General features: G+C 59.8%; 35 protein-coding genes, 1 tRNA gene and 1 other RNA gene (1 of these 37 cut by a window edge). 27 read left to right on the plus strand and 10 right to left on the minus strand.

Features of this window, described 5'->3' with window-relative positions:
* From AAAT03_RS06400 to gatB, 9 genes are all read left to right on the plus strand, one after another.
* Window positions 1-717 carry the 3' end of an FctA domain-containing protein gene (locus AAAT03_RS06400; protein ID WP_349102897.1) on the plus strand. The gene continues 2,712 nt to the left of window position 1, outside the view, so only the last 717 of its 3,429 coding nucleotides appear in the window; the start codon falls outside the window, past its left edge; the stop codon is at window positions 715-717.
* A complete protein-coding gene (locus AAAT03_RS06405; RefSeq protein ID WP_349102898.1) occupies window positions 710-2,377 on the plus strand; it encodes a SpaA isopeptide-forming pilin-related protein in 1,668 nt (555 codons plus the stop codon). Before AAAT03_RS06400 ends, AAAT03_RS06405 begins: the two co-directional genes overlap by 8 nt.
* Before the next feature lie 114 nt (window positions 2,378-2,491).
* On the plus strand, window positions 2,492-4,222 hold the full coding sequence (locus AAAT03_RS06410; RefSeq protein WP_349102899.1) for an isopeptide-forming domain-containing fimbrial protein: 1,731 nt from the start codon (window positions 2,492-2,494) through the stop codon (window positions 4,220-4,222).
* A 990-nt stretch (window positions 4,223-5,212) separates the two neighbouring features.
* Window positions 5,213-6,181 carry a hypothetical protein gene (locus tag AAAT03_RS06415; protein ID WP_117736178.1) on the plus strand — a complete coding sequence of 323 codons (969 nt, stop codon included), beginning with the start codon at window positions 5,213-5,215 and terminating at the stop codon, window positions 6,179-6,181.
* Window positions 6,163-6,936, plus strand: coding sequence for a hypothetical protein (locus AAAT03_RS06420; RefSeq protein ID WP_349102900.1), 774 nt, complete (start codon window positions 6,163-6,165; stop codon window positions 6,934-6,936). The genes AAAT03_RS06415 and AAAT03_RS06420 overlap by 19 nt, the downstream gene beginning before the upstream one ends.
* Window positions 6,937-7,068: 132 nt before the next feature.
* Window positions 7,069-7,986, plus strand: coding sequence for a class C sortase (locus AAAT03_RS06425; protein ID WP_349102901.1), 918 nt, complete (start codon window positions 7,069-7,071; stop codon window positions 7,984-7,986).
* Window positions 7,987-8,312: 326 nt separating this feature from the next.
* Window positions 8,313-8,624 (plus strand): Asp-tRNA(Asn)/Glu-tRNA(Gln) amidotransferase subunit GatC, encoded by a 312-nt coding sequence (gatC, locus tag AAAT03_RS06430; protein WP_117716772.1) that lies wholly within the window; start codon window positions 8,313-8,315, stop codon window positions 8,622-8,624.
* On the plus strand, window positions 8,624-10,138 hold the full coding sequence (gene gatA, locus AAAT03_RS06435) for an Asp-tRNA(Asn)/Glu-tRNA(Gln) amidotransferase subunit GatA (protein ID WP_349102902.1): 1,515 nt from the start codon (window positions 8,624-8,626) through the stop codon (window positions 10,136-10,138). The genes gatC and gatA overlap by 1 nt, the downstream gene beginning before the upstream one ends.
* The gene (gatB, locus tag AAAT03_RS06440) at window positions 10,138-11,814 is read left to right on the plus strand and encodes an Asp-tRNA(Asn)/Glu-tRNA(Gln) amidotransferase subunit GatB (protein ID WP_349102903.1); all 1,677 of its coding nucleotides are present in this window, start codon (window positions 10,138-10,140) and stop codon (window positions 11,812-11,814) included. Before gatA ends, gatB begins: the two co-directional genes overlap by 1 nt.
* Before the next feature lie 465 nt (window positions 11,815-12,279).
* Here the strand turns inward: gatB and AAAT03_RS06445 are convergent, their stop codons facing one another.
* Window positions 12,280-13,278 (minus strand): helix-turn-helix transcriptional regulator, encoded by a 999-nt coding sequence (locus AAAT03_RS06445; RefSeq protein ID WP_349102916.1) that lies wholly within the window; start codon window positions 13,276-13,278, stop codon window positions 12,280-12,282.
* Window positions 13,279-13,398: 120 nt separating this feature from the next.
* Here AAAT03_RS06445 and AAAT03_RS06450 point away from each other — a divergent pair, with 120 nt between their 5' ends.
* The 6 genes from AAAT03_RS06450 (at window position 13,399) to AAAT03_RS06475 (ending at window position 20,524) form a co-directional block, all read left to right on the plus strand.
* Entirely contained in the window at window positions 13,399-15,222 is a 1,824-nt protein-coding gene (locus AAAT03_RS06450) for an ABC transporter ATP-binding protein (RefSeq protein WP_349102904.1), read from the plus strand.
* Window positions 15,223-16,980 carry an ABC transporter ATP-binding protein gene (locus AAAT03_RS06455; protein ID WP_349102905.1) on the plus strand — a complete coding sequence of 586 codons (1,758 nt, stop codon included), beginning with the start codon at window positions 15,223-15,225 and terminating at the stop codon, window positions 16,978-16,980.
* Between the two features lie 195 nt (window positions 16,981-17,175).
* Window positions 17,176-17,421, plus strand: coding sequence for a DUF6110 family protein (locus AAAT03_RS06460; protein WP_055250999.1), 246 nt, complete (start codon window positions 17,176-17,178; stop codon window positions 17,419-17,421).
* 78 nt (window positions 17,422-17,499) lie between these two features.
* The gene (locus tag AAAT03_RS06465; RefSeq protein ID WP_349102906.1) at window positions 17,500-19,515 is read left to right on the plus strand and encodes a heavy metal translocating P-type ATPase; all 2,016 of its coding nucleotides are present in this window, start codon (window positions 17,500-17,502) and stop codon (window positions 19,513-19,515) included.
* 143 nt (window positions 19,516-19,658) lie between these two features.
* Window positions 19,659-20,012 (plus strand): hypothetical protein, encoded by a 354-nt coding sequence (locus AAAT03_RS06470; protein WP_349102907.1) that lies wholly within the window; start codon window positions 19,659-19,661, stop codon window positions 20,010-20,012.
* Complete coding sequence (locus AAAT03_RS06475) at window positions 20,009-20,524, plus strand: PIN domain-containing protein (RefSeq protein ID WP_118384785.1); 516 nt, start codon at window positions 20,009-20,011, stop codon at window positions 20,522-20,524. Before AAAT03_RS06470 ends, AAAT03_RS06475 begins: the two co-directional genes overlap by 4 nt.
* Before the next feature lie 58 nt (window positions 20,525-20,582).
* Here AAAT03_RS06475 and AAAT03_RS06480 read toward each other — a convergent pair whose 3' ends face one another.
* Complete coding sequence (locus AAAT03_RS06480; protein WP_117765365.1) at window positions 20,583-21,017, minus strand: hypothetical protein; 435 nt, start codon at window positions 21,015-21,017, stop codon at window positions 20,583-20,585.
* A 239-nt stretch (window positions 21,018-21,256) separates the two neighbouring features.
* Here AAAT03_RS06480 and ssrA point away from each other — a divergent pair.
* From ssrA to AAAT03_RS06520, 8 genes are all read left to right on the plus strand, one after another.
* Window positions 21,257-21,620, plus strand: a transfer-messenger RNA (tmRNA) gene (ssrA, locus tag AAAT03_RS06485).
* Window positions 21,621-22,238: 618 nt separating this feature from the next.
* On the plus strand, window positions 22,239-23,144 hold the full coding sequence (locus AAAT03_RS06490; RefSeq protein WP_349102908.1) for a patatin family protein: 906 nt from the start codon (window positions 22,239-22,241) through the stop codon (window positions 23,142-23,144).
* A 130-nt stretch (window positions 23,145-23,274) separates the two neighbouring features.
* Window positions 23,275-23,718, plus strand: coding sequence for a 50S ribosomal protein L13 (gene rplM / locus AAAT03_RS06495; RefSeq protein ID WP_022094635.1), 444 nt, complete (start codon window positions 23,275-23,277; stop codon window positions 23,716-23,718).
* A 2-nt stretch (window positions 23,719-23,720) separates the two neighbouring features.
* A complete protein-coding gene (gene rpsI / locus AAAT03_RS06500) occupies window positions 23,721-24,116 on the plus strand; it encodes a 30S ribosomal protein S9 (protein ID WP_022094634.1) in 396 nt (131 codons plus the stop codon).
* Window positions 24,117-24,239: 123 nt separating this feature from the next.
* The gene (glmM, locus tag AAAT03_RS06505) at window positions 24,240-25,577 is read left to right on the plus strand and encodes a phosphoglucosamine mutase (RefSeq protein ID WP_117640103.1); all 1,338 of its coding nucleotides are present in this window, start codon (window positions 24,240-24,242) and stop codon (window positions 25,575-25,577) included.
* 101 nt (window positions 25,578-25,678) lie between these two features.
* Entirely contained in the window at window positions 25,679-26,146 is a 468-nt protein-coding gene (locus AAAT03_RS06510; protein WP_316242586.1) for a PTS glucose transporter subunit IIA, read from the plus strand.
* Between the two features lie 272 nt (window positions 26,147-26,418).
* Entirely contained in the window at window positions 26,419-27,147 is a 729-nt protein-coding gene (gene nagB / locus AAAT03_RS06515; RefSeq protein ID WP_055251013.1) for a glucosamine-6-phosphate deaminase, read from the plus strand.
* 448 nt (window positions 27,148-27,595) lie between these two features.
* Entirely contained in the window at window positions 27,596-30,595 is a 3,000-nt protein-coding gene (locus tag AAAT03_RS06520; RefSeq protein ID WP_349102909.1) for a BTAD domain-containing putative transcriptional regulator, read from the plus strand.
* Between the two features lie 69 nt (window positions 30,596-30,664).
* Here the strand turns inward: AAAT03_RS06520 and AAAT03_RS06525 are convergent, their stop codons facing one another.
* From AAAT03_RS06525 to AAAT03_RS06550, 6 genes are all read right to left on the minus strand, one after another.
* Window positions 30,665-30,964 carry a YhbY family RNA-binding protein gene (locus tag AAAT03_RS06525; RefSeq protein WP_117563618.1) on the minus strand — a complete coding sequence of 100 codons (300 nt, stop codon included), beginning with the start codon at window positions 30,962-30,964 and terminating at the stop codon, window positions 30,665-30,667.
* A 158-nt stretch (window positions 30,965-31,122) separates the two neighbouring features.
* A complete protein-coding gene (locus AAAT03_RS06530) occupies window positions 31,123-32,010 on the minus strand; it encodes a methyltransferase domain-containing protein (protein WP_349102911.1) in 888 nt (295 codons plus the stop codon).
* 327 nt (window positions 32,011-32,337) lie between these two features.
* The gene (locus AAAT03_RS06535; protein WP_117765287.1) at window positions 32,338-33,702 is read right to left on the minus strand and encodes a PFL family protein; all 1,365 of its coding nucleotides are present in this window, start codon (window positions 33,700-33,702) and stop codon (window positions 32,338-32,340) included.
* Window positions 33,703-33,810: 108 nt separating this feature from the next.
* On the minus strand, window positions 33,811-36,366 hold the full coding sequence (locus tag AAAT03_RS06540; RefSeq protein WP_349102912.1) for a homocysteine S-methyltransferase family protein: 2,556 nt from the start codon (window positions 36,364-36,366) through the stop codon (window positions 33,811-33,813).
* Between the two features lie 9 nt (window positions 36,367-36,375).
* The gene (locus AAAT03_RS06545) at window positions 36,376-37,164 is read right to left on the minus strand and encodes a hypothetical protein (RefSeq protein ID WP_117855657.1); all 789 of its coding nucleotides are present in this window, start codon (window positions 37,162-37,164) and stop codon (window positions 36,376-36,378) included.
* Window positions 37,164-38,036, minus strand: a complete 873-nt coding sequence (locus AAAT03_RS06550) for a methylenetetrahydrofolate reductase (protein ID WP_349102913.1) — start codon at window positions 38,034-38,036, stop codon at window positions 37,164-37,166. The genes AAAT03_RS06545 and AAAT03_RS06550 overlap by 1 nt, the downstream gene beginning before the upstream one ends.
* A 426-nt stretch (window positions 38,037-38,462) precedes the next feature.
* On the opposite strand from AAAT03_RS06550, the gene AAAT03_RS06555 reads away from it, so the two are divergent.
* Window positions 38,463-40,550 (plus strand): glutamine synthetase III, encoded by a 2,088-nt coding sequence (locus AAAT03_RS06555; protein ID WP_117628890.1) that lies wholly within the window; start codon window positions 38,463-38,465, stop codon window positions 40,548-40,550.
* Between the two features lie 107 nt (window positions 40,551-40,657).
* On the opposite strand, the gene AAAT03_RS06560 is transcribed toward AAAT03_RS06555, so the two are convergent.
* Complete coding sequence (locus tag AAAT03_RS06560; protein WP_117736159.1) at window positions 40,658-41,398, minus strand: GntR family transcriptional regulator; 741 nt, start codon at window positions 41,396-41,398, stop codon at window positions 40,658-40,660.
* Window positions 41,399-41,633: 235 nt separating this feature from the next.
* On the opposite strand from AAAT03_RS06560, the gene AAAT03_RS06565 reads away from it, so the two are divergent.
* The 3 genes from AAAT03_RS06565 to AAAT03_RS06575 all read left to right on the plus strand — a co-directional run bounded on the left by AAAT03_RS06565 (window position 41,634) and on the right by AAAT03_RS06575 (window position 46,039).
* Window positions 41,634-42,938, plus strand: coding sequence for a 6-phospho-alpha-glucosidase (locus tag AAAT03_RS06565; RefSeq protein ID WP_349102917.1), 1,305 nt, complete (start codon window positions 41,634-41,636; stop codon window positions 42,936-42,938).
* 68 nt (window positions 42,939-43,006) lie between these two features.
* Window positions 43,007-44,476, plus strand: a complete 1,470-nt coding sequence (locus tag AAAT03_RS06570; RefSeq protein ID WP_117736157.1) for a PTS transporter subunit EIIC — start codon at window positions 43,007-43,009, stop codon at window positions 44,474-44,476.
* A 192-nt stretch (window positions 44,477-44,668) separates the two neighbouring features.
* Window positions 44,669-46,039, plus strand: a complete 1,371-nt coding sequence (locus AAAT03_RS06575) for a serine hydrolase (protein WP_158555271.1) — start codon at window positions 44,669-44,671, stop codon at window positions 46,037-46,039.
* Between the two features lie 246 nt (window positions 46,040-46,285).
* On the opposite strand, the gene AAAT03_RS06580 is transcribed toward AAAT03_RS06575, so the two are convergent.
* A tRNA-Glu gene (locus tag AAAT03_RS06580) sits at window positions 46,286-46,362 on the minus strand.
* Between the last annotated feature and the right edge of the window lie 201 nt (window positions 46,363-46,563).

Here is a 46,563-nt window from a genome sequence, read left to right on the forward strand (position 1 = left end):
GAGTCGTCTGGGAAGTGGGAGAACGTAAAAGCGAGGAGCAAGGTGCAGAAGAGTGGAGACTATTATCCAATTATCTGTGAGGGTGACTCCACGACTTTCACTAACAAGTTCACTCCGTACGACTCGAAGGGCTCCTGGACGCCTATGGCGACTAAGGTCGTTGAGGGTGGCGAGATGAAGGAGTTCACGCTCCAGCTTGCGACCGACACAGATTTTACGGATATCGTTAGCAGCAAGTCCACCACTGCCGACGGCGACAAGTCCCAGACCCTGAGCTTCGACAAGATTGATTACAAACTCGATCAACTCGACCAGCTCGCGTCTGGCCCCGCTGGCCGTGGTGCTTCCAAGACCTTCACGTACTACGTGCGCGAGAAAGACGACGGTTCGCTGTTCTCGCACTATACGTACGACAAGTCGGTCTATCAGATTACGGTTAACGCGACTGACGACTCTAACCACCATATCGACGTCACTGCGACCTACAAGCAGATTCAGGATCGTGATGGCAATGAAGTGACCACTGACACGCCCCACGACCTCACCGGCAAGTCCACTCCCACCTTCACCAACACCTACTCAACCTCTTTGCCCCTTTCTGGTATGTCGGGCGTCACTCTGACGTACCTTGCCGGCGCGGCGGTGCTTTGCGCTGCTGCGGCCTGGATGCACATTCGTCGCAAGGCGAATGCGAAGGGAGGTAAGCGTCGTGAATAAGAAAGTTTGCTCCTTCCCGATCTTGTTTGCACTGCTTGCCCTCCTGATCGGCACCTGCGCGGTTGTGTTCCCCGCATCCGCGCAGGCCGCGCCGACCTCGACCGGTTCCATCACGGTGAGCGGCACCGTGGCGAGCAGCTACGACGCCTACCAGATCTTTAGCGCCAACGTCGTCGACGGCGACAGCGACGGCAAGACCTTCACCGACCTTGCCTGGGCAAGCGACGCCGTGCGCGACGCCGCGCTGCCTGTGCTGCACAGCGCCGGCATGCCCAATTCCCAGACCACCGCGCGGGAAGCTGCCGAGTGGCTCGACACCGATTCCCACCTTACGAGCGCGCTGAGCGCACAGCTCGCTCGTTCCCTCCAGAGCTTTGGCCCCGTGTCCGTGGCCCTTAACGCGGGCACGGCGGCCGAGCTGCCCTGCGGCTACTGGCTCATCGTCGCCGACGACGACGCCATCGCCCAGAACGAGGCCGGCACCGCGCCGATCATGACCCTGGTCGGCGGCAGCGCCGTCACCGTCAAGCCCAAGGCGGCGACCCCCAAGGTGTCCAAGCATGTGCTGGAGGACAGCACCGCCGCTTGGCAGAAGGCCGCCGACGCCACGGTCGCCGACGACCTGTACTGGCGCCTCTCTGCCACGGTCCCGGCGGGCCTTGCCGCCTACGACACCTATACGGTGCGGTTCGTCGACACCATGAGCGCGGGGCTCGACCCCTCCAAGGTCGCCGCGAGCGTGCGCGTGTACGTGGCGGCGGGCGCGGACGGCGGCTTCGACGCTGTCTCGGCCGGCAAGGACGGGCGCGCCGGCACCGAGCCCGCGCAGGGCTGGACCGATATCACGGCCCAGTGCGCCACCAAGGTGGCGGCGGACGGGACCTTCACCGTGCGCACCGGCGACCTGATCGCCGCGCTCGGCGGGGCCGACGCCTTCACTGCGGGCGCCCGCGTGGTCGCCGTGTACAACGCGCCGCTCAACAGCGCATGCAACCACGGCATCGCGAAGGGCAACCCCAACGAGGTCTACCTGCGCTACCCGCGCTCTCCCTTTGCCGACCAGTCCGGCGACGCCGGCTTCACCCGCACGCCGAGCGACGATGCGTGCGCCTACACCTGGGATCTCGCGCTCACCAAGCGCGGCAGCGACGGCGACAAGCCGCTTGCCGGGGCAGTCCTGAGCATCGCCGACGACCGCGGCCGCACGCTGGCGGCCGACGGCACGTGGGATGCGGAGGGCAAGGCCACCGTCACCACGGGCGAGGACGGCCGCGTGACCGTCTCGGGCGTGGACTCGGGCAAGCTGGATGTCCGCGAGCTCAAGGCGCCCAAGGGCTACACCGCCTTTGAGGGCACGCGTTCCGTGACAGTCAAGGCCGAGGGCCTGGACGTCGACCAGGTGGCCGCCGCCAAGCCCAAGCTCACCATCACGGCCGAGTCGCCCCTACGCGCCGACAGCGCGGACGGGTCGACGGGCAGCCTGGAGGCGTCGCTCATCAACACGCCCACCGGCATACCCCCTAGCATTACCACCGGAGGCTTTATGCCCTCGACTGGCGATATGGCAATGTACGCCGCGGTCGCCGCAGCGGTCGCCGGAGCCGCGCTCATCGTGGTCGCGCTCCTGGTCAAGCGGGGAGGTGGCAGCCATAAAGAGTAGCTGGCAGCCCCACCGAGAGCGGGGCGAGACATAGCGAAGCAGATGCTAAGACACAGACAGACGATGACCGATCGAATGGGGATTAACCGGAAAACGGAGGAAAAGAAGATGAGCATGAGCAAGAACATCGCACGCCTGGCAGTAACCGCCGGCCTCACCGCAGCTCTGAGCTTCGGCGGCGTGATGGCCCCGGTCACCATGGCGTTTGCTGCAGATGCGGCGGCTGCCACGACCAATAGCATCACCATCAATAAGAACACTGAGAACGGCGATGTGAAGTACAAGGCATACCAGATCTTTAAGGCCGATGTCGTGGACAAGGACGGGAAGAAGGTCGCGTCCAACGTCGATTGGGCCGACGGACTATCTGCCGCTGATAAGAATGGCATCATTGCCGCCATAAAGAGTGACGAGAAAGGCGGCGAGCTTCCCGGGACTCCCTCTGCACAGGACGTCGCCGACTGGATGGCCACATATCTCCAGGATGCTTCTCAGGTTGTGAACAATGATGATTTGCTCGATACGATTGCTAGCTTGGTCAAGGACACTACTCCTGTCACGCCAAAGGGAGCTTCTGCCGCTGCTTTCGCCGCGGACATCTCAGTATCATTTGATAACTCTGGCTACTATCTCTTCCTGACGGACGTTGACTCTATCGGCACTGCGGATAGCCATTCCGGCAAAAAGCAGACTGGTACTTCCCCGATTTTCGCTGTCGTGGGCGGCAGCGCTGTTGAGGTTACCGAGAAGACCGGCATTCCTACGGTCGAGAAGAAGGTCAAAGACGACAAGCCCGGTAGCGATTGGAAAGACAAGGCAGATTCCCGGATGGATCAGGACGTCCATTACCAGCTGACGGGCACCGTTGCCGACAACATCGCCACGTTCGACACCTACTATTATGAGTTTAACGACGAGCTCTCTGCCGGCCTTACGGCAGACGCGGGCACCATTGAAGTTAAAATCGGCGATAAGACCCTTTCTCGTAACTCGACTGAGGGCGAGAAGACTGGTTACGATGCTTCGATTGATAATACAACTAACACGTTGACCGTAAAGTTTGCCGACCTCAAAACTGCTGCGAACTTGGCCGGCGCGACGCTCGACGGCCGCTCTAATGTCGTCGTCACTTATACTGCCAAGCTCGACCACAAGAAGGTCGATAAGGTTACTGTTGGCGGCGAGGGCAATCCCAACAGCGTCAAGCTCATCTACTCCAATAACCCCATGAGCAATGGCAAGGGTGAGTCCGTGCTCGATACCGTTCGTGATTACACCTATGCGCTTAAGCTCGTCAAGGAAGATTCGGAAGACAACACCAAGCTCAAGGATGTCGAGTTTACCATCAAGGCCACGGGCGCTGACGAGCTTGAGGCTGGCAAAGTGGGCGTGCAGTATGTTCAGGAGAACGGTTCGCTTGGCAATGATGAACATCGGTTTAAGACTGATGAGAGTGGTGAAATCAGCGTAACCGGACTCGACGCCGGTACCTACACGGTGCACGAGGTTGAGGGCAGTAACCCTGGCTACAACACGTTGGATGACTTTACCTTCACCATTACCGCCGAGGGCCTTGGTGAACTCGAGGGCAAGACGTTCGCTGGGAACACTGATCCGAATACGTTGAAAGTGACCGCAGAGAAGGACGGTTCCACTTTGGTCACCCCGAAAGTCACCGGCGGCACCGTCACCCTCACCGTCAAGAACAAGAAGGGCTCTAACCTCCCGCTCACCGGCCTCAACGGTGTGACCTTCACTTGGATCGCTGGCGGCGCGGTGCTCGTCATCGGCGTGGCGCACCTCATCCGCAGCCGTAAGCAGGCTAAGGAGTCCGAGCAGGAGTAACGCTCACTCACCCATCTCTTTGGCAGGTGGGATGTGATGGCCATGAGACTTGCGGACACTTTTCTCGTCCATCCACGTTCTTGCTTTGCCATTCTCTTTTCGGGGCAGACTCCGTACTGGAGTCTGCCTTGTTTTTTGGACAATGCAGCCAGCCTCCATTGTCCGATGCAGACTCGTTCGTCATCGCGTTTCTTGACTCGTATGAGGTTCGGTTTAAGGTCCGTAGAGGCGCACGCGCGGTGCGGACGGCAGAAGGCATTTGCGCCGAAAGCGCAAATAAGAATGCCCGGGGGTCGGATCCCGGGCATTTAACAAAAACTGAAAACTAGGCCGCCCGCGCTCTCGTACACTTACACGGGGTGCGTCGTTTCCTGTGGCTATTGTATTCTGAATCGCCCCGCCGATTCGGGACATTTTGAAAACGCAAACACGTCGGGCAAACCCGGACAATGCGGCCAGGCTCCGCCGGGCGAGGAGCCGTGTGTGTAACTATCGAACAAATGTTTGTCAAAATCGCGTTTACCGGGCGTTGGTGCATACACTCGCAGTAAAATATTCTTGCGACGTATCCCGTGCGCGGGCGGCCGACGACTCGATCGGAGGTCCCCAAATGCTGAAATTCCTTAACGCCCTCGCCGCCCTCGCGGCGGTGGGCACGTTCGTCATCGCGTTTCTTGACTCGTATGAGGTTCGGTTTAAGGTCCGTAGGCGCACGCGCGGTGCGGACGGTGGACGGCATTTGCGCCGAAAGCGCAAATAAGAATGCCCGGGGGTCGGATCCCGGGCATTTAACAAAAACTGAAAACTAGGCCGCCCGCGCTCTCGTACACTTACGCGGGGTGCGTCGTTTTCTATTGACATTGTATCCCGAATCGCCCAGTCGATTCGGGACATTTTGAAAACTCAAATATGGGCTTAGGCGCGAACGGAATCTCGTTAATTCCGAAAATTATGTATAATTCCAATATAAACTGGAATCGAACGAAAACAATGGAAATGAACGAAGCGCTAATCTACTTACAAGAAGCACTAGGCCTCTCCGCCAAGGCCAGAACTTGGCCTGGATCCGCACGCTTGCCGCTGTATCTGCGGGCGATTGACGTCCGCGCTGTTGACGCAAACGGTTTTTCGTTTTTGCTTGCAAGTTTGCCTACTGGCGTCGGGCTTCCCGAGGCTAAGAGGGTCTATAGTCAGTTAGCCTTGCGTGCGGAGACTCCTGTTGTCGTTTCGTTTCCTGATGCCGATGCACGTCAGCGCAAAGCATTGGTCGCACAAGGGATTCCGTTTGTTTGCCCCGGCAGACAGGCTTTTCTTCCATTTATGGGAACAGCCTGCACGGAGAGGGGTGGTGCCCGGTTTCGCAACCACGCGACCAAGATGTCACCCAACGCGCAGGCTGCCGCAATCTGGGGAGCAGCCCAGGAGTCATATCGTCCCTATGACCTTTGTCGTGCGCTTGGGATTTCGGCAAGCCGCGCGAGTGAGGCCATAACCGAGCTTGTTGACAGGGGGCTCGCGAGGCGCGAGCGTCGCGAGCGACGTGTCGTCGTGTTCCCTGTTGCCGTTGATCTTCTGCTCAGCGAGCACATGGCAGAGCTCTCCTCGCCTGTCTCGAAGGTCTTTTTTGCAAGGAAGACGCCGCAGATCGACTATCTTGTTGACGCCGGGGAGACGGCGCTCGCTGCGCGTTCGATGCTCGCTGCGCCGGGCATGGAACAAAAGGCCGTCTTAAGAAGTGCATGGCGTCAACTGAGCGACCTCGAAGTCGCAGATGGGGAGCTGCCGGATAACGAAACGGCGATGATCCAAGTGTGGCGCTATGCACCCGTGTTTGCCGGCTCCTCCCGTGTCGACAACATATCGCTTGCGCTATCTTTGGCGGCAATCGACGATGAACGAATTCAGCTCGAAGTCGATCGCATGTTTGGAAAGGAATATCCATGGCAAGAAGCGCTGTAGAAGGTCTCCAAGAATTTCAGCAGCATATGCAAGAAGCTGCAGGATCGTATGCCCTTATCGGCGGTACGGCATGCGACATTTTGCTCGCGGAGGCGGGGCTTCCGTTTAGGGCGACTCACGATTTTGATGTGGTAATTGCCGCCGATGACCGGTTGCCTCAGACGGCAGAAGCCATATGGACTCTGGTGCGTGATGGCGGCTACCGCTGCGGCTGGGGCGAAGGTAAAGGCTCATGTTTTTATCGGTTTACAGAGCCAAAGAGGCCGGGTTACCCCCATATGATCGAGCTCTTCGCGAAGTGCCCCGACTTTCTAAAGGGTCGTGAGGGGATTGATGTGGCGCCAATTCACGTTGATGAAAACATAAGCAGTCTTTCGGCAATTTTGTTGGACGATGCTTACTACAGCTTGTTCCTTCAGGGAATTCGGACCGTAGACGGCGTTTCGGTCCTGGGTACGGAATACATTGTCCCGTTCAAAGCGAAGGCGTATCTCGACCTAAAAGCTAGAAGGGAGGCGGGGGAGAACGTTGATTCGAAGAAGGTAAAAAAGCATAAACGCGATGCGCTGAGGCTTGCTCAGCTGCTCGGCGAGTCGGAAGGTGTCGACCTGGGCGGAGAGCTGAAGGATGATATGCTTGCGTTTGTCAAAGATTGTGAGGTGGGCGACGTCAATCTGAAACAGATCGGGGTTGCGGGCGTAACGATGGTGCAGTTGCTCGAGACGATGAAAGCAACATATGGCTTGATTGGTTGAGTGGGGTTACGTGGCCCGGACGGTGCGGTCTAGCTGCGTTGTCCGGCGCGGAAGCTCGCAATTCGGCTATTATTTGTTTAGACAACCTGAGCTGTAGAGGAGTGACTGGCGATGGTGCAGGGCGCCAAACATATGAAGAGCAATAACGCCGCGGACAACGGCGGCTCAAGCCCTCAGCCCAAACCTCAACCAAAGCCCAAGCGCCGCCGCAAGCGGCTGCCTCGCTGGGCCGACCGGCTCATCACCATCGTCATCATCCTTATCGGCGTGGGCCTTATGACCTGGCCGTGGATTTTGGACCGGATCGAGGCCTCGGGCGTGTTTAACCAGATCAGCACGGTGTCCAGCACCGTGGACGCGCTGTCTGCCGAGGAGCGCGAGCGCATCCTGCTCCAGGCGCGCTCCTTTAACGAGCAGCTGGCGGGCGAGGCCACCGAGCTCCCCGCCGACCAGATCGAGCCCTACGCTCAGCAGCTCATCTTTGACCGCGACCCCATGATGAGCTGGGTCGAGATCCCCTCCATCGACGTGAGCATGCCCATCTACCACGGCACGAGCGAAGAAGTCCTCATGGCGGGCGTCGGCCACCTGGAGGGCACGAGCCTGCCGGTGGGCGGCACCTCGACGCATTGCGTGCTCACGGCGCACTCGGGCATGCGCAACCTGAGCATGTTCGACGACATCCACTCGCTGGAGCCCGGCGACCTGGTGCTGCTGCACACCATGAACAAGACGCTCGCCTATAAGATGGTGGACTCCGAGGTGGTGCTGCCCGAGGAGATGGAGTCGCTGACCATCGAGCCCGGCGCCGACAAGGTGACGCTCGTCACCTGCACGCCCTACGGCGTTAACGACCATCGCCTGCTGGTGCATTGCGTGCGCACCAAGTACAACAAGAAGGACGTCGACAAGCAAAAGTCGCTGGCCGGTCGCCACTGGGGCAAGCGCGAGTTTGCCGTGCTCATTGTGGTCGTAGCCATTGTGCTGTTGCTGCTGGATATCGTGATCCACGCGGTCCGCAAGCGCCGCAAGGCCAAGGCCTCGGCATAAGACATTCTCCAGAACCACCACAAAGGGGACAGGCACCTTTGTGGTGGTCGGGGCTTTCAAACCATCACAACATTCGATGAAAATCGCGATTTTGACGAAAAGCGTCGAATGTTGTGATGCTTTTCGTTGTGGTCGAGACGGTTTTCGCTATGGACGGTACGGTTTTCGCTACGGACGGCGCGGTTTTCGCTGCAGAATCGCCAGCCCGCAGCCTGCCAACCCGCCGCCCTCGTTACGTTTTCGCTGCATTTGGGTAAAGCGCCTGCTCCAAGCGGCGTTGCCTTGTATACTAGAGCGGTTTATCTGTTATGCGGAAGGGAGCGCCTATGGCACTCAGCGAGAAAGACGTGCGCGGCATCGCCGAGTACGCAAAGATCGCACTGACCGATGACGAGCTCACCCAGATGACGTCCTACATGAATGACGCCGTCCAGATGCTCGAGCCCGTCCTGCAATATGACTTACCCGACGTGGAGCCCACGTTCCATCCCATCGGAAGCCTGTCCAACGTGATGGGCGACGACCTGCGCGAGCCCGAGCGCGACCTGCCGCTCGACGTCGCGCTCGAAAACGCCGGCAGCGCGCGTGAGCGCTACTTCCGCGTGCCGTCCATTTTGGGAGAGGGGGAGAGCGAATAATGGCGCTAAGCTTCGATTCCCTTACCGCCGCCCAGATCGCCGCGGGCGTTGCCGCCGGCGACTTTACCGCTACCGAGGTGGCCCAGGCCTCCCTTGCCGCCATCGAGGCGCGCGAGGGCGGGGTTCAGGCATTCCTGCAGGTGGCGCCCGAGCTTGCGCTCGAGGCCGCCGCGCGTGTGGATGCCGACCGTGCCGCCGGAAAGCCGCTGCCCCCGCTCGCGGGCGTGCCGCTGGCCATTAAGGACAACATGAACCTCGTGGGCACGCGCACCACCTGCGCTTCCCGCATGCTCGAGGACTACCAGAGCGTCTACACCGCCACCTGTGTCCAGCGCATGCTCGACGCCGGCTGCCTGCCCATGGGCAAGGCCAACATGGATGAGTTTGCCTTTGGCAGCTCCACCGAGAGCTCGGCGTTCCACCGCACCAACAACCCCTGGGATACCGAACGCGTGCCCGGCGGCTCCTCGGGCGGCTCCGCTGCCGCCGTCGCCGCGGGCGAGGTCGCGCTCTCGCTGGGCTCGGACACCGGCGGCTCCATTCGCCAGCCGGCGTCGCTGTGCGGCGTGGTGGGCTTTAAGCCCACGTATGGCGCCGTGAGCCGTTACGGCGTGGTTGCCTTTGGCTCGTCGCTCGACCAGGTGGGGCCCTTTGGCCGCACGGTCGAGGATGTCGCGCTGGCCATGAACGCGCTTACCGGCGCGGGCCACGATCCGTACGACTGCACGAGCCAGGATTGCGCCGTCGACTTTACCGAGCATCTCAACGACAGCATCGAGGGCAAGCGCGTGGGCATCATCCCCGCGTTTATGGAGGCCGAGGGTCTGACGCCCGAGGTCAAGGCCGCTGTTCAGCGCGCCGCCCAGGAGCTGCAGAACCAGGGCGCCGAGCTGGTCGAGGTCGACCTGCCGCACCTGGATGCCGCCATCGCTGCCTACTACGTCATCGGTCCGGCCGAGGCGTTCTCCAACCTGGCTCGCTTTGACGGCATTCGCTACGGCTATCAGGAGGAGGGCTGCGCCAACCTGTCCGACCAGAGCTCGCTTTCGCGCGCCCACGGCTTTGGCGCCGAGGCCAAGCGCCGTCAGATGCTCGGCGCCTACCTGCTGAGCTCGGGCGTGTACGACAAGTACTACTACGCCGCGCAAAAGGCCCGTACGCTCATCACGCGGGACTACGACGCCGCGTATGCCAAGGTGGACACCATCCTCATGCCCGCCTCGCCGCGCACGGCCTTTAAGTTTGGCGAGATCAGCGACCCCACGCAGATGTACCTCTCCGATCTGTACACCATCTCGCTCAACATTTGCGGCAACGGCGGTATCTCGGTGCCGCTGGGCCTGGGCGAGGACACTCAGCTGCCCGTTTCTGCCCAGCTGGTGGGCCCGGCGTTTAAGGACCGTCAGCTGCTCACGTTTGCCCGCGCCCTGGAGCGCGGCTTTGCCGATGCCGCCACGGGCGCGCCCGTGCTTTCCGTCGCGCCCGATTTTGCCGGGAAGGGAGGCGAGCTGTAATGAAGGAGCTTTCCGAGGTCCTGCAGGATTGGGAGGCCGTGATCGGCCTGGAGATCCACACCGAGCTCACCGCACTCGATACCAAGATGTTCTGCAACTGCAAGCTCAGCCACGATGACGAGCCCAACGCCAACGTGTGCCCGGTGTGCCTGGGCCTGCCCGGCGCCCTGCCGGTGCCCAACAAGCGCGCTATCGAGAGCATCGTCAAGGCGGGTCTGGCCACCAACTGCGAGATCCAGCGCCACTCGATGTTCTACCGCAAGCACTACTTCTATCCCGATATGGCCAAGAACTTCCAGACCACGCAGGGTCCGGTCGCCTTTGCCATGTACGGTCACCTTGATCTGGATGTGACCGGTCGCGGTGCCGCCGAGCGCCCCGAATGCGCGTTTGGCGAGGCCGAGGCCCAGAGCCTGGCGAGCGCCTCGGCCAACGCCGAGGGCTTGTCCACGTCCATGACGTCGACCATGCGCGAGGGCAACCAGCGCGCCGGCCACCTGGCCAGCTATGACGCGTCCAACTTGCAGATGCCCGAGCGTCGCGAGGACGGTTCCTACACGGTGCCCATCCGCATCCTGCGCATCCACATGGAGGAGGACGCCGCCAAGATGGTTCACGTGGGCGGCGCCGAGGGCCGTATTACCGCCGCGGCCGAGTCGCTCGTCGATTACAACCGCTGCGGCACGCCTTTGATTGAGCTCGTGACTGAGCCCGATCTGCGTACGCCCGAGGAAGCGCGCCTGTTTATGGAGAAGCTCCGTCGCATCTTTGTGACGCTGGGCATTTCGGACTGCTCCATGGAGAAGGGTTCCATGCGCTGCGACGGCAACGTGTCGCTGCGCCGCCGCGGCGAGACCAAGCTGGGCACCAAGACCGAGCTCAAGAACCTCAACTCGTTTAAGAGCCTGCACGACGGCCTTGCCTACGAGATTTGCCGTCAGGCCGAGGTGCTCGAGGAGGGCGGAATCATCTATCAGGAGACCCGCCACTGGGAGCCCAGCCGTAAGCGCACCGTGGTTATGCGTGTGAAGGAGACGGCCGACGACTATCGTCTGTTCCCCGATCCCGATCTGGCGCCGTTCGATCTGGACGACGAGTTCATCGACCGCTGCCGTGGCGAGATTCCCGAGCTGCCCGATGCCAAGCGCGCCCGTTTTGAGACCGACTTTGGTATTAAGGCGACCGATGCCGAGCAGATCGCGGGCGACCCCGAGTTTGCCGAGTTCTTTGAGGCTGCCGCTGCCGGTATGGCTGGCAAGGAGGCCCAGACGGTCGCAAACCTGCTGGTCAACGAGATGATCGCCTACCTTAAGAGCGCAGGCGTGTCGCTCGCCGAGTCCGGCATCGTGCCGGCTCAAGTGGCGGCACTCGCCAAGCTGCTGGCGACCGATGCCATCAGCTCCAACCAGGCGCACGAGGTCTTTGAGGCCATGGCCCAGACCGGCGACGACCCCAACAAGATCGTCGATGAGCGCGGCATGCGCCAGGTGAGCGACGCCGGCGCGCTGCAGCCGATCGTGGACGAGGTACTGGCTAACTGTGCCGATCAGGCGCAGCAGTATCGTGACGGCAACCAGAAGGTCATCGGCTTTTTGGTGGGCCAGTGCATGAAGGCGAGCCGCGGCAAGGGCAACCCGAAGCTCTTCAACGAGTTGCTGAGAAAGGCGCTCGCGTAGACGGGAACCCAGGAGCCCCGGCAGGGCGGGTGCTTCCTCAAAATTTCGAACAGTCCTGCGCAAGACGAAGGCCACATTAAGTGGCCTTCTTTGCGTGCGGAACTCATTTTGAGCAAGCACCCGCCCTGCCGGGGCTCCCGGGTTCTGCAACGACTCGGCCTTCCGGGTCAGGTGGGCTGAATGGAATTTGGTGAATGGGCGCGCCGTCGGCGCGCCCATTTTTGTAGATGGGACTGCGGAAATCGAAGTCTAATACTTTTCCTGAGAAGTGAACGACCTTATTTGGACTCTCGAAGCGTCGACACTTTTTGAGCCCGCTTTCCTGCAATTTTGCCAGGTATTTCCTGCGGTTTTGCTGTCTAAAAATGCGGATGCTTCGGGGGTCTGATTTCACTCGTTCACTTCTCGGGAAAAGTATTAGACCTCAATCCATGCGACAAAGGGACTGTCCCCTTTGTCGCATTCTTATTGATGTTGGGAGCGCCAGGCGGTGGGGGTGGTGCCGGTGTGTTGCTTGAAGGCTTGGGCGAAGGCGGCCTGCTGAGGGTAGCCTAGACGCTCTGCCACCTGCGCTATCGTGAGCGCGCTATCGGCCAAAAGGTCCTGTGCTCGCTCCATGCGGCGTCTGCGAATGTAGGCGCCCAGGGACTCGCCAGTTTGGGCCTTAAAGGTGGCGCATAGCTTGGAGCGGCTTGTGTAGAGCCTCTCGGCCACCTCGTTGATACCCACGCGTCTGCCTTTGTCGAGCGTGCGCTCAATCATTGCCGTTGCTTCTTCGGCAATGGTCACGCTGGCGCGTGTGTCTGCCGCCTGCTGCGCCTGCTTGTGGGCCGCGCGCGAACAGGCGAGCTCCGCGACCATGGTCTCCACGATGCCTTGCATATAGACGTGTCCGCCTACGGTGCGGGCGCGGTCCTCGTTAATCCGGTGCAGTGTGTGGCAGATGGCGGACGTCGCTTCCTCGTGCCATGGCTCGGCAAACGCCTCAAAGACCCCTGCGAACTCGGTGGGATAGCGGTGCTCCAGTTCGTCAAAATATCCAGGCAAAAAGAGCACCGAGCGCGAGTGATAGAGCTGCCCTGCAAACAGCGGGCTTAACTCCTCGCCACAGTTATCTTGGATAAAGCTGCACACGGCATTGTTTGGCCACGGTCCATGCAAGAGTTTAAGGTTTGCAGGCGTTATGCCAGCCTCGGGCATGCACATGAGCGTGGGCGCGCTGACCTCGCTCACGCACGCGTACGGTTCGGGTGTGTACTCGGCTAGGTGCATGTTGTGCATCGGGGTAATGAAATGCTCCATGACGATGCAGGTGGGGGAAAGGGGCATGATCCATGCGCGTCCGTGCGCCCGATCGTTTGCCACCTCACCGGTAAAGACGGCGCCCTTGCCGGAAAGCTGCAGGCCAAACTGCTCAAACTGCGGTGCGTAGAGCTCGGTTATATCGGTTGCCGCCCGCCGCATTTTCAAAAGCGTCCCCTTCATTTGCGAAAACGTCCACGCCTGGCCCAATTGTGTGCCTTGGCTAACACGCCCATGATAAGTTTCTTACGGTTAATTCTCAAGCCGTTAGAAAGGAATCTCATGGCAAAGGGATCGAAAAAGGAAGGTGGCGGTATCGGCGAGCTGCTTGCATATGCCGGCGACCGCAAATTCCTAACGTATTTGGGCATGGCCCTCTCGGCGTTCTCGCAGCTGTTGAGCTTTGGCCCGTACGTGTGCATCTGGCTTGTTGCGCGAGACCTGATTGCCGTGGCGCCCAACTGGAGCGAGGCCGCCGACATCGCAATGTATGGTTGGTGGGCTGTTGGTTTTGCCCTGGCAAGCATCGTGGTCTATTTCGTGGGACTCATGTGCACGCACCTGTCCGCGTTTCGCTGCGCATCCAATATCCGCAAGGCTACGAGCGAGCATCTGCTTAAGCTGCCGCTCGGCTACTTTGACACGCACGCCACCGGTGAGCTGCGCCGTATCGTAGACGGCTGTGCCGCCTCCACCGAGACGCTGCTCGCGCACATGCTGCCCGATATCGCCGGTGCCACCGCCATGGTCGTGGGCCTGCTTGTGCTGCTATTTGCCCTCGATTGGCGTTTGGGCGCGGCATGCTTAATCTCGGTCGTCGTTTCGTTTTGCGCCATGGCCACCATGATGAGCGGCAAGGGCGCCGAGTTTATGAAGGCTTACATGGGCGCGCTGGTCAAGATGAACAAGACCGGCACCGAATACGTACGCGGCATCCCCGTGGTCAAGGTATTCCAGCAGACGGTCTACTCCTTTAAGGCGTTCCACGATGCGATCGCCGAATACGCCGATATGGCGCAAAACTATGCGGGTACGTTTTGCCGGGGTCCGCAGGTGCTCAACCTTACTGCGCTCAACGGCCTTGTGGCATTTCTTTTGCCTGTGGCGCTGCTGCTGGCGCCGGGCGAGACGGACTTCGCGCACTTTATGGTCAATTTTACGTTTTACGCGATCTTTTCGGCCGTGGTGCCGACGGCCATGACCAAGCTTATGTTTGTGGGCGAGGCGTCTCAGATGAGTGCTGATTCGCTGGCTCGCATCCGAAGCGTTATGGATTCCAAGCAGCTCTCCGTGCCCGCTCAACCCAAGCACCCCGCTGGCAGCGATGTGCGCTTTGAGGACGTGAGCTTTACCTACGAGGGTGCTGAGGCGCCTGCCGTCGATCATGTGAGCTTTAGCGTTCCCGCAGGCAGCACCCTTGCGTTGGTTGGTCCCTCGGGCGGCGGTAAGTCGACCTGCGCAAGCCTGATCCCGCGTTTTTGGGATGTTTCCTTGGGTCGTGTGCTCGTGGGCGGCGTAGACGTTCGCGACATGGATCCGCACGAGCTCATGGACCAGGTCGCCTTTGTGTTTCAGACCAACCAGCTGTTCCGCCAAACACTTGCCGATAACGTGCGCGCCTCCAAGCCTGGAGCCACTGACGACGAAGTGCGCGCGGCCCTCTCCGCGGCCCAGTGCGACGATATCGTGGCCAAGCTCCCGCAGGGCATCGACACCATGCTCGGCGCCGGCGGGGCGTACCTTTCGGGCGGCGAGGTCCAGCGCGTGGCGCTCGCCCGCGCAATCCTTAAGGACGCGCCCATCGTGGTGCTCGACGAGGCCACAGCCTTTGCCGACCCCGAGAACGAGGCGCTCATCCAGCGCGCCTTTAGCAAACTGGCGGCGGGTTGCACAGTCATTATGATCGCGCACCGGCTTTCGACCGTGGTGGGGGCCGACAAGATCGTGGTGCTCAACCAAGGTAGCGTGCAGGAGACTGGCACCCATGCCGAGCTGCTGTCCCAAAAGGGTCTATACGCCAAGATGTGGGCCGAATACGAACAGGCCGCGAGCTGGAAGATCACTGCTGCCGCGGATGCCGCCGTCACGAAGGGAGGCGAGGCCTAAATGTTCGCCTCATTCCAAAAGAAGTATTTCCTATCCGATAAAGGCGTCGCCGGCGTAAAACGCGGCATTTTCTGGACCGCGCTCACCAATCTCATTACCATGGCCGGCATGGGCTTATTGTTCCTGGTCATGGCCGGTTTTGTCGAACATCTCGCCACCGGTGCCGACCTGCCGGATGCCCTGCCGATTGTGGGCGGCCTCCTGGTCTTTTTCGTGTTGCTCTTTGCCTCTAACTGGCAGCAGTATTACTACACCTACTGCATCTTTTACGAGGAGTGCGGCAAGCAGCGTATGGAGATTGCCGAGCGCTTGCGCAAGCTGCCGCTGTCGTTTTTTGGCCGTCGTGATTTGGCCGATTTAACCGAGACCATCATGGGCGACGTCCAGGCCATGGAGCACGCCTACAGCCACGTGCTGGGAGAGCTTTGGGGTGCCATCATCGCAAGCGCCATTGTGTTCGTGGCGTCGCTGTTCTTTTGCTGGCAGCTGGCGATCGCGGCGTTTTGGAGCGTGCCCGTGGCCTTTGCCGTGCTGTATCTGACACGCGGCCCCATGACCCCGGTGTTCGACCATGTGCGCGCCGAGAAGGTCAAGGTTACCGAGGCGATCCAGGAGACGCTCGACTGCGTGTGCGAGATCCGCGCCACCAACCAGGAGGCTCATTATCTTGAGGGGCTCAACGCCGTGATCGATGCCGAGGAGCGCGAGACCACCAAAGGCGAGCTCGCCAATGGGCTTTTGGTCAACTCCGCCTTTGCCATCCTGCGCCTGGGGATTGCCACCACGTTGGTCACGGGCGCTGCGATGGTCGCCTCCGGCCAGGTCGACTTTTTGGTGATGTTTGCCTTCCTGCTTATGGTGAGCCGCATCTATGCGCCCTTTGATCAGGCGCTGATGCTGATGTCCGAGCTGTTTGCCGCCGAGTCGTCGGCCAAGCGCATGCGTTCCATCATGGAAGAGCCCGTGGCGCGGGGCAGCGAGCAGTTTGAGCCCGTAGGCCACGATGTGGTGTTCGATCACGTGGCATTTGGCTATGGTGCGGGCGAGGACGGCCGCGCCGGCGAGAAAGTTCTTACCGATGTGAGCTTTACCGCCAAGGAAGGCGAGGTCACGGCGCTGGTCGGTCCTTCGGGCTCCGGTAAGTCCACGGTGAGCCGCCTGGCCGCGCGCTTTTGGGATGCCACTGCGGGCACGGTCACCGTGGGCGGCGTGGATGTTACGAGCGTGGATCCCGAGGTGCTGCTGCGCGACTACGCCATTGTGTTCCAAGACGTGCTGCTCTTTGACGACACGGTGATGGGAAACATCCGTCTTGGTCGTCGCGATGCCACCGATGAGGAAGTGCTTGCTGCCGCGCGTGCCGCCAACTGCGACGAGTTTGTGAGCCGCATGCCGCAGGGCTATGACACTATGATCGGCGAGAACGGCTCCAAGCTGTCCGGCGGTGAGCGCCAGCGCATCTCTATCGCCCGTGCGCTGCTCAAAGACGCGCCTATCGTGCTGTTGGACGAGGCGACGGCGAGCTTGGATGTGGAGAACGAGACCGTGGTTCAGCAGGCGCTCTCCCGTCTGCTTGCGGGTAAGACGGTTATCGTTATTGCCCACCGTATGCGTACGGTGGAAAATGCCGACAAAATCGTTGTACTCAAGGATGGTGTGGTTGCCGAGCAGGGCACTCCGGCGCAGCTCAAGGCGGCAGGTGGAGAATTCGCCCGCATGGTGGCGCTGCAAAAGGAAGCAGCTACCTGGCAGTTGTAAGAAGGGGCAAAGGGACAGTCCCTTTCTCACATTGACAATCGGTTACTCCGCATCGTTAATTTTCAAAAGGTTAGCCATGGCTGACCTAGATAGTTAGATAAAATTGAGATATTTCAAAAGCGTGCTCGAGCAAACTTGTTTACTCGGGTGCTGAAGCACCATGCCGCGTCCAATGCGGCAAAAGGGAGAAGCAACATGAAAAAGTCGACGTTTAACACCCTGCTTGTTGGTGGCGGTTTTCTGCTTGGCACGGCCGGCATCAAGCTGCTTACCAGCGCTCCGGTCAAGAATGCCTGCGTGCAGGGTATCGCGTGCGGCATGCGCATCAAGAACGGCTACCAGGACATGGTCGAGCAGGCCAAGGCTAATGTCGACGACATGGTTGCCGAGGCTGCTTACATCACCCAGAGCGAGGCCGCTGCTGACGAGGCAGCCGAGTAACGCTCCCAGGCACAAACTATGAGATTCTCGATTATTAGCGAGATCCCCGGCAGGACCCGTCTTCAATTGGCGGGTCCTGTGCCAGAGAGCGATCTCGATGCACTTCTTAAGCTTGGCGGCGACATCGACGGCGTGCACAAGGTGCGCGTCTACGGCCGCATCGGCCAGATGGCACTCGAATACGACGAGCCACGTCGCGCGAGCGTGCTCGACGCCTTGGGCGCACTCGATGCTCAAGCTATCGCCGATGCCAAGTCGGGCTATGTGATGCAGCTTGAGCCGCGCAAGCACAAACTCGTTATGGACCTGGCGACACTCGTCGGCGCCCACTACGCGCGCCGCTGGTTCTTGCCGACGCCTCTGCGTGCGGTGTTTGTCGTGGCCGGTTACATGGCATTTTTGCGCGCTGCCCTTCATGAGCTGGCGCAGCCGCGCCTGACCGTTCCCGTGCTCGACGCTTCGGCCATCGGCATTTCGTTCGTCAAGCGTGATGTCGACACCGCGGGCCAGACAATGTTCCTGCTCAACGTGGGCGAGCTGCTCGAGGACTACACCCGCGCCATGAGCGAAAACGAGCTCATCAACTCGCTGCTCGATGTACCCGACAAGGCGCAAAAGGTCGTCGGCGATACCGAGGTAAGCGTTGCTGCGACCGAGCTCGAGCCCGGCGATCTGGTCGCCGTGCGCACTGGCATGTCCATTTGCATCGACGGTGTCGTCGAGCAGGGGAGCGCTATGGTCAACCAGGCGACCCTGACCGGCGAGCCGCTGGCCGTTGAGCGCAGCGTGGGCGACGACGTGTTCGCCGGTACCGTCGTGGAAGACGGCAGCATCTTGGTGCGCGTGCGCGCCAACACGGCGCAGACCAAACTGCGCTCGATCGTCTCGCTCGTGCAGACGGCCGACTCGCTCAAATCCGAGGGCCAGTCGCATATGGAGGACCTCGCCAACAAGATCGTCCCGTGGAACTTCCTGCTCGCGGGCCTGGTTGCGCTCACCACGCGCAGCCTTATCAAGACCTCGGCGGCGCTGATGGTCGACTACTCGTGCGCACTCAAGCTCACGGGTTCCGTCGCCGTCATGACCGCTATGAGCGATGCTGCCAAGATGGGCGTCATGGTCAAGGGCGCAAAGTACTTTGAGTCGTTTGCCAAGGCCGACACCATTGTGTTTGATAAGACTGGCACGCTCACCGAGGCGCAGCCGCGCCTGGCTTGCGTGCTGACGACCGACGGCTGGAGCGAGGACGAGGTCCTGCGCCTTTCCGCTTGCTTGGAGGAGCATTTCCCGCATCCGGTGGCGCGTGCCGTGGTCAACGCCGCCCTCGAGCGCGGGCTCGAGCACCGCGAGCGCCATGCCGCGGTCGAGTACATCGTGGCGCACGGCATCGCTTCGTCCATCGAGGGGCGTCGCGCCATTATCGGTTCGGCGCACTTTATATTTGAGGACGAGGGTGCGCAGCTCGAGTCCGACATCAAGGAGCAAATCGAGCTCCAGATGCAAGGCCTGTCGCCGCTGTATCTGGCGGTCGACGGCAAGGTCGTCGGCGTGCTCGGCATCGAGGATCCGCTCAAGCCCGGCGTCCGTGAGGCCATCGCCGACCTACATGCGCTGGGCGTCAAGCATGTCGTTATGCTCACGGGCGATTCGGAGCGCACGGCCGAGCGCATTGCGCGCGAGGCGGGTGTCGACGAGTTTAAGGCCGAGCTGCTGCCCGAGGACAAGTACGCCTATGTGGAGCGCATTAAGGGTGAGGGGCGCCACGTTGCCATGGTGGGCGACGGCGTCAACGATTCGCCGGCACTCGGTTTGGCCGACGTGGGGCTGGCAATGGGTGGCGGAAGCGACATCGCCAAGGAGGTCGCCGATATCATCCTGACCGACACGGATCTGGCCGCGATCGTGCGTTTGCGCCGCATGAGCCAGGGCCTCATTGATCGTCTGACGAGCTCCTACTCTAAGGTGATGCTCACCAACTCGGCGCTGTTGGCATTGGGTATTACCGGCGCGATTACCCCGCAGACGTCGTCACTGCTGCACAACGGCTCGACGATTGCCTACAGCCTGAGCAACGCGAAGGCTTACCTGCGTTAGCAGACGTGTTCGCCCACGTTATCTGGCCTGCGCCCAGACGGCATCGGTGTCGTCCGGGCGCAGGCCTTTTGCATTTGACCATTTGCTAGCTTCTCTATATAGTGTTGCTAGCGGGGCTAGCAATTGAAGGGAGCGGGATCAACGTGGGTGCTGTTAGCGGCATGGCGCAGGTGAACGTTCGCGTGGATCGCCAGGTCAAGGACCATGCGGAGGAAGCGTTGCGGCTTTCGGGCGGGTCACTGCCCGAGCTCATCAAAAAGGTGGTGGCCAAGGTCGCGCAGGGTGGCGGGCAGTGCGAGGAAGTGCTTGCGGCCGTCGACGGCCGGCGGCAGACCGTCGCGCCCGATACACCGTTCGCCGCGTCGTGGGCAGCGGCAGACCGGCTTTATGCAGATTTGGGCATCGCTACGTCGCCCGTATCCGACGATCGCGATTGGGACGCAATCTATTCCGACGCCATGGATGAGCATTATCGCCAAAAGGGGATGATCCTGTGAGTGGGGCGCCTCTCAAGATCATGGTGGACGCCAACGTATGGGTTGATTCGTTTTGCGTCGACCATGCCGAGTCGATTGCCGCGCGTGCGTTTATTGGGCAGGCGACGGAGATGGGGGCGTTGCTGTTCTTTCCGGTGCATATCGCCAAGGACGTGCTGTACGTTGTCCAGCACGAACTGAAGCGTAGCGTTCTTGCCAGCGGGGGAGCGCTCGACGAGGCATCTGCCCGTGCAATTGGCGATGCGGCGTTGGCGTTTGTTCGGAACATGACCGAAAACGCCACGGCCGTGGGTGCGGATGCGTCGGACCTTTGGCTGGCCGACAAATTCTTAGCACTCCATCGCGATTACGAGGACAACTTGGTGCTCGCCGCGTGCAAGCGCGCGCAGGTCGATTACTTGGTGACCAACGATCGCAAACTGCTCGAACATGCCGATCTTGCAGCAAAGACACCTTGTCAAATGATGCCGATTCTTGCCTTGGCCGAACGCGGCGGCGCGGCAATCGGTTGACGCGAACTGTTTGCGGGCCTCTTGGACGACGATGCGCCAAGGGGCCCGCGTCTGCTATTTACAAAAGCTCGGCCTTAATGGCGGGACTTTCTGCGAGCTGCTCGGCTGCCTTTTCGTCGGAGCTGTCGAGTGCTGCCAGACTGCGGTAGACCCACTCGTTGACCTGGGTGTTCTTGACGCCTGCGGTCTGCATGAGGGCGCCTACCTCGCGGATTGCTGCGAGCAGATCGGCTTTGGGACCCGCGAGCTCGACCTCGATACCGTGGTAGGCGGCCACGCCGCGGTTCTCACTCACGTGGTCGATAAAGCCCTCGACGGTCTCAAGCTGCTGGGCGAGAGCTGCATCATCGTCAACGTCCAGCGCGACGAGTGCGTTCGATACCGTGAGGGCGGGATGTCCGCAAGGGACAAAGCCCTCGATGACATCCATAGCTTCGGTAATGGTTGAGCCCAGGCCTGCGAGGGCATCGACGAGTTGCTGCTTGGTATCCATAACGGTCCTTTCGACGGGTCAATTTTGCTTGGCGAAAATATACGTGACGCGATCGGTAACAAAAGTGCGAAGTGCGGCGCACATTGGGGTCTTCACAGCTCGTGCATAGAACAGCTGTCCGCTTTCAGAACGTGGTAAGATAACACTCCACAAGCGGGGCTCGCCCCGTATGTTCCTTGAAAAGTCGACGGTTATCGGGTGTTTGCAGGCCCGATACCATCCAGACTTTCCCGACATTCGGGGGCGACTGGTTTCGACACGATAGCTCTGAGAGAGGAAGCAAGCCGAGGTCTCCTCGCCTCGTTAAACAGGGGTACCGTCAAATTGAATTGACAACAACTCTTCTTTTGAGCCTATGGCTCTCGCTGCTTAATTTATAGCGGCGCGTCAACCCGGTGATTTCCCCGACACCGGCGCGACGTCATCTTAGGGGAATGCTCCTGCGCACGTAATCGGTATGGCGCGGGCTAAGACCGAACCGGTTAGGACGTCGCGAGCGTGTCGCTGCGCGCAAGGCGTCCGAGACTAAACCAGCGACTGAGCTTGGAGATGCCAATCAGGGGGCTTTCGTGGACCGGAGTTCGATTCTCCGCGCCTCCACCATACGTAACAGGCAGGTAGATATTCGTATCTACCTGTCTTTTTATTTCTAGTCCGTACCGCGGAGAATCGAACTCTGTGCAGGGCGCGGGCGTTAAGCAAACGCGAAGCGTTTGTAGCCCGCGGGCGAGGGCGGCGGCAGCCGGCCGAAGCCGGTGCGTATTTGCGAAGCAAATACGCGGATTCTTCGCGCAAAGCCTCAGCCCAATATAGATGCGATGTTTATCGAATTTCAGCTGGCCTCGCCCAGCATCAACGGATCCCCCGTACCGCGGAGAATCGAACTCTATGCAGGGCGCGGGCGTAAAGAAAACGCCTCAGTGACGCAGAGTGGGACGCGTTTTCCCAATGACTGCCCAGGCGGAAACCGCATCCCGGAATCTAAGCTCGGAATGGGATACATTTTCCGGATGACGCCTCAAGTGGAAGCTGCGACCCGGAATCGAGCCGTAGAGTGGGACATGCTTTCCCCATGGCAACCCAGGCGGAAAGCGCATCCCGGAATCGCCCCTCAGAACGGGACGTGCTTTCCGCCAGCCGCCCCCTCAACTCCAAAACCCATGCGCCCTCCATCCCAAAACTGGGTAGAAGAAAGTCAAAACGCAATCGCAGGAGGTCAATATGACTGCAGAAGATAAGGCAAAGAACGCCGGCAAGGTCGCGCTCGTCTTGGAGGGTGGCAGTTTTCGTGGGCAGTTTACCGCCGGCGTGCTCGACGTTCTCATGGAGGCCGGTGTCGAAATTCCGGCGGTGTACGGCGTTTCGGCCGGTGCGCTCAACGGCGTCAACTACAAGTCGCACCAGATCGGTCGCGTCAATCGCATCAACCTGACCTTCTGCAATGACAACCGCTACATGGGTGCCGCATCCTTCGCATCCACGGGCTCCATCGTGGGTTACGACTTTATCTTCAACGATATCCAGGACCGCCTGGATCCCTTTGATAACGAGACGTTCGACGCCAGCCCTATCGAGATGTACGCCGTCGCGACGGACATGCTGTTTGGAACCGCTGCCTACCTGCCGGTCAAAAGCGCCGTGCTCGACCTCGATGCCGTGCGTGCCTCGACGTCGCTGCCGCTGGTGACGCCGCCGGTCGAGATCGACGGGCACAAATACGTCGACGGCGGCGTAGCCGATTCGGTCCCCATCGAGCACGTGCTGGAGGAGGCGGGCTTCGATCGCGCGGTTGTCATTGTCACGCAGGACCGCTCGTACGAGAAAAAGCCCTACGAGTTTATGCCTGCCGCGCGCGCCCGCTATGTCGACTACCCCTATCTGCTCGAGGCTATCGAGACGCGCCACGACCGCTATAACCTCCAGCGCATGCACCTGTGGAAGTATGAGCGCGAGGGCCGCGCGCTGGTCATTGCTCCGCAAAAGCCGGTCGAGGTCGGCCATGTCGAGCACGATCCGGCAAAGCTTTTGGACCTGTATATCCAGGGCCGTCAGGAGGCAAAGCGCTTGCTGGGAGATATCGAGGCGTTTGTCGAGCGTCAACGCTGCGACGTCACGGCTCGTGGATGACATGTGCAGAAACTCTGGTCGGAGCCAAAATACCTGTTGACTCGTACGGCAAGCGGGGTAATATGGACGGGTTACTTGCAGAGCCCCGTGAATCTCTGTAACAACACGTACTGTACATGGAGGAGTCTAAGTGATTTCGAAATCGACTCACTACGCCAAGCAGGGCGAGGTCCAGCGCAACTGGGTTCTCGTCGACGCCGATGGTGCTGTCCTGGGCCGTCTTGCCACCCAGATCGCAATGATCCTGCGCGGTAAGAACAAGCCCCAGTTCACGCCCAACAGCGACTGCGGCGACTTCGTTGTCGTCATCAACGCCGATAAGGTCCAGCTTACCGGTAACAAGGCCGACACGAAGACCTATTATCGCCACAGCGGCTACAACGGCGGCCTCAAGGCTGAGAGCTTCCGCCAGGCTATGGAGAAGCACCCGGAGAAGGTCATCGAGCGCGCCGTTCGCGGTATGCTGCCCAAGACCACCCTCGGCCGTGCCCAGATGACCAAGCTTAAGGTCTACGCTGGTGCCGAGCATCCGCATGCTGCCCAGAACCCCACGAAGATTGAGCTGGAGGCTTAAAGATGGCTGAGAACACCGTTGTCTACCAGGGTACCGGCCGTCGTAAGAACGCCGTCGCCCGCGTCCGTCTCGTCCCCGGCACCGGCAAGGTGACCATCAACAAGCGTGACGCCGAGCAGTATTTCGGCCGTCATCAGCTCGTTGAGAACGCCCTTGCTCCCTTCAAGGTGACCGACACCGCCGGTCAGTTCGACGTTATCGCTCTGTGCGATGGCGGCGGCATCTCCGGTCAGTCCGGCGCTCTGCGTCTGGGCATCGCTCGCGCTCTTCTGAACGCTGGCGACTACCGTGCTGACCTCAAGAAGGCCGGTTTCCTTACGCGCGATGCTCGCGTGGTCGAGCGCAAGAAGTACGGCCTCAAGAAGGCCCGCCGCGCTCCCCAGTTCTCCAAGCGCTAAGGTTTTATCTCCTTTCGAGATACAATGTACAAGCGGGGCCTGCCGATTCCTCGGCGGGTCCCGCTTTTCTTTTTCGACTAGGGCGGGCGGTTGTATATCGCCTGCTAGGGAAGGAGCGATCCTATGCCCCAGAACATCTTCGGTACCGACGGCGTCCGTGGCGTCGCCAATGCCGACCTCTCGTGCGACCTCGCGTTTCGCCTGGGCCGCGCGGCGACCAAGTTCCTTGGCCCGGACATCTGCATCGGCCGCGACACGCGCCTTTCGGGTACCATGCTCGAGAGTGCTCTGACCGCTGGCATTATGGCAGAGGGCGGCCGTCCGCATTGCTGCGGCGTTATCCCTACGCCGGCCGTGGCGCTGCTCACCGTCCAAAACGAGCTCGACGGTGGCATCGTCATCTCCGCTTCGCACAATCCGCCGGAGTTCAACGGCATCAAGTTCTTTAGCCGCAAGGGCATGAAGCTTCCCGATGCTGTCGAGGAAGAGATCAGCGCCTGGGTCATGTCCGAGGAGGCCATGGCTGCCGACACGCTGCCGACCGGCGCCGGTGTGGGTCACATCATCAAGATGAAAGACGCCCGCAAGGCCTATGTCGATCATGCCATCAGCACGCTCGACGGCCTTAAGCTCGATGGCCTGGTTGTTGCCGTCGACTGCGGCCACGGTGCTTCCTGCCAGACCACGCCCGCTGCGCTGCAGCGCCTGGGCGCCACGGTCCATGCCATCAACACTGATTACTGCGGCACCGACATTAACGTTGAGTGCGGCTCCACTCACCTTGAGCCCCTGCGCGAGCTCGTGCTGCGCACCCACGCCGATATCGGCCTGGCCCACGACGGCGACGCCGACCGCGTGCTGTTCGTCGACGGCGAGGGCAATGAGATCGACGGTGACTACATCCTGGCTATCTGCGGTTCTGACCTCGCCGCCCGCGGCAAGCTCGCCAACTCCGAGATCGTCTCGACCGTCATGTGCAACCTTGGCTTCTCCATCGCTATGAAGGAGCAGGGCTTCGAGATGGTTCAGACCGCCGTGGGGGACCGCTACGTTTTGGAGCGCATGCTCGCGGATGGCGCCGTCATCGGCGGCGAACAGTCCGGCCACATCATCTTCCTGGAGCACAACACCACCGGTGACGGCCTGGTGACGGCTCTGCAGCTGCTGGCCGTGCTCAAGCGCACCGGTCGTACCCTCACTGATCTTGCCGGCATCATGAAGAAGTACCCGCAGGTACTCGTCAACGTGCATTCCGACAACAAGGCTGGTCTGGACGATTGCCAGCCCATCTGGGATGCTGTCGCTGCTGCCGAGAAGGAACTTGACGGCCGCGGTCGCATTCTGGTGCGTCCGAGCGGTACCGAGCCGCTGGTCCGCGTTATGGCCGAGGCGGAGACGCACGAACTCACTCAGCGTGTTGTCGACGACATCGTCGAGGTTGTCAAGCGCGAACTTCCCTAATGGTCAAAAACGGGTGCCAAGTGGTAAACTGTTAAAGCTATTTTGATTGATTGGTATGTCCGAGGGGGAGCATGTTCACTAAAGTCCTAAGGTCTTTTGGTATGCGTGGACGAGTTCTTACGCTGGATGCTCCCATCTCGGGCGACGTCATTCCGTTGTCCGAGGTCAATGACCAGACATTTGCCACCGGCCTTTTGGGCCAGGGCGTGGCGATTCAGCCTACCGGCACGCGTGTGATTGCGCCGGCAGACGCCAAGGTCGAGGCCATTTTTCCCACGGGTCACGCCGTTGCGCTCAACACGGTCGATGGCCTAGACGTGCTGATCCACGTTGGTTTGGACACTGTTCAGCTTGAGGGCAAGCATTTTAGCGTGCATGCACAGGTGGGCGATGTCGTCCATAAGGGTGACGTGCTCATCGAGTTCGATCGCGAGGCAATTGCTGCCGAGGGCTACGATGTGACGGTTCCCATCTTGGTGTGCAACTCCGTTGAGTTCTCGAGTATCAAGGGCTCCGTTGGTGCGCATGTCGAAGAGATGGACCAGCTCATCGTTGCTCGCGAGCGCTAGCAAGTGCACGTGGCCATTAGCCTACAATTCAAACACGTTTATGGAGGGCGCCCTTGAAAGAGGGCGCCCTCCGTGGCAAGATGGGATTTGTCCGAAGCTAAACGGCTTTGGGTCACCGTGGACGGGCAGGGGCCTCGACGCGGCTAGACACGAGACACATACATTACGCGACCTCGCCCTGGTGGCCGCACACGTTGGTTGCGGCCGACGCGGGCCGCGGGCAAGTGCTTGTAAGGGGAGCCTTGCCTCTCTTGTACGAGAAAGGACGCGTAATGAAGATCATTAAAGCTAAAGACTACGAGGATATGAGCCGCAAGGCCGCCAATATCATCTCGGCGCAGGTTATCCTCAAGCCCGATTGCGTGCTGGGTCTTGCCACCGGCTCCACCCCGATCGGTGCCTACAAGCAGCTCGCTGCTTGGTACGAGAAGGGCGACGTCGACTTTGCCGAGGTCAGCACCTACAACCTGGACGAGTATCGCGGCCTTTCGCACGACGATCCCCAGAGCTATCACTACTTCATGCGTGAGAACTTCTTCGATCACATCAACATCGACCTGAACAACACGCATGTGCCCGACGGTTCCAACCCCGACGCCGCCGCTGCCTGCTCTGAGTACGACAAGATCGTCGCCGCCGCCGGTTACCCGGATCTGCAGCTGCTCGGCATTGGCAACAACGGCCACATCGGTTTCAACGAGCCCGATGACCACTTCTCCAAGGGCACGCACTGCGTCGACCTCACCGAGAGCACCATTCAGGCCAACAGCCGCCTGTTCGACAGCATCGACGATGTTCCCCGTCAGGCCTACACCATGGGTACCCAGACCATCATGTATGCCCGCATGATCCTAGTCGTCGCCAACGGCGAGGCCAAGGCTCAGGCCGTGCATGACATGTGCTATGGTCCGGTTACGCCCGCGTGCCCGGCTTCGATCCTGCAGCTGCACACCAACTGCGTTGTCGTTGCCGACGAGGCCGCCCTTTCGCTCTGCGAGTAGCGCGAATCCTGCATCTCGACATAGCCTTGCCTAAGGCCTCCGCTTTGCGGGGGCCTTTTTGTTATCCCTCTCCGCCCGCTTGACCAAAATCTTGCCGCAAGCTTGACGAATGCCGGATGCCTAACAGCTTGATTCATTCCATACCAGATTCTATGCAAAAATGCCACTAAAAGGTCGTAGACGGTAGCGGGTGCTAGGCGAGTTGAATGACATAGCTGAACCTTGTTCATTTGCGTTACACTGCCGCTTAGATGGGACAAGCTGACAAGCTCATTTACCTGTTTAAAGACCGATTAGTCGGGGGATTAATAACAATCGGCCCTCGCTGTACAAAAACTTGCCGCTTGCGTACCAAAAGACAACCTAGAACACAAGGTCGCTCTATTCATAGCGCGGCTTGTATGGTCTTGCGGTTACAGTGTCCATACGGTCGAGTTGAGGAGCGGGCATGGTAAACGATTTGGGCAGTATGGACGACCTCGAGCTGATGCCGCTGGGCGGTGGCTATATGGTGCGACGCGAACGCTTGATGAATGAGCTTCTCGCCAAGGGCCGAAAGGCCGGCATCGTGGTTCTTTATGCGCCCGACGGGTTTGGGAAGACCTCGGTGCTGCTGCAGTACATCCATGAGGTTAAATGCGACCCGACGCGAGGCCCCGTGCGGATTATCGAGGCCGATCGCGCCACTGGGCGCGAGGTGTTTATGCAGCTCGAGGTGGTTACCGAAGAACTCAAAGACAAACCGCACTCCCTTATCGCGATTGATAATGTGCCAAACCTCGATCAGCACGATACCGAAGACCTCATCGACAGGATTCGAGGCCTGCGCGCTATGGGGGTGGGGGTCTTTATCTCCTGCCGTCCTTCAAATCGTCAACTGATTCATGGGCTGGGCGATTCGGTTAAGATCAATGCGCAGATGCTCAAGGTGCATGCCTATGAGTATTCGGCGTGGGCATCGGCGTTTTCGATCAGCACATCGCTCGACTTTTATCAGCTCACGCAGGGCGTGCCCGAGCTCGTTTCGGCATTGCAGACGGGTCTGTATGGCCAAGGCGACGTAGCCGGTCTGCTCGAAAACGAGATTGTCAACGTATATGGCGCGGCACTTGTCGACCTGGCTTCGCTCGACAATAATGCACTGTTTTGCGTGGCATGTCTCATGATTTTGATGGGCGAGGGCAATATCGCAGAACTCGAGGCTTGCGGGGTGAGGCTATCGATGGTCGACCAGTCCTACTTCGTACGCGACTACCCGATCTTTGGCTTGGACCCCGCCGAGCGGAGTTTTACGTGTCTGGGCACGGAGGATAACGGACGCTTGCGCTTGCGTAAGTTGGTGGCCGAGGTTCGCCCCGAACTTGTTCCGAGGGCGGCCCGGATTTTGCTTAAGGCGGGCCGATGCGATGCGGCGATGGGCCTGGCGGACGCCTTTTTGGACCGTGATGCGGTCCTTGAACTTGCTGGGCAGTATGGGGTCGATCTGGCTCTGACGGGGCACGGGGCCGATATCTGCCGAGCAGCGCTGGGCACGATCGATGCCGAGGATCCGGCTCCAGAGCCAACGCCTGCCGAGGCGCTTGGCGTATATCTGGCAGCGGTCAGCGTGTCCAATACAAAGCTCGCTCGCTATATGGCATCGGTCATCGAGCGCGGGGGCGAACGGGCGGCCTGCGAAATAGACCCTGTTTCATGGAGGGTGGCCCAGACACTGACGGCTGTTTGCTATGGGGACAACGGGCTTGGGCTTCCTACGAACCTGGCCGTGCCAGAAATAGAGACGTCCCACACCGCACTCGACATGCTGTCCGCGCATATCGAGGTCAAGCGATGCCTGACCGAACGGGGAGATGACGGCGGCGTTCTACAGCAGCTCAAAACGAGCAAGGCCTACGACTGTGAGCTCGACATCGCGGGGATTGTTATACGGGCCGATAACATGCTGGTGGAGCTCTTTGACGGGTCGTTTACGGGAACCGACGAGCGCGACGACGAGATGACGGTGGTGCGGGAGGCACTCGACGTACGTGGGCTTAAGGCGATGGCTGTCTGGGTGCGCATGGTGCTGGCGGCACGGCGGCTCCTTTCCGGCCTGCCGGTAACCGACGACGCGGCGTTCAACGAGCTCGATCGTTTTGCCGTGCGCATGCGCGATAATCAGATTCAGCTGTTTGGCCTGTTGCTAGAAGGCTGGCAGTCGCTGGCAGAGGGACGGCCGGTTAATGCAAAGTTCCGTGCGGTCCAAGTGCTCAAACTTGCCGAGGAGTCGATTGCGTACATGCGCGATAACGCATTGCTGCTGGAGCGCGCGGCGTATCTGCGTAACACCTCGATGGTTTCGGTGCGTGAGGAAGCGGAGTTGCTCGATATAAGCCAGACGCAGGTTGGTGGAGCGGAGGCCTGGATGGTGGCGCTGCATTTGGCCTGTGCGGGCCGAGACAGCGATCTTGCGGCCTGGATGTCCATGAATCGTGCGGGGATTCTGGAGCCATCGTATCGGCTCTTTGCGCGCCTTGCCATGCATTGTCTGGGCGAGCCGGCGACCAGGATTCGCAAGAAGCTTCCCGTGCGCGAGCTGTCGCGGTACTCGCTGCGCGACGATTTGGAAGGGGAGGGCGAGCGCCTGTTCCAGGCCGGCGAGGTTGAAGCCGTTGATACCATTGACCATATCGAGATTCGCATGTTTGGTGCGTTTCGCGCCGAGCGCGACGGGTTTCCCATCACGGACAAAATGTGGCGCCGCAAGAAGGCGGCGACACTTGCCGAGCGGCTTGCGCTGGGCATGGATGCGCTCGTCGATCGTGAGACGCTGGCCATGGAGTTGTGGCCCCATGCCGAGTTCAATAGCGCCCGCAACAACCTGTACTCGACGATATCGCGCTTGCGGTCGGCTTTGGGACCGACGCCGGATGGCAAGTCGTGTGTGCTCATCCAAAATGAATGCATCGGACTCAACGGCGACTACGTCAAGACCGATGTACGGCTGTTTGACCAGATAAGCCGCGAGGTTTTGGGAAATCGCACGGGAGCGCGCGGGCCCCATTTAGTTGAGCTGTGCCTTAAGATTGAGCAGCTTTATGCCGGGCCGCTGTATGTTCCCAATGGCTGTAACCCCACCTACTTTTTGCGTATGCGACGCATTATGCAGTCAAAGTTCATCGATTGCATGATTAAGGGAGCAAATGCCGCTCTAGAAGAAAACGATCTGCAGTCGGCGATTTGGCTGGCGGAGTCGGGGCTTCGGCAGGAAACAGCGCGTGAGGATATGGTGCGCTGCGCCATGCGCGTCTACAGTGCGGCGGGGCGGCGGCGCGATATCGTCGAGCTGTACAGCGGGCATATGCACCACCTGAGGGAGCAGGTCAATGGCGTGCCCGAGCCCGAGACGCGGCGTCTATACGAGCGCTTGGTGGAGGGGCGGCTCAATCGCGTGCTGGTCGAGCGATAAAAAACGGGCGCCCGAAGTACTTGGGCACCCGTAAGCTTGCTATGTGTTGGCTCGCCGGATCATTGGCTCTTAGACGAGCTTGATCTTCTCGATGTCCTTGCGCGAGGACTCGCGATACAGCGAGAACTTGCGGCCGATGACCTGGACGACTTCGGCGTGGCAACGCTCGGAGAGCTCTTCGGCGGCCTCGCGGGCGGAAAGACTGGAGCCATCGAGCACGGAGCACTTAACGAGTTCGTGCTTCTCCAGGTAGGCGACCGTCTGCTCGACGGTGCCCTCGTTGACATCGGACTTGCCGATGATGATGGCGGGGTTGAGGTGATGGGCCATGCTGCGAAGCTGCTTGACCTGGGCTCCTGTCAGTGCCATGGGTTCTCGCTTTCTATGTATGGGGCGCCCCGCGACGGGGCCTTAATCTACGTGAGCTGTCCCACGATAGCGCAGGAACGGCGCGGTGTGGAGCGCGTTTGCCCAGTTCAAAAAGAATGCGGATGCCGAGTGAGTGGGCGGCGTGGGCTGCGAACAGGCTATGAGCTGGGCGCAGAGACTGGATCCCATGCAATAAATGCCCAACGGACCTTGCGGACGTGGTCGAGCATGTAGCGTCCCTGCGGCACACCCTTGGAGCCCGGCTCACCGGCATGGGGATTCTCGATCATGTGTTGGGCGATGTAGTCGCGCAGACGGTCGACCTTATCCTTGTTGCCATGCTCAAGCATGCGGGAAAAGTCCGCCACGCCCGCTTCAAGGCTGTCGAAGGTATCGCGACGCGGCGATTCAAAGTACGTGACCTGCGGCAGGGCACCCATCTGAATGAGGATGTTGAAGGCGTACACAAAGCCATTACTGCAGGTAACCGAGGCGCCGATAGCGTTCATCAAGTGCAGATCATAGCGCGGGCTGGAGTTAGCGACCATCGTGACAGCACAACGCCGACGAGCCGTTTGATCAAGCTTAGCAAGCGCGCCTTTTAGGTTGGTCGTGGTAACCGACCGACTGGCAAAGGCAACATCCACCGCTTTCGCGACCGGTCCAACCAAATCCCAATCATCATCCCAAGCAAGCTCAAGCGGCGTAATAAGATCCTCGAGTCCGTAATACTCAATGCCAGCATCAAGGGTGCCCAGCATGGCAGGGGAGAAATCAGCCGCAATCACAGGATGCCCAGCCTGAGCAAGCGGAATAGCAATCGACCCAGCCCCACACCCCATATCAAGCACCGATTCACCAGGCTTTAACGCCAACAGCTTCATAAAGTCCCGGGCATACGGGGCAGTCTCCAACGGCCGAAAATGCCGAGCCCGCTTATCCCATTCAAAAGAATCATCAGCCCGCCGCCGATCAGCTTGCAGACGTATCCATTCGCCATTCCAATCCGCAGAAAGCAGCTCAGATTGAATTACACCATCAGCCACGGGCCATCCCCCTCACAACAAAAAAAGCGACTCCTCCCAAAAGAAGAGCCGCAACCAGCATATATCAGAAAGAACCGATCCAACGCCAAACCGCCGTATCAACCATGTGGTGCAGGAGCGAAGCAACTGCAACATGGGACAGAACTCAGCCAAGGTTGAGATGTGCGGGAGCCCCGCCGCCGGGCGGCAGACATATAAGGTCGATCGCGAGTTCCGCACGAGCCGGAGAGCACTTAATGTGCTCTCCGTGCGAGTCAGGACTGTCCGAGCAGGCGACCTTATATGTCTGCCGCCCGGCGGCGGGGCTCCTCGCCTCGTATCCCTAGGCTAGTTCTTCAGCGAGTTCAGCGGCGCTGGGAAGCGTCCACCGCGATGGGCAAGCACGGTGCCGGCGTTGGGGTTCACCGGCATGATGGGTGCACGGCCGAACAGGCCGCCGTACTCGACGCAGTCACCCACGCCCTTGCCGATGGCGGGAATCACGCGGACGGCCGTGGTCTTGTTGTTGATGACGCCGATGGCCATCTCGTCGGCGATGATGCCGGCGATGGTCTCGACCGGGGTGTCGCCGGGGATGGCGATCATGTCCAGGCCGACGGAGCACACGCAGGTCATGGCCTCGAGCTTCTCGAGCGAAAGCGCACCGGCTTCGACGGCGGCGATCATGCCGGCGTCCTCGGACACGGGGATGAAAGCGCCGGAGAGACCGCCCACGCTGGAGCTGGCCATGACGCCGCCCTTCTTGACGGCATCGTTGAGCATGGCGAGCGCGCAGGTCGTGCCCGGGCCACCGCAGGTGCCCACGCCGATGATCTCGAGGATGCGCGCGACGGAGTCGCCGATGGCAGGCGTGGGAGCCAGCGACAGGTCGACGATGCCCTTCTCGACACCCAGGCGATGGGCGGCCTCGCGGCTCATGAGCTCGCCGGCACGGGTGATCTTAAAGGCGGTCTGCTTAATCTTTTCGGCGACTTCCATCATCGATGCGGAATCGGGCAGCGTCTCCAGGGCTGCGGCCATAACGCCGGGGCCCGAGACGCCTACGTTGATGACGGCGTCGGCCTCGCCACCGCCGTGGACGGCGCCCGCCATAAACGGGGAGTCCTCGACCATGTTAGCAAAGCAGACAAACTTGGAAGCGCCGACGGAATCCTGGTCGGCCGTGAGTTTAGCGGCATCGATGATGGTCTGGGCGGCCATAAGCACGGCGTCCATGTTGATGCCGGCGCGCAGGCTGGCGACGTTGACGCTGGAGCAGACACGGCTCGTGGTGGCGAGCGCCTGGGGGATGGACTGGATGACGCGGCGGTCGGCGTCGCCGATGCCCTTCTGGACGAGTGCGGAGAAGCCGCCCAGGTAATCGATGCCGAGCGTCTCGGCCGCGCGGTCGAGGGCATGCGCGATGGGGGTGAGGTCCTCATCCTTGCAGCATGCGGCGATCTGCGCCACCGGGGTGACGGAAACGCGCTTGTTGACAATGGGGATACCGTACTCGCGCTCGAGGTTCTCGGCGGTCTCGACCAGGTGCTCAGCCGTGTGCGTCACGTGGTCGTAGATCTTCGTGCACATGCGGCTGAGGTTCTCGTCACCGCAACCCATGAGCGAAACACCCATAGTGATGGTCCTGATGTCGAGGTTCTGTTCCTCAACCATGCCGCGGGTTTCCGCGATTTCTGCGGGCGTGATCGCCATCCTTGCGCTCCTATCTGCCAAAACGAGCATAGTCCCCTCTATTCTAACGTGCCGCACACGTCTCGTGACGCGTGCGGCACGTTTTGGTGCGGGGTTGTTTCCGTTGTGTTACCGGCCAAAGACCTCTTCGGCGATGCGCGCGCTTTCGGCAGCATCCTTGGCGTAGTAGTCCGCGCCGATCTGTTTGGCATATTCGGGGGTGAGTACGGCGCCGCCCACGATGATCTTGACGCCCGGAACCTCGGCATGGAGCAACTTGATGGTCTCTTCCATGGCGACGACCGTGGTGGTCATAAGCGCCGAGAGGCCGACGAGCTTAATGTCGCGCTCCTTGACGGTTTTGAGCACCTCCTGCGGATCGACGTCGCGGCCAAGGTCAAAGACGGTATAGCCGTAGTTATCGAGCAGCATCTTGACGATGTTCTTACCGATGTCGTGGATGTCGCCCTTGACGGTGGCCACGCAGATCTTACCCTTGTCGGCAATCTCGCCGGCGGGCATCAGGCGTTTGATGGTATCGAAGCCCACGCGCGCGGCCTCGGCCGAGGCCATGAGCTGCGGCAAGAAGAACTTGCCCTGGTCAAAGAGGACGCCCACCTCGTCGAGGGCGGGGATAAAGTGGTCGTTGATGAGGTCCATGGCGTCGTGGTCGGCCAGCAGGCGTTCGGTCTCGGCCGCGATTTCGCCCTTGCGTCCCGAGACGACCATGTGGCGGATGGGGTCGTCATCGGCGCTTGCGGTGGTGCTTGCGGTAGGCGCGGCATCGATCGATGCTGACTGGGCGGCCGCCGGGTTGGCGGCAATCTTATACGGATCGGTCCAGCCGGCATAGCGCTCGATGTATCCGGTCGAGCCCTCGTCCTCAACGCTCAGGACGCGATAGCTGTAGACGGTGTCCATAAAGCGCTTGGAGCCCGGGTTCATGATGGGGGCATCGAGGCCCGCGCCAAAGGCGGCGGCCAAAAAGACCGAGCCCAGCAGCGGGCGGGCAGGCAGACCAAAGCTGATGTTCGACACGCCGAGCGCGCATTTGACGCCCAGGCGCTCCTTGCACAGGGACATGGCGCGCAGGATCTGCTCGGCCTGGCGTTGATTGGTCGAGGCGGTCATGACCAGGCAGTCGATGAGGATACGGTCCGGGCCGATGCCGTAGCGGGCAGCCTCGGCCACGATGCGCTCGGCGATGGCAAAGCGGGCCTCGGCGGTATCGGGGATGCCGCCTTCGTCGAGCGTAAGGCCGACAACGTTGGTGCCGTAGTGGGCGACCAGCGGGAAGATCTCGTCCATGATCTGCTGCTTGCCGTTGACCGAGTTGATGATGGGCTTGCCGGCGTAGCGACGTACGGCGGCCTCGACGGCGGCGGGGTCGGTGGAGTCGATCTGCAGCGGCAGCAGCGTGGAGCCTTGGAGCTGCTCGGTGGCCTGTTGGATAATCTTGACCTCGTCGATCTCGGGCAGGCCCACGTTGACGTCCAGGATGTCGGCGCCCTGCTCCTGCTGGCTGATGCCCTGGCTCACCACGTAGTCCAGATCGCCGTCGCGCAGGGCCTGCTGCAGGCGCTTTTTGCCGGTGGGGTTGATGCGCTCGCCGATGACGGCGATCTTGTGGCCGTCGCAGGGGAGGTCCACCACGGTCTGGGCGCTTGTGACCGACATGCTGGGCTTGCGGTGGCGCGGACTGGGCGTGTGGTTATCGATAAGCGTGCGCAGCGCTGCCATGTGCGCCGGCGTGGTGCCGCAGCAGCCGCCCACGACGCTTACGCCGTCCTCAATCATACCGGCGACGGCCACGGCGTACTCGGGCGCCTGGATATCAAAGACGGTGTTGCCGTCGTCGTCCACGTGGGGCAGTCCTGCGTTGGCCTGCACCATAACGGGCTTGTCCGTAACGGTGAGCATGCGAGCGGCGAGTCCTCGGAGCTCGGCCGGTCCCTGGCTGCAGTTGATGCCCAAAACGTCGGCGCCGATGGCATCGAGCGTGATGGCGGCAACCTCGGGACTCGTGCCCAGGAAGGTGCGACCGTCTTCCTCAAAGGTCATGGTGGCAAAGACGGGCAGGTCGGAGTTCTCGCGGCAGGCGAGGACGGCCGCCTTGATCTCGGCCAGGTCGGTCATAGTCTCGATAATAAAGAGGTCCACGCCCGCGGCGACGCCGGCGCGCACTTCCTCGGCAAAGAGGTCATAGGCCTCGTCGAAGCTGAGGGTACCCAAGGGGCGAAGCAGCGCGCCGATGGGGCCGATATCGCCGGCGACGTAGTGGGCGCCGGCCGCGCGGGCGCAGGCGACAGCGGCGGCAAAGACATCTGCCACGGTGGCGGTACCGTCGAGCTTGTGGGCGTTGGCACCAAAGGTGTTGGCGGTGATCACGTCGCAGCCGGCCTCGACGTACTGTCGCTGAATGTCGGTAATGACCTGGGGCTCCTCAAAGTTGAGCAGCTCGGGCAGGGCGCCCGCCTTCATGCCAGCGGCCTGCAACATGGTGCCCATGCCGCCGTCAAACAGCAGGTGCCCGGTGCCCTTGATGGCGGCGCGCAGACGATCGTCCTTAATGCGAAGGTCGTCGATCGTGCGCGTCTTGTATGCAGCCCCGTTGCGGCGCGCAGCATCAACAGGCGCCGCCAATGCAGTGCCGTCAGAATCATGAGTGATAAGCGGAGTAAACATCGAGGGCTCCTAATGGCTGGAATAGCAGGTGGTGTGGGCGGCGCGGAAGCGACAGTGCTCGCGCATGCGGCAGATATTGCAGGTGGGGCGGCTCTGGGCGTCGTGGACCTCGCCGTCGAACAGACCGATCACCGCGGTCACGCTCTTGGTGGGCATGAGCAGGCTGGTGGGCGTGATGGTAAGCCCGATGAGCCGCGTGGCGTTGAGCGCGTCCACGATTGAGCGCTGTGCCGTAAGCGGGCAGTCGCCGTAGCCGGGACTGAAGCGCCAGTTACCGGCGAGTCCGTGTGCGGCGGCCGCAGCCTTAACCTGCTGGTCCATCTGCTCAACGGCGGCTTCTACATAGGCAGAGCATGCGGCGTCGAGCACGGCTCCCTCCAGGGGCTGCTGGGCTCCCGTGGTACGCAGGCGACGCTCGGCGTCCATGCCGAGGGTGCATGCCATGAGCGCGGCAAAGCGTGCGTCTTTGAGATGTCGATAGATGTCGCGACCGCGCAGCTCAACGTTGGTGCCAACCAGACGGATGCAAGGCTCTCCCTGCTCGTCCACGCCCGTGGCATCGACGGTAAACACGCGCCGCACGCCGCGGGGCTCAATGTCCAGCTCAAGGCGCTCGACCACAAGCTCAATACGTCGTGACAGCTCGGGCTCAATCTGCTGGCCGCCGTAACCCAGATACCGCAGCATCTCGGCACGGTCGACACGGGGATGGTGCGCAGCATCGACACGGTAAAGCGCCGGCGACGCAAGGTCGGCCGGCACTTCGACAGCGGTTGTATCGATGTGCGGTTTTTCCATTACCCCAGGCGCTCCATAATGGTCGCGGCGATCGCAGGACGATTCATAGTGTACAGGTGCAGACCGGCGGCACCGTGCTCCTTAAGGTCGCAAAGCTGACGGGCGGCATAATCTACACCGGCTGCCTGCAGGCTCTCGGGGTCGTTCTCGTACTTGGCGAGAATCTTGATGACGGGGGAGGGCAGCGACGCGCCGCACATAAAGACCATGCGGCTGATTTGCGACTTGCCCATAAACGGCATGATGCCCGCGGTAATGGGCACGGTGATGCCCGCCTTGTCGGCAAGCTCGCGAAAACGGTAGAAGCACTCGTTGTCAAAGAAGAGCTGCGTCACAAAGAAGCTCGCGCCGGCGTCCTGTTTTTGCTTGAGGTATTCGACCGAAGCGTTGAGGTCCTCACAGGCAATGTGGCCCTCGGGGTAGGCCGCGGCGCCCACACAAAAGCCGGCGTCGACAAGCTCGGGGATGAGGTCACGGGCGTAGGCGTAGTCCGAGGCGGGCTTGTCATCCTCGGTCGCGCCAGTGGGCAGATCACCGCGCAGGGCCAGGATGTTTTCTACGCCGGCGGAGCGGTATTCGTCGATCTTGGCGACGATATCGGCGTGCGAGCGGCCCACGCAGGTAAGGTGCGCCACCGAGGGCGTATTGAATTCGCTCGTAATCATATGCGCGATGGGGGCGGTGGTGGCGCCGTTGCCCGAGCCGCCGGCCGAGCAGGTGACCGAGACAAAGCTCGGCGAAAGCTTGCACAGATTGCCCGCCACCTCGCGAGCCGTGTCGAGGGAAAGCTCGCCCTTAGGCGGGAACATCTCAAACGAAACGGGCGCGGTGCCTCGGGATGCCGCCTGCTTAAAAACCTCGTCGACGCGCATATCGTGCTCCTTTAGATACGTAATAGTGTGATGTGTTGTAAGGATTCTACAGCACCACTGTGTCACGGTGGAGTTTCACTCGCTATTCGGGGATACCAATCAAAGATGCCTTGCTATCGACATTCCCTATAGCAGAGCGGTCAATCTAGGATGGGGCTATAAAGACTGGTATCTGATGCGAAATACCAGTTAATAGAGCCCCATCCCAAATTGACTACCCTTAAACCATGGGGAGAGGTCTGCAATTTATACAGTTGATTGGCTGTTGAGGGCGGCAACGCCGCCGCGATGCGGTAACCTCATTGATTGGTTTCGTGACAGCAACATAACGGTAATGTTGCGGAAACACGACGAGCCTAATCTATGACTCGTTCGTTAGTAATCAACACCGCTTCTCACGCGGTGCCGATACGAAGGGAGTTCCGTATGGCCGAACTTACTGACCGCTTCGGGACCATGGTGTTCTCTGAGGAAGTCATGAAGGACTACCTCCCCAAGGACATTTGGAAGCGCCTTGCTGCAACCCTCGAGGACGGTGAGCCGCTTGACCTGGATGTGGCCAACGCCGTTGCCCACGCCATGAAGGTCTGGGCCATCTCCAAGGGCGCGACGCACTACGCGCACTGGTTCCAGCCGCTTTCGGGCATTACTTCCGAGAAGCACGACAGCTTCCTCGAGCCCAACCACGACGGCACCGCCATTACCAAGTTTACGGGCAAGAACCTCATCCAGGGCGAGCCGGACGCCTCCAGCTTCCCCAACGGCGGCCTGCGTGCCACCTTCGAGGCCCGTGGCTACACCGCTTGGGATCCCACCAGCCCCGCATTCATTAAGGACGATGTCCTGTGCATCCCCACGGCTTTTTGCTCCTACACGGGCGAGGCCCTGGACAAGAAGACCCCGCTGCTGCGCTCCATGACCGCACTCTCGCGTGAGTCCAAGCGCGTTTTGGCGCTGTTTGGTAAGACCCCCAAGAAGGTCGTTCCTTCCGTGGGCGATGAGCAGGAGTACTTCCTGATCAAGAAGGACGCTTACCGCAAGCGCAGGGACCTGGTCATCACCGGGCGCACCCTCTTTGGTGCTGCTCCCTGCAAGGGCCAGGAGCTCGAGGAACACTACTTTGGCGCTATCCGCCCCACCGTCTCGTCCTATATGAAGGACCTGGACGATGAACTGTGGGCGCTTGGCATTCCTGCCAAGACCAAGCACAACGAGGTCGCTCCCTGCCAGCATGAGCTCGCCCCTGTCTACGGCGAGGTCAACGAGGCCATCGACCAGAATCTGGTCATGATGGAGAAGATGAAGCTCATCGCCTCCCGTCACGACTTGGTCTGCCTGCTGCACGAGAAGCCCTTTGAGGGCATCAACGGTTCGGGCAAGCACAACAACTGGTCGCTTGGCACCGAGTCCGAGAACCTGCTCGACCCGGGCGACACCCCGCTCGACAACCTGCAGTTCATCGTCTTCCTCACCGCGGTGATCGAGGCCGTCGATAACTATCAGGAGCTCCTGCGTGCCTCCGTTGCCTCGGCCGGCAACGATCATCGTCTGGGCGCCAACGAGGCTCCTCCGGCGATTATGTCCATCTTCCTGGGCGACCAGCTTACCGAGGTTGTCGAGAAGATCATCGATGGCAAGGCTTCCGTCCATGCCACGCGCGGCGTGCTTGACTTGGGCGCCGATACCCTGCCCAAACTGATGCAGGACAACACCGACCGCAACCGCACCTCCCCGTTCGCCTTCACCGGCAACAAGTTCGAGTTCCGTGCCTGCGGCTCCGAGCAAAACGTTTCCGACTCCAACCTGGTGCTCGATGCCGCCGTTGCCAAGTCGCTCAAGTCCTTCGCCGATGCGCTCGAGGGTACGCCCGAGGATAAGTTCCAGGACGCCGCGCTCGAGTACTGCAAGAAGGTGCTGACCGATCACCAGCGCATCCTGTTCTCCGGCGACGGTTACTCCGACGAGTGGCCCATCGAGGCCGAGAAGCGCGGCCTTGCCAACAACAAGACCACGGCCGACGCTCTTCCCGCCTTTGTTTCCGATAAGGCCATTGCGCTCTTTGAGGAGACGGGCGTCCTGACCAAGGCCGAGGCCCAGTGCCGCTATGACTGCAAGCTCGAGAAGTACAACAAGCTCATGAACATCGAGGCCACCACGATGGTTCGCGAGGCGCGTCGTACCTATCGCCCGGTCATTACCGCCTATGCCACCAAGGTCGCTAAGGGCCTTGAGACTATTCGTGCCGCCGGTGCTGAGGCTGCCATGCAGTGCGAGCAGAACACGCTCAACAAGCTCTGCAACGGCATCACCGCCATCAACGACTCCATCAAGGCGCTCGACGCCGTACATCAGAAGGCCGAGGCTCTCGATGGCCAGGAGCAGGCCAACGTGTACGCGCACGAGGTCGTTCCCGCTATGGATACGCTGCGTGCCGCCGTGGACGCCATGGAGGAGATCGTGGCCGCCGACTACTGGCCGGTCCCGACCTACGACGACATTCTGTTCTACGTGTAGGACTGGGACAGCATACCGTCACGGTTGAAAGCCGGGGTCCGCATTACGCGGGCCCCGGCTTTTTTGTTGAACAAATTCACTAGGGCGGCGTCCGTTCGTGTCGTTTATTAGGGTAGGGGTGTGCGCGTTGCCGTGTCGTGAAAATGGAAGATGCTCGGAATATAACGCGCCTCGATGTACTCAAATTGAGTTCCGGTTGAGTCGAATGTCTGGCTGGTTATGGCTGCCAGATACGAAGAAGAATCGACGCCAAGCAACCGGCAGTCCTCAGCGTCGGGCTGGACGAGTGTTATCGTTCGTTTGCTCACGGCAATGGTGAGCCCTAGCTCATCCTCGATGTAATGGAAGAGCGACAGGGTGGCATTCTGCTCGTTTAAGCCGGGGACGGAGGAAGTTAGGAAGTAGTGGCGGTCGACAACGACCGGTTTATCGTCGAGCATGCGGACGAGCTTCAAATGCGTAAGGTCTTCTCCTTCGGGAAATCCCGTCAATTGAGCTAGACACTTATCGGTGCTTACGTGCTCGAAATAGACGATTTTTGACGTTGGAATTGCTCCGATCGCGTGTGCCGATTCGCTGAACGAAGAAAGGCCACTTACGGTGAATGCGCCCTCTTTGCTGGTGCCTGCAAGTGACGTTTCGATTACGAGGACTCCCTTGCCTTTAATGGACTGAACTAGACCTTCATTTGCGAGAAGTGAGATGGCCTTGCGCACCGTCATTCGAGAGCAGGAGAACTCTTTGGAAAGATTTTGTTCGGAAGGAAGGAGCGATCCTACGGGATGTTTGCCTTCGACAATCCGCTCTCGTAGGCTTCGGTAAATTTCACTGTACAGGATTCTTGCCAAAATGTTCTCCTTATTGAGGTTGTACAGAATGCGTCGAATCGGCGCGATTATCCGCTTCTACCAATTATAGGAAGTGGAGACACTTAAAGTTGCCGCTTACCGCCATAAATCAACCGTTCGCCTGTGTGCTTAACATGTCTAGACATATAGCAAATCACTGAGGATATAATTCAAGTCGTCAAGTACATGTCTAGATAGGAGGATTGCAATAGCAAAACAGAGCTATGCGGTTACTATCGCGGGAGGCGGAAGCACTTATACGCCGGGCGTTGTTCTGACACTTCTCGCGAAGCGCGATGTGTTCCCCATCAATAGGATTACGCTCTATGACAACGATGCCGAGCGTCAGGGGACAATTGCCAAGGCATGTGCCATCTACATCAAGGAGAATGCTCCAGAGGTAACCTTCAGCTATACGACCGACCCTGTGGAGGCCTTCACAGGCATCGACTTTGTACTTGCCCAGATTCGCGTTGGCAAGTACGCTATGCGCGATAAGGACGAGAAGATCCCCCTGCGCTATGGCGTTCTTGGCCAAGAGACCTGCGGTCCTGGTGGCATTGCTTACGGGCTGCGCTCCATCGGCGGCGTACTCGAGATCCTTGACTACATGGAGAAATACAGTCCTGACGCATGGATGCTCAACTACTCCAACCCCGCGGCGATCGTTGCCGAGGCGACACGCCGTCTTCGCCCGGATTCAAAGATCATCAACATCTGCGACATGCCAATAGCACTGATGGATATCATGGCTCAGATGTGTGGTCTCAAGGACCACAACGACCTCGTCGTCGGCTACTACGGCCTCAACCACTTTGGCTGGTGGACAAAGATTCACGACCGTGCTGGCAATGACCTTATGCCCACTATCAAGGCCCAAATGGCTAAAAACGGTTATGCCGGCGAGGATTCCGGCCTTGAATTCGTCGATGCATCTTGGGACCAGACGTTCCGTAAGGCTAAGGATGTTTACGCGCTCGATCCGAATACCATCCCGAACACCTACCTCAAGTACTATCTCTTCCCGGACTATGTGGTTGAGCACACCGACCCCAACCACACCCGCACCGACGAGGTCCGTGAGGGTCGCGAGAAACGCGTCTTCGGCACCGCCCGCCAGATTATCGAAAAGGGCACGTCTGAGGGTTTCGGCCTTAAGCCGGATACCCACGCTGAGTACATTGTCGATCTCGCTCGCGCTTTGGCAGAGAACACCCGTGAACGTTTCTCGCTGATTGTTCCCAACGACGGGGCTGTGTCCAATTTTGACCCAACGGCTATGGTCGAGATCCCCTGCATCGTCGGCAGCGACGGCTACGAGAAAATTTGCCAAGGTGAGATTCCGCAATTCCAGAAAGGACTTATGGAGGAACAGGTCTCGGTCGAAAAGCTTGCAGTGTCTGCTTGGGTCGACCATTCCTATCAGGAGCTTTGGCAGGCGCTGACGCTTTCGAAGACGGTCCCCTCTGCCTCCGTTGCAAAGAAGATCCTTGACGATCTCATTGAGGCGAATAAGGAGTTCTGGCCTGAACTTCACTAGTATCGGAAATCAATTTAGCGAATGATGGCGGGCGGCCGACCTTGGACAGGTCGCATGGGAGGAAAACCATGAGCGAAAGCAAAGAGCTTGCAAATCGCAAGCTCGGCGAGGACGTAGTTGGCCTCGTCGGCGGTAAGGAAAACATCCTGAGCATCTCGCACTGCATGACGCGTCTACGTTTCAAGCTGCGAGACGATGCGAAGGCCGATACTAAGGCAATTGAATCTCATAAAGGTGTCATTCAAGTAATCAACGCGAATGGCCAGTATCAGGTTGTTGTCGGCATCAATGTGATTGAGGATGTTTACGATGCCGCGGTTGCCGCTTCTGGTGTCGAGGGGCTGGGCGAGGTTAATCTTGATGGTGAGCCCGTCAAGAAAGGAAACCTTGTTAGTGCCCTTATCGATACTATTTCAGGCGTAATCCAGCCGATTCTTGCGGTGCTGTGTGCCGCTGGTATGATCAAGGGTGTTTTGAGTATTCTCGTCGCCCTCGGATGGATTACGGCGACAGACGGCTTGTACCAGATTCTATATGCGGCTGGTGACGGCTTCTTCTACTTCCTGCCGGTTATCCTTGGCTATACCGCGGCAAAGAAGTTTGGCTGTAGTGAGTTCGTTGGCATGACGCTCGGTATCGCACTTACGTATCCGGCGATGGTCAACATCACATCTGGCGATGTTTTGGGAACGGTGCTTGCCGGCACTCCCTTTGCCATGAACTACTACACGACTTTCCTCGGCATACCCGTCATCATGCCGTCTTCGGGTTATACGAGCTCTGTCATTCCGATTATCATCTCTGTTTGGTTCGCGGCAAAGCTGGAGAAGTGGTGTCGCAAGCATTTCTCTGAGTATGTAAAGTTCTTCTTTGTGCCTACGTGCGTGCTCGTTGTGATGGTCCCCGCTACCTATTTGATTATTGGCCCGATTGCCACCCTGATCACGAACCTCATGAGCCTGCTGTTTAACTCCCTCTACAGCTTGCCTGTCATCGGCGGCGCGCTCGGCGGCATCGTGCTTACTGCCATTTGGCAGCCTATGGTCATCTTCGGCTTCCACTGGAGTGTCATTGCTCTCATGCTGGTGAACATTGCCTCCCAGGGCTGGGATATTGTCATGGCGCCGTACATGGTTTGCTCGTACGCTCAGTCCCTTGCCGTCCTTGCCATTCTTCTGAAGACTAAGGACGTAAAGCTCAAGCAGCTTGCATGGCCGGCGTTCATCTCGGGCTTCTTCTTCGGCATCACCGAACCCTGCATCTACGGCGTGACCCTTCCGCGCAAGAAGCCTTTTATCATGAGCTGCATCGCCTCTGTGCCCGGCGGCCTAATCATCGGCGCTCTTGGCACCAAGATGTTCGCCTTCACCGGCGGCGGTTTCTGCGCCTTCCCGGGCTTCATTGATCCGTCCGGTGCAATGGGCGCGAACTACCTGATTTACGTAATCATAGCCATCGTGGTTTCCAGCGTGATTTCGTTCCTGCTTACATATGCGACGTACAAGGAGGACGTGCCGGCGGTAGAGGCTGCAAAGTAGCCAAAGAAGTGGAGCCGCGGAACAAGTATTTCCCCGCATGCCAGCAATCTGACAAGGTCGTCCTTGGATAAGCGCCGAGGGCGACCTTGTCTTATGCTGGTTTCGTTTGAGAGGCAGTGGTTGAGAGTGTCTAATATTATCTTTGACAATAGGATGGGTGAGGCGTGCCTTGCGGCGTGGAGGTCCGCGGGCGTGGAAGTCCGCTCGGTCGTGGTCCGACAAGATGGTGAAGTCGTCTTTGAGCATGCGGCTGCGCCGTTCGCCCTCGAACACGTTCATCCGCTCTATTCTGTGACTAAGTCCTTTACCTCGGTCGCTGTCGGGATGTTGGTGAATGAAGGACGGCTGTCGCTGGCCGATCGCTGGATTTCATACTTCCCGGAATATGAAGGCGAGATCGCGGATGAGCGCTTTCGCAATGTGACGGTTCGCAATTTGCTGACTATGACGATGGGGCAGGAGAGTGACCTTTCGTATATTGGCGCGGGAGACGACTGGGCACATGAGGTTCTTCATCGTGAGTTTGACTGGAAGCCGGGCGAGGTCTTTCACTACGATTCGCTGTGTTCACATTTATTGAGCATGCTCGTGCAACGCGTAAGTGGAACGAAAGAATCCGATTATCTCGCCGAACGTTTGTTTACGCCGTTAGGCATTAGAAATTGGTGGTGGGAAGAGGATCAAGCTGGTCATACGACCGGAGGTTTTGGTCTTCACCTTTCGACACCGGATTTGGCTAAGTTTGGTCAATGTTTGCTGGATGGTGGCAAGTGGCGTGGGGAACAGATCATTCCTGCGGAATGGGTTGCCGAGGCGACGAAGATTCAGATGGAAACGAGCCCCTTTTATCCGTCTGAGGCAACTGAAGACAGCAATGGCTATGGATACCAGTTCTGGATGTGCCGGCGTGGCGGGTTCAGATGTTCTGGCCTTTTTGGGCAGCTGTGCTACATGCGGCCCACAGATGGCCTTGTCATCGCCTGCTCGAGTTCCACGACAGGAAGTAAGGCGCTGCTTGATCCGCTGTATGAGGTATTGTTCAAAGAGTCTAGTGTTCGGGAAACGCTGGCTTCCGAACGTGACTTCGATAGCATTCCCGTGCCAGTTGGGTTGGCTTCTGGCGGACGTTTGAGTTCATTACGCCTCGAGGGCATTCATCGTTGCATTTTCGGGGTTTTTGAAGAGATCGATATTCGATTCCATGAGAATGAGCTGGATTTGTCTCTGTTGCGCGATGGTCGTGAGTACGGCGTGAGGGCCGGCTACGAGTCTTGGGTTTGCAAATCGGGCGATGGGGCCGGAGTCGGAGACCTCTTTCCCTTCGTGACTCATGAAGCTGAGAGGGACGATGCCCCCGCATGGGATGTTCGCAAGTTGTTTGCAGCGTATGCCTGGACTTCGCCAACAAGTTTACAAATCGAGACCAGGGAACTGGACTACACACGGCGCTGTTTTATCGATGTGCAGATCGGAGGTATTTATGCTGTGTGTAGGGTGCGAGTTGAGGGAATGTGCTGTTTCCCGGCACCCTCGGAACTCACAGCGATTTTGAAGTTGGGATAATTGTTCAAGACGTGCGATTGATAAGAAAGCTTGCCAACATCACGGCTAATGGAGACGGAGCTGTCTCCGGGCAATGTTTTTCGATACGGACGTTTCAGATATCGTATTGCTAGGGACTAACTCAATCACTTGTTGGGGTCGAAGCGTAAATGCGTCTCCTCGGCTCCGCACCCTGTTGGGTTCGAATCCCAGCGCATGGCAGCAAAAAGCCCGCTACCGAATTGGTAACGGGCTTCTCAGGTTCTGTGGTGCCCCCAGCGGGATTCGAACCCGCGATATCCACCTTGAAAGGGTGGCGTCCTTGGCCGCTAGACGATGGGGACAGCGGGAAAGAGTATAGCAGACTTTTTTGCCAGCGCGTATATCGTTGGCAAACTGGAAAACTACCACACAGGAGCCTTGATTCTCATGTTCACTGCAACAGCCTCAGGACTCAGCGCAACGCGTTGCGCTGAGTCCTGAGGCGCGAATCCGGGTAGGCAACCCCAGAGGGGCCGGAATCCCCCGGCCCGCGATGGAGGGAG

It is taken from the genome of Collinsella sp. CLA-AA-H167 (assembly GCF_040095305.1).
Taxonomy (GTDB): domain Bacteria; phylum Actinomycetota; class Coriobacteriia; order Coriobacteriales; family Coriobacteriaceae; genus Collinsella.

Coding starts and splice junctions, on each gene's coding strand:
- AAAT03_RS06460 (WP_055250999.1), top strand. CDS start 17,176: ATGAAAAAGTCGACGTTTAACACCCTGCTTGTTGGTGGCGGTTTTCTG.
- AAAT03_RS06555 (WP_117628890.1), top strand. CDS start 38,463: ATGGCCGAACTTACTGACCGCTTCGGGACCATGGTGTTCTCTGAGGAA.
- AAAT03_RS06540 (WP_349102912.1), bottom strand. CDS start 36,366: ATGTTTACTCCGCTTATCACTCATGATTCTGACGGCACTGCATTGGCG.
- AAAT03_RS06445 (WP_349102916.1), bottom strand. CDS start 13,278: ATGCGGCGGGCGGCAACCGATATAACCGAGCTCTACGCACCGCAGTTT.
- AAAT03_RS06535 (WP_117765287.1), bottom strand. CDS start 33,702: ATGGCGATCACGCCCGCAGAAATCGCGGAAACCCGCGGCATGGTTGAG.
- AAAT03_RS06490 (WP_349102908.1), top strand. CDS start 22,239: ATGACTGCAGAAGATAAGGCAAAGAACGCCGGCAAGGTCGCGCTCGTC.
- AAAT03_RS06545 (WP_117855657.1), bottom strand. CDS start 37,164: ATGGAAAAACCGCACATCGATACAACCGCTGTCGAAGTGCCGGCCGAC.
- AAAT03_RS06525 (WP_117563618.1), bottom strand. CDS start 30,964: ATGGCACTGACAGGAGCCCAGGTCAAGCAGCTTCGCAGCATGGCCCAT.
- AAAT03_RS06520 (WP_349102909.1), top strand. CDS start 27,596: ATGGTAAACGATTTGGGCAGTATGGACGACCTCGAGCTGATGCCGCTG.
- gatA (WP_349102902.1), top strand. CDS start 8,624: ATGGCGCTAAGCTTCGATTCCCTTACCGCCGCCCAGATCGCCGCGGGC.
- AAAT03_RS06425 (WP_349102901.1), top strand. CDS start 7,069: ATGAAGAGCAATAACGCCGCGGACAACGGCGGCTCAAGCCCTCAGCCC.
- nagB (WP_055251013.1), top strand. CDS start 26,419: ATGAAGATCATTAAAGCTAAAGACTACGAGGATATGAGCCGCAAGGCC.
- AAAT03_RS06570 (WP_117736157.1), top strand. CDS start 43,007: ATGAGCGAAAGCAAAGAGCTTGCAAATCGCAAGCTCGGCGAGGACGTA.
- gatB (WP_349102903.1), top strand. CDS start 10,138: ATGAAGGAGCTTTCCGAGGTCCTGCAGGATTGGGAGGCCGTGATCGGC.
- AAAT03_RS06420 (WP_349102900.1), top strand. CDS start 6,163: ATGGCAAGAAGCGCTGTAGAAGGTCTCCAAGAATTTCAGCAGCATATG.
- gatC (WP_117716772.1), top strand. CDS start 8,313: ATGGCACTCAGCGAGAAAGACGTGCGCGGCATCGCCGAGTACGCAAAG.
- AAAT03_RS06510 (WP_316242586.1), top strand. CDS start 25,679: ATGCGTGGACGAGTTCTTACGCTGGATGCTCCCATCTCGGGCGACGTC.
- AAAT03_RS06550 (WP_349102913.1), bottom strand. CDS start 38,036: ATGCGCGTCGACGAGGTTTTTAAGCAGGCGGCATCCCGAGGCACCGCG.
- AAAT03_RS06450 (WP_349102904.1), top strand. CDS start 13,399: ATGGCAAAGGGATCGAAAAAGGAAGGTGGCGGTATCGGCGAGCTGCTT.
- AAAT03_RS06455 (WP_349102905.1), top strand. CDS start 15,223: ATGTTCGCCTCATTCCAAAAGAAGTATTTCCTATCCGATAAAGGCGTC.
- AAAT03_RS06410 (WP_349102899.1), top strand. CDS start 2,492: ATGAGCAAGAACATCGCACGCCTGGCAGTAACCGCCGGCCTCACCGCA.
- rpsI (WP_022094634.1), top strand. CDS start 23,721: ATGGCTGAGAACACCGTTGTCTACCAGGGTACCGGCCGTCGTAAGAAC.
- glmM (WP_117640103.1), top strand. CDS start 24,240: ATGCCCCAGAACATCTTCGGTACCGACGGCGTCCGTGGCGTCGCCAAT.
- AAAT03_RS06480 (WP_117765365.1), bottom strand. CDS start 21,017: ATGGATACCAAGCAGCAACTCGTCGATGCCCTCGCAGGCCTGGGCTCA.
- AAAT03_RS06415 (WP_117736178.1), top strand. CDS start 5,213: ATGGAAATGAACGAAGCGCTAATCTACTTACAAGAAGCACTAGGCCTC.